The organism is Butyrivibrio sp. YAB3001, assembly GCF_900112195.1.
Lineage (GTDB): Bacteria > Bacillota > Clostridia > Lachnospirales > Lachnospiraceae > Butyrivibrio.
The window spans coordinates 1-48,420 of sequence record NZ_FOKR01000028.1; the positions used below are offsets into that span (position 1 = coordinate 1).

Genomic DNA, 48,420 nt, shown 5'->3' on the forward strand with positions numbered 1-48,420 from the left:
GTTATTTCTGTGCTGTAATAAACCATCTTTAGGTGTCCATTCAACTGGATTTCATACAAGTTTCTACCGTCCATGAAATGGGATTGTATACATGCTTAGTCTGTACACAAATATGGGTTTTTACCTTCTATACAATGTCCATTGTCCAGAATCATTCCCCTCATCCAGTTGTCCAGAATCAGGGATTTTACCCCTTTGACATTGTATGTAAATGTGGATCCATCAAGCAGTTTTACAGTTCATCATAACATCGTTTGATGCAGACTGAACTTTTATTCCCTTTGTCTTAAATGTCCACCTTATAGGGTACATTTTAAGTCGCGACAAGTTGCCACTTTCAAGCTCCTCATCAAGTCTATCATAGATATTTTTATACTTTTCAAAAAATGCTTCAAGACGTTCCTCACTGTCATTAACGTCCTTGAGTTCTTCTTCATAATTGAATATCAAAAATGGTAAAAGCATATACACTTCCTTATCAAAAATGTCATCCTCAGTAAAATCTGACATTTTTACTAAAGGTACATTGTAAGAAACTGTCTTACCTCCAGGCATATCAAGTTCTATAATTGCTTTGTCAGGTGCATTATCTGCCTTTTTAAGAAGCAACAGACCTGAGTTAGGAAAATTGAATCTCACTTTATAGCTACTACTTTCGTTGTTTTCCTTAGCAATCTGCGACGAATACTCAAAAATTCTTATGAGTATCTCGTCACTGTACTTTTTACTCTCACATTCCAGATGATATCTTTTTGTTATACCATGCCATATGATTTCAAAAAACGAATCAGTAATTCTTTTATCAGTTGCTTCGTCCTCATGTTCTACAAAATGTTCATTGCGTAGTCTCTTGATAACCGCTGTTGAATCATATTTTTCTTCAAACATCAGGTTAACAAAGGGTATCACGAGATCATCGCATACTGTTTCCATGGTTCTGAAAGCATCATCATATGCTGTGTCAGAATATAATGGATTATTCTTTTGTTCTTCCATTTTTTCTCCTCTTTGTGAAATATAGATTACAATTTCCACATGTCGGATAAGAAATTAGAATACTGCCATGAACGTAAAAAGAATACAAAACTGTAACCAAACTACATTATAATCTGTACACACATGGGAATAATCTGGCGAAATGCCTGAATCCTTTCATGAAGAAACTGCTTAAGTATAGTATCACGATAGGATTCCAATGTAAAGTAAATTATATTTTAAAGGTACATTTTTCCCTCGTCAAACTATTATTAGATTCTCTGTTTTTACATCTATTAACATTTCCAAATTAGTCCTCGCCTCACTTTCATACATATCCCCGGAACTATAACATCAAGCGATGGCTCATCCATCATAAGATCATGTTCCTGGGGAGTATGGATGATTGTAAGTTTGTCTATGTTGCAGTAGTTCTCATAATTTCCTGCTTCGTAGCCCATCATATAGGTCCAGTATCTGTAGTTCGCACCGGTTATGCCGGCAGGTATCTGATCCGGCTTAAAATAGATGACATTGCCGTTAAAAAAAGAAGGTTTATGGTGAAGAAGATCATCAGAGACATGAGCTGCGTTGTCAATCAATACGTCCAGCATGCCGTTTTCTCTGATTTCTTCGAATAGTGGGCACGTTTCATAGTAATCTCTGCTGATTTCATTAAACATACTTTTGCTCTTTTTTTGGATTTCCTCATTTGAGATTGCATGGGAATCCAGCATAATAAGATGGCTTATCTCATCTCCCGCGCTTTCGAGCTGGCAGGCCATTTCGTGGGCCACGATGCCTCCATAGCACCACCCGCCAAGTATATACGGACCCTGTGGCTGATACTCTTTTAATGTTTGAATGTATTTAGCAGCAATATTCTTAATCCCGTAGACAGGATTTTCATGATGGTACAGATTATAAGGTTCGATTACGGCAAAAGAAAAAACATCTCTGATTCTGTCTGCTAATCTGTAATAAACGCCCCCATCCGAATTAGCTGTATGAATAAATACCAGTTTCGGCCCGCTGTTTTCTGAATATATTCTTATATCAGGAACACTCTTTGTAACAATACTGTTCCCCCTAGAAAATCCATATACATCAGCCGAAGTTTCTCCAACATACGGCTTCTTTGCATGACCTTTACTGCTGAAATCATTCCCCATCAGATATATCCAATCGCTTATAGATTTATCTGACGGGTAGTATTCCAAGAGAAGCTCCATAAGGCGCGCCACATAACTTTTAAGTTTCTTTTTTTCAACGGCCAGCTGATAAGAAAGAATATACAGAAAGCTAATTTTCCTTCCGGATTCATTACTATGAACAAGGACCACTTTCATCATACTGCTATACTGCGGATCAAAAGGCTCATGAAGGAATTTTGCACGCAATTTATCTCTTTCTTCCCTGTCAAAGGTGTCCATACTGATGAGCTCCATAGGAATTCTTCTATCGGTGATAACCTGCTGTATGACCGATAATACCTTGCGATACACAATAGCTGACCTAAGTTCTTCGTTTTCTTTTGCAACAATATCCAGCGCTTCCCTTAGATGCTCCGGTGAAATAATGCTATCAACCTGCAGCATGAGTGCATTCATATAGTCACTGCGATCCGGATAAAAAAGCTGGTTAAAGAGAATGTCATCCTGTCTTGGAGATATCGGCAATACCTTTTCTATATTTTCGCCTCTCTCAAAAAAATCCCTGCGTATTGCTTCGTATTCTTCCGCGGACCAAAGCTGCTCATAGGCCACTTTAGCCTTATCTGCAATCTCTTTGAAATTATCAAGACTTAGGATATCAGCTCCACTTATCTTAATGCCCTGTTTGCGAAGCCGCATTGAATAATCCATGGCAGATATGGAGTTGCCGCCAATCTCAGTAAATTTATCACCCACACCGATAAAGAAATCCGTGCCAAGTGTATCCTCAGCTGTATAAATAACCCGTGCCATTACTTCGCTATCAGGAACGCCATTAATAATTCGCTTTTGCTTTGGTTTCGGAAGCTCTTTTCTCAGAATCTTCCCATTGGCATTTCTTGGAAAAGCATCCATTCTCACCCAGATATCGGGAATCATATAGTGTGGAAGATACTGTGAGATTTCAGCCTTAAAAGGCGCTGCATCAATCTCTTTTTCTGACTCATAGTAGCAGCAAAGATGCTCAGTTCCATAGATATTTCTTACTACAACCGCCACCTGCCTGAGCGCGTTTATCTCTAATTTTACAGCCGCATTGGCAATCCTATTCTCCACTTCTCCCGTCTCAATTCTGTAGCCCCTGAGCTTGACCATGTTGTCGATTCGTCCGAGAAGTTCTATATTCCCGTCTGGCAAAAAGAATGCTCTGTCTCCTGTGCGAAACCATATCTTCCCATCAAGTTCAGCCCACTTCTCTTTACCAAGCTCCGGCTGTTTATAATATCCCTTTGCCATATAATCAGTAGAAATAAGAAGCTCTCCCGCCTCCCCTGCTTTGACAGAATTAAGCACTTCATCAACAATCAGCGTTTTTGTATAGGATGATGGAGCGCCGACAGACATGCTCTCTTCACCACCGAATGCTTTTCTGGAAAGAATTCCTCCTGTTTCTGTGCATCCGTATGAATTAATCAAAAAACCGTTCTTAGATAACGGCCTGAAATTCTTAAGTTTCTCTCCCCCGGTAAAAATACAAATACCGTCAAGGTCATAATCTTCAACAAAAATTACCGCAAGGGATGATGGCATGAAAATATGAGTTATCTTTTCTTTTTGCAGAAAATCATAGAGATACCCCATATCCTTTTTTGCCTCATCCGGGGCAATACATACTGTTCCACCATGTAATATTGTCCCCATAAGAAACGTCTGAGTGGCAATAAAAGAAAATCCTGACATAATACCACACCTGGTATCTTGATTTAGTTCCAGCCCTTCATAACTCTTGATATACTCCGTCATGTGTAGAAGCATGCCCTGTGTATGAAGAACTCCCTTAGGTTTTCCCGTTGTTCCGGAAGTGTATAGCAGCATGGCAGGAGAATCTATGGAAATCTCCCCGCTGCAGAAGGGCATTTCATCAATCGTCTCTATCTCATCAATAAAAATGACTTTACTCTCCGGAAAACCAAGCTTCTTTTTCTCCCAAAGCTGTCTTGTGGTCAAAACAGCCTTAATATCTGCATCTTCCAGAATGTATTCCAGTCTCTTTACCGGATATTCATCGTCAAAGGGAACATAAATGCCACCAGCACATAAAACTGCAATTATCCCCGGAATCACTTCTTTTCTATACGGAACATAAATCGCCACTGTATCTTGTTGTTTGATTCCAAGCGCAATAAGCTTATGAGCAAGTGACGCACTTATTCCCATAAGCTCTTTATAAGTCATACTCCCAAAGCTGTCCAAAGCAGCTGTTTTCTCGGAATATTCTTTTGAATGCTCAATCAAGTATTCATAAAACAACTTCATAGAGGTATATTTATTATCTCTTTATTAAAAAATAATCTGGCAGATACATATTAATTATACGCCAAGACACGCGTAAATCTAAATGTTTTAATGAACAATCTGTGGCATCACTTTTGACCTTTGCATCATAAATATAAAAATAGCCCCTCCCGACTATCTCGCGAATTTCCTCTGAACATAAAAGAAAGATGCCTCCCCTCACACAAGGAAAAGCATCCATCTTTTATCATATTTTTAGTGAAGAAAAATATTACTGCAAAGTAAAGCTGCACTCACCAATTGAATATGTTGTAGTTGCAGTCCATCCTATAACAACTTCATCATGAGCAGGAATCACTGCACTCTTTACTCCTTCCTCTTCAGAAAGCGCAATCTCAACAGGCTGGCTTCCGTTAAGCGTTGCAGTAACTGCACTATCTGTTGCATTAACGATTGTGCCTGTGATAGCAGCTGAACCATCTAAAGCTGCGATTGTAATAGTTTTATGTGAGTAATCAATCAAAAGGATTGCATCAGCAGCAACAGTTGACTCACCTGCCCCAAACTCATAAGAACCCGCAAAGCTCTCTGTAACAAGCTGTTCAACCTTAACCTCGAATTCCTGAGACTGGCCAAGGAATGAACCTGTAACTTTCTTAGTGCCTGTTGTTGCTGAATCGAATCCGTCATAGTTAAGACGGCCATTCCAGATAGATTCTTCAGAACCATTAGCGCGAACTGCTGTAACAACAAGTTCACCTGCATCAAACGCATCGCCTGTGTAGAAAGTGCGAAGCTTTGAAGAATCGATTGCAATGCTCTGTGCAGCAGCATAAGGCATACCGTAAATATTGATATTACGTGTGAACATACCGCCTGAAAGACCAAAGCTTAAGCTTGCCTCAAGTGTATAATCGCCATGCTCTGTATCAAAGATAAATACATCAGCATCTTCACCGCCTTCAACATTTACTGCGCGTGTAGCACCTGTAGAATCCTGGGTTCCGGTGATATGAACTACGAAGTTTCTGTCTCCGTTTTCATCATGGTTGTACCAGTATCCATATACATACATTACCTGACCGCCACCAACTGAAGTAGTAGGACCTGAGAATGTACCGTACATAGAACCATCTACTGCGCAATACATATCAAGGCATGCAGGATCAACGATTGTGCTGAATCCTTCTGTGTACTGACCTTCAAAGAAGTAAGCAATCTCCCCGTTTGCTTCCTTAGCTTCCCAGTCATCACGTGAAATAGCTGCCAGTTCTTCGATAGACTTACCTGCAAAACTGTTATCTGAAAGATTCATGCTATATGGATCTTCAACATCTGATGAGCTTGCAAGGACTTCTGTTGCAGGAGCCACATCTACGAATGAAAGTCCGAAGATTGCTGCACATGCAATAGCTGCAAGAACTCCGCCTGTAGCAAAATCCTTAGCAGGCTTAACTTCTTCCTCAACCTTTGTCTGCTTCATAAAGCAGGCAATTACACAAAGAAGTGCTGCAACAAATGTGCCTGCCATGTAAAATACGCAGAGTGTTGGATTTCCACCAGCAAATGTTACATGGTTGATAACATCAGCAAATACGAAATAAAGCTGTACTACTACAAGATAAAGAGCTACGTTGTAAATAACTGCCTGGATAAAAGCGCCAAAGCGTACAGGCACAAAAAACATTACTATTGAAATAACGGCACCAACAAGAAGTACCACTCCGGGCATAGTGCCTGTGTGACCAAGAGGTGCTGCCACCTCCTGAGTCATCAAAAAGCAAATCCCAGTAACAAGCGCAACCAGCGCAGCTGCCAGGCAGAAGTAGCTGCCAATGGCTTTATTTTTTAAGCGTTCCAGCATCGATTCCACCTCCATTAATTCTGTTTTCCTAAAGCGCCTACAGTTTCTTTTGAGAATACCTTTGTATATGTGTGAAGTACATACATAACAATTGCAGCAACCAAAAGAGCAATAACTGTTACATCAAGAACCCTCAAAAGAATCTGCCACCATGGTGCTGCGTCAGAAACAACGATTTCTTCTGCATCTGCGCCACCCATTGAGGACTTGAGCATGATGTAGTACATATAGCGGTTAGAATCAAGAACTTTCTGAAGGAGATCTCCATCGTCAGTATCATTGATCAGTTTTTCAATTGCAGTAGGTCTTGCTGTATCAAGACAGAAGATGTTGTTACCTGCCATGAGCATTTCAGGAGCTGAAGAATAAGCAGATGCTGTAAGAGCATCATCGATTATATATCCATCATATTTCCACTCATCACGAAGGATGTGCTGAATACCCTGGCTTGCTGCTGCATACATAACACCGATACGGTTGTAAGCAGTCATAACACCAAGAGAATCGCCCTCAGCAAGTGAACCTTCGAATGCTCTCATGTAAATCTCACGGATAGCCTGTTCGTTAGCATATGTAGAGATACCCTGTCTTCCTGCTTCCTGTTCATTTAAGAAGAAGTGCTTAACTGTTCCGATAAGGCCCTTTGTTCTCATACCATGAGATACATTCTTTGCCGCATAGTAGCTGAGTACGCCGTCTTCTGAGAAATACTCTGAAGTACGTCCTGAATATGGGGAACGAAGTGTGTCTGCACCAGGTGCATACGCAATCGGGATAGAAGCATAAAGCGCATCTTCGCCGTACATCTGACCAAATCTTGTCTGTACATCATGATCCCATGTAGCGCCCACGATAGGAAGTGTTGCCCATCCTGTGCAGTTACGACGGTCTCCGTACTTAAACTGACCATTCATACCTTCAGGTCCATCAACGATTGTGCATCCTGGTTTATTTACAGCCTTAACTGCTTTGATTCCCTTTGAATCACCCATATTGATAAGAAGCTCAGACAATGTAAGCTGAGATAAGAAGTCATCCCACTTAGGATCGTCAAATGCAACACCCTTCATATCGATGAAATCGATCTTCTTATCAAGTTTTACTCCAAGTTTAAAGTCTGAAACGTGCTTGGCATCAGCAGCCTTAACGTATGTCTGCATGTTGAGTCCGTCATAAAGCTTACTGTTTACTGTGATTTTTTCCAAAGTTGTTGGATATGTAGCATCCCAGTCTGAACGAGAAAGATATGTGATCTTCTCATTGTCATCAACCCAATAGTTTACATCTGCATCATCAAATGTATTAGTAACTGTTACATCGCTATTGTAGCGGGATTTGCTATACTTTGCTGTATCAACTTCTGTATTAGGAGCTGTCCACTTTGCAGCAGCCTCAGTGTTTCCTGCTACTACATTTCCTGCTTCATCTGTAAGCTTTCCTTCCACATCAGCGCCGCATTTAAGTGCAAGCACGTTGTTAAGAGCATCATGCGCGCCATTACCAACTGCAAAGTAATAATCACCTGCATCAAGAATGTATCCCTTTGCGCCGATTCTGTCATAAGAAGCGATGAAGTAGCCAGGTACATCGATCTCAACAGTCTCTGATGTTCCTGCAGCTACATCTATCTTGTCATAACCAAGAAGCTGAATGGAAGACTTCTCAACGCCGTTCATCACATCATATTCTGTATATGGAGACTGTCCATAGAGCTGAACTGATGCCTTACCATCCATGGCGCCTGTGTTGCTGACTGTTACAGTGGCTTTAAATGTATCTGAAGCCTCATCATATTCAAAATTGTCCATATGGTAATCATATGTTGTATATGAAAGACCATATCCAAATGGGAAGCATACTTCATCAGCATAGTTCCAACCTGATGCAGAAGCCTTAGCGCCTGCAGCTGAATCAGCATTTCCCTGGCCGAGTACTGTATCTTCATAACGAGTTTCATAGTATCTGTAACCTACATAAATACCCTCGTTATAACTTACGAAATTTTCACCGGCTTCACGAGGTGCATAAGTGCCATAATCATACTTGTGAAGTCCGAAGTTTTCAGCTGAAGGAGCTGAAAGTGAATTAGCTGCAAATGTTGCAGTTGTATGACCGGAAGGATTAACTTCACCTGTCACTACTCTGATAGCGCCCGGCATACCATAGAAACCGGGATTTCCAACCCAGAGAACTGCATCTACATCATATTCTTCAAGCCAATCCATCTCTAAAGCAAAAACAGAGTTTAAAAGAACTACTGTCTTGTTAAATTTACCTGAATCCTTGATGCTCTTGAAGATTGCCTTCTCATTGTCATCAAGTTCAAGCATTCTCTTGCCCTTGTCGTTAGTCATTGCAAGGTCGTTTCCTTCTGTAGCAAAACGGGAAAGAGTTACAAAAGCTACATCACCATAGGATGCATATGATTTTTCCAATGCAGATGTAAAAATAGAAGAATCGTATTCTCCCACACTTGATACGCTTCTTGCCTCTGTTACAGGCGCTGCATTGTAAGCATCAAGAACTGTCTGGTTTACGTTAAAACCTGCTCCCTTAAGTGCATCAACAGGAGTCTGCTGAAATTCTTTGTTTGTTGAAGAGCCACCTGCTGTACTACGGAATACAGGATCAATGCTTCCGCGTCCAAAAGCAGTTACATTGCGCTCAGAATCTGATAATGGAAGCGCATTGTTTTTGTTATAAAGAAGAACGCTTCCCTCTGCCTCTTCCTGTTCACAAAATTCATAAGCTGCCTTGATATATTTAGAGTAGCTGTCATCTGTAAGTGTTCCGTCTTCTGAGAACTCAGTTCCACCATATGTGGCACCGGAGCCTTCAATACCTAGTGCGTGGTTGATCTCACCTTCTTGCTGGAAGGCAATTGCAGTTCCTGTATAAACAAGATTTGATAAAAGAACTGCAGAACCTGCAAGTCCGAGCCAAAGCCCTGACTTGTTAGAACTTTTCTTTTTCATCCTTAACCCCATCTTTCCTCAAATAATCGTCAAAAATGCTCTCTCCCATATATAAGGTTGTGCACCACCCACACTTGGAAATGCATTTCGTGAATACTACTAAATACTAACCGAAGTGCATTTTACAATTCAACAAAATGGCATAATTGTATAAAACCAGGTCATAATTTACACAAAAAAAAGAAATCGAAATGGATTTTTTACATCCAAATCGACTCCTTTTTTATCAAATAGCACTTATTCTACTGTAATATTTTCACTAGAAGGAAGGGTTATTAGCAGGTAGAATATTTCATTTTCAACAAATATATGTGCATTTCCACCATAAATCTCTGCTGTGTTTTGTATACTTTTTACACCATAGCCATGTTCCTTCTCATCAGGCTTAGTGGTAACAAGGCTGCCGTTTTCATACTTTGGCCTGTTTGGCGTATAGTTTTCAACTCTTATAACAGCCATGTTCTTCTCTTTATGTATATCAAGGACTATAACTTTTTTGGCAGGATCCGACACCTGTTCCAGACATTCTATGGCATTATCCAGAGCATTTCCAAGCATTGAATAGATATGATAATGCTTGATATGCTCAAGGCACCCTGCATCAGCGGAACATATCAGCTGTATTCCGGCCTCATTACATTTCGCTGACTTCTGGGTAAGCGTGATATCAACCGCTTTATTGCCGGTAAAATATCTAAGATTAAGCTCGGCCATCTCTTCTTCAAGCTTACTTCGCTCTTCATCAGAAGCTTTTGTGTACTGCTGTTTAATGTCATGATAACGGATATTGATTATTTCCATATCCCTTTTGGCCTGCTCATACTGCTCTTTATCAGACTCAAGAAGCTGCGCCAGTATCTGATTTTCCTGCTCAAGCTGTTTAACATTAAAATTCGAAAATTCCAATGCCAGGATTGCAAGGGCAAATAGAATACAAAAGGCATTGAGGCACAAATAACTTGTAAGATAAGATTCCGAGTTTTGAGGAAAACCGCTTTCAAGCAGAGAACTTAAATATACCGCCGCCACCAGGAATACCCCGGAGTACACTACAATTCTGACATTGTCAAACTGCAGGTCTCCCTTTTTATAGTAAGGTCTCGTATATTTAAAGAAAACGACCACCGCGATCAGAATAGAAACCAGAAGAAGCGATGTGATAGCAAAACCGTAGCCTGTCAGATTTCTTTTCATCGAAACAGGCACAACCAACATATAGGTGAGTTTGCTTGAAATATGCTGAATTGCATAAGAACAGGTTGTATAAAAAATCGTATGGATTATCGTACATTCAAAGCATATCCATATCAGCGCAAATATGAGAACTGTATAAATCAAAAGTCGAATCTTGCTCTCGACACTAAATACTTCGCAAATTTCAGCTACCGCAAAAAATGAGATTATTCCAATCACAAATTTAGGTAAAAAATTATCTCTCTTATGTCCCCAGGGCATGAACAACAATGCCGCAAAGAACATTCCAACCGGCACCTGCCTGGCAAAAATATACTCCATTATTGACATGGATCTTCCCATCCCTTCTTAGCCAGATATCTTGAAAATGCGTCCATAAAGGACTCCTTGAAAGTGCGTCCTATAGGAAGAAGTTCCTCCCCTATATAGACGTTCATACGACTGACCGCTGTCACACTTTTTATATTCACCAAAAAACTGGATGAGCATCTCCAAAAGCCATAGGGCGATAGCCTCTCTACCGCATCCTGCATGGTTCCTCTGTTTTTAATTACAATCCTGGCACCAGTGGTGCTGTCCTTCACATTATATAAAAGGTAATGCTGACGAACTTCAACATAGTCTATGTTCGATGCATTCACAATCCTTGAAATAGTGCCATCCTTAAGCACAAATGTCGTATCAGCCTCTTTTTTATGACGACTAAGATTCTTTTGTATTGCAGTAAGAGCCCTGTCCATGGTCAGGTTCAGGATATAGGTCTGAACAGGCTTTACCATAAATCCAAGCGCTCCTACAGTATAACCATTGATGGCAAACTGCTGCAGATTGGTGCAAAATATGATGACCACCTCATGGTCAGTCTCGCGAATCTTCTCTGCAAGTTCCATCCCTGACATACCGGGCATATCTATATCCAAAAAGAGCATGTCAAAGCCTTGTTCACCGCCATCGAGGAATGCATGCGCACTCTCATATTCCTGGAGTTCATATTTAAGTATGTTTTCCGCAGCGTATTCTTCAATTTCCTGCTTTAGGCGCTTACGGGAATCCATGTCATCATCAACAATGCCAATACGTATCACAAATTACTTCCCCTCTTATTGCCTTGCAGCCTTTCTTGCCTTCTTATCTGCATACATTGCTTCGTCAGCCCGGTCAAAGAGCGACTGAAAATCCAGAGACTCATTTATCACACCGGTGGCGCTTCCGATACTTGCAGTAATTTCATACTCCTTTTTTCTTACAGCTTCCTTTTGCTGAAGTACATTTTCAATTCTGCTTCTCACCGTATCAGCCGACAGATAGATCTCCATATCGGTCAAAAGAGCGCAGGCAAACTCATCACCGCCATACCTTGCGCAGATACCATTTCTTGAAGCCAGATGTTTGACCGCCTCTGCCATGTTCTGAATAGCAAAATCCCCCTGTGCATGACCAAACATATCATTTATATACTTCAGTTTATCCATATCAATTGAAAAGATGGTCAGATACTTACCATAATTGTCTGTATTCTCGATTATCTTCTTTACTTCTGCCAAAAAGCCGCGTCTGTTGTATATCCCCGTAAGATAATCAATTATAGAGTTTTGCGCTATCTCATTCCTTATGTCAGCGAGCTTTCTGTTCGTTACCACAGCATTAATCGCAGAGGAAAGAAACATGCCAAACTCCTCACACCTTCGCACATCCCTGTTCTTGGTGGCCTCAGATCCACACACAAGGTATCCGAAAACCTGATTTCCCGTATGCAAAAGACGAATGAGCAAAAGGCTGTAATTACTGTTATTTACAATATCATTAAACCCCGGAATAAATTCCGGCTCATCGTAAGAACTTCCGATGCCTGTTCTCTCACCGTCTTCACATCTGAAAAGTGTCGTGTATCTATGCTTATCAATGCCCTCTATTTCAGGTGCCAGAAGATCTGAAAAAACACCTACAAACTGAAATTGCCTGTCCCATATCCACAAAGTCTGTGTTATTATCCTTGAAAGTTCGCAGACAGATTCCAGAACTGCGGCCTGTGACATAAGACTATTAATACTGTTTACTGCCCAGTTTACATCGTAATAACCGGCTGAAAGAACCATAATATCTTTTGGCGCAAGAATATCCCCGGACCTTCTACATCCACAAGACTCCCTGAGCTTAAGGACAAAATCCACATCATGATAGGACTCTTCCTTAAGATCAGTGCATTCCTTAATGAGCCTTATGACCATCTCTGCCTCATCCGCGTAATCCGGAGCCACAGTAGTTATGGATGGTACGTTGTAGAGGCCGCTCTTTATTCCGTCAAACCCTGTAACAATCACATCTTCAGGAACCTTTATGCCATGTGATATCAATTCATCCACACATGCAATGGCCATGTTATCATTAGCACATACTATTGCATCAAACTCATCCCCTGACTGGATAAAGCTCTTCGTTGCAGCTCTGGCAGGCCTGTCCCAAAATTCTCCATATAAAAGCCGATTTTCCTCAAAAGGAATATCATTTTCAGCAAGTACCTCTTTATAGGCACAGATTCTCTCCTCAGAAAAATGATCTCCCTTGGGTCCCGCAATCATATTTATCCTGCGGCAGGAATGAACGTCTATAACGTGCCTGACAATCGCCTTGAAACTCTCCTTATAGCACATGGAAACGTTAATCCTTTTGGGAAGATACTTCTCCATGGCAATAACAGGTATCCCTTTTCTTCTGCCTAGTTCATTTATAGCCACAACCAGATAATCATTTTTGATAAATTCAAGCTGCACTATAATAGCCTTTATATCAAGATGTCCACAAAGTTCTATAAGCTTTAGCTCACAATTATCCCTATCCTGATCCCAGACAGTAGTTTCAGAAAAACTAAACGCCAGAATAAAAAATCCCTGTTTACGCCCTTCTTTTTCCAGCTCTCGTATGAAATTGCTGTTTTTTTCCTGGTCAATCATTCCACCCATGAATGCGATCAGTTTTTTCTCTTTATCCATAAGCAGGCATTTTCTCACATAATACAAATGAAATCCATAAGTTGATCCATGTACTCGTACCCTCAAACTTCAATAAAATCAGTCTACAAGTTCCCTTATCTTCTCCCAACTCATACAGCGTGTATAATTCTCCCCGGGGAGTTCACAATCCTGATTCCAGGGTCTGTTATAAACCATGACCTTCATATCAGGAAGATGGTCAAAAAACTTGAAAGCCATTGGTGAATCCTCAATAGCATAATCGAATTTCATCTTATAATAGTCTTCAAGTTCCAAGTTAAACTCGCTGTTCTTTATAAAGGAATCTCTTCCATACTTATTAAGGCAATAAAGCTTAACACGCTCAAGATTATGTTCATCGAGCCATCTGCGGGATGGTTCATAAGCGCTGGAGGGACGCCCGGTTATAATAGAAACCTCATGTCCTTTATCAATAAGTTCATTGAGCACAGCAGATGCGCCGGGTGTCTCCTCATAAGAAAGAAGCACTTCCGGACGATGTCCCTCAAGCATCAGCTGTTCATATTCATCATCTGTAAGACCAAAAGACTTCTGAAGATTAAAAAAACGTACCTCTTCATAGGGAACGTTTTTCCTAAAAAGTCTTGAAGCAATTCCTGTAAATGCTTTGGCTGTTTCACACAGACAATCATCAAAATCTACGTAAAATTTCATCTACATTTTTCCTTTTCAACATCAATAATACATTTAAGCCAAAGCACATGGTAACATAACTGATTCTAATTTTCCATAAAAAGTTAATAATCATTCACTCTGATATCTGTCAGTGCAACTATATCTCCGGTCAGCGCAACATAAACCTCAGTATTGTCATCATTTATCGTGGTCGTGTTTTCTATCGCAATTCCAAGATTCTCCGTCTCAGTATAGACTTTATTCCCCTTTTTATTTATAAGCACTTTGCACTCAATGCCCTCTTTGCAAATCTCCTTCCACTTATCCCAACCGGGAAAAGCCTCTTTTTTCTTCATAGAAAAGCTGTTGTGGGCGGCAGGGTCATCCCCTTCAATCTCACCATTGATCTTTATAACTGCATACTCCTTGTATCCTTCGCCACCAACTTTTCCATCCTCAGAGTAAAAGAGTACGATATATGGGCAATGCCATACCAATCCGGCAAGTGGAAGCGTCATCGAATGGAAATTGATCCTCATTGTGTTCTTGATCTTTATTCCATTGGTATGCGCTGAACGGTATTTATCTACCTGAACATTCTTTACATCCGACTCTATGCGGTCTATAAAGCTTATCCTATCAGCGATTCTTTCTATATCTGCTTCACTGATCTTCTTTCCGGTGTCAATAACATTAATATCCTGAACTGTACAATTTTCACCGGTAAGCGCTAAATAGGCTTCTTTTGTATTGTCAGAAAGAGCAACCAGCACCTCAAATTCACCATGTTTGCTCTTCATGATAATCTGCATATGGTCATCTAACTTAACAGTGCTTATCTTATAGGCATTTTTGCCCTGTGCAAGCTCATCACCTGCATCTTCTGCAAGTTTAACCTCCATATTTCTTACATCTCCTGTGACATAATGCCCATCAAACCATACTTCTCCATATTCCTGGTAATGAAAGGCATCAATAGCCTTTGGATTATCGTGAAAGTGCCCATCAAAAGAATCAAATAGTATAATGGACGGCGCCGAAAACTGTCCGCTTTTCAGTTCATTTTCTTTACATGTAAAGGATATTTCTGTGATTGCATCAACAAAATGAATGCCATGAGTAACCGCATCCTTATACTTATTACATACAAGCTCTTTTTCTATTGTATCGTCTGTAATCTGCTGCCTGCTCTCTTCATCGATTATCTGCACCATGATCTGAGCATACTCCGGATCATATAAAGTCCCTTGAGCTTCAATAAACTCTTCCCTTACGATAAGATACGGCAGCGCCTCGTGATATTTTCGCGCAGTTGTCATTGTGGCAAATGCATCTGCCACAGCTATAATTCTTGCCGCATCCGGAATTTCTTCACCCTTTAAGCCCTCCGGGTAGCCACTTCCATCATATTTTTCGTTGTAATACTTTACACCTTCTTTAATATATGGATATTCCAAAATACCGGAAAGTATGTCACCTCCGATAATAGATTTCTTTTTTACGATAGCTAACTCTTCCTTAGTATATTCCCCTTCCTTTTCAATAATGCTGTCAGGAATTCCTATTACCCCTATCTCATGAAGGAGTGCCGCATAGTATACTTCTTCACATTTTTCCGGATCTTTTCCGGAACGCTCTGCAATTTTTCTTGCAAGATTTGCGACCTTTGTAGAATGCCCCTTTTTACTAATATCTTTCTTTTCAACAACCTTCACAAACGCCTCTGCAGTCTGGTCAAAAAGGCGCTTAAGACGCATCTCACCCTCTTTGAGTTCTCCGATTTCAATCTGGTGAGCACGGACAACTTCAGCATTAATATCAAGATAGGTAAAGATATATAACGATAATGAAACACAAGCCATCGCCATATTCACTATCGATACTCCGTATTGAAAAATCTGGACTATGCCCATTATTATTGGCACATAGATGTATAAAACAAGAGACAGATAGATCAGACTTCTAAACTTCTTTTTGTATTGCCTAATAACTGTATACTGTATCAATGGGCAAACGATCGGAATAATATAACTTATCAAAAAGCCACTACCCCTATGATAAACATTGTACTCATCAAAACTATAAATAAAACCGGTAAATTGTGAAACAATCACAAGGAGCATACCTAATAAAGAGCCTATAGTCACAAACTTGATCCTTACCGGTATCCTTCGCACCTCACTGTTTTCCATCAAAAGGTTCATCAGATACAGATTAAAACCAAAAACTATTCCTGAAGTAAAGAAAAAAACCGCAAAATTACTGACTCTGACCATAACATATGCTGTCCTGGAAACATCTCCCGAAAAAACGTACGCCATACGGTCAAAAAGCAGTAAGAACCCTGCTATGCATTCCATGTTGATAAGAATCAGTCTTCTCTTTCTTTCGATTACCTTTGTAAACAAAAGAAGTAGCGCAAACGAAAAGCAGGCTGCCGAGAGCGAAAGCATGATATCCAATTGGTAAGTCCTGATAAAATCAAACATTTATCTTTACCCCTTGACGCTATTAAGCACAAAAAACTCCTTCAATTTTTCCAAAAGCTCATCCTTTTGGATATTTTTAAGGAAATACCCCTCAGGTCTTAGCGATACTACCGCCATAACGCTTTCCTTATCACTCTTTCCGGTCAAAAAGATTACCGGAATACTGCTGGTCTCTGCATCACTTCTAAGCATTTCAAGAACCTGTGGTCCGCTTGTTACCGGCATCTCATTGTCCAGCAAAATTAGGTCAACCTTATTCTTTCCAAGATACTTTATTGCCTGAAGCCCCGAATTTGCCATAGCCACTTTATAATCGTTCTTAAGCCATTGCCTTACAATTGTAAGATAATGGGGATCATCATCAACGATCAGAATACTTTTCTTAAATTCTCCCGAATCAGACTTGTTAAAATAGTCATTAATAGACGAAACAAAATCTTCATTGTTTACCGGTCTTGAAAAAGTCTTATAGATGATTTCATCAGTTACAAGCCCGGTAACGTAATTTAAGTCTATCTGTTCTCCTATAAGAATAAGCTTTCCGCTTTTTTCCTCAAGACTATCAACAAGGAAGTGAAGGATGTCTTCCTTTAGCTTAATTGTTTCATCCATATATATCGCCAAAAGCGATACATCCTCCATCGCAGTATTAATGTCGTCCACATTGAAAGGCACAAACTTGCAGTCAATCTGCGAAGCTTTTACCTTATCCATGAGCGCACGCAATATGAATGTTTCTTTTCCACCCGTAAATACCATTTTTTTCTTGAACAATAAGTTATTCATAGTCATGCCTTTCCTTAGCAATTATTGATCAGTGTTTCCATTCCTTCCCAATCAAATCGTTTCATCATTTTATTTAATTCATTCATTACTTCCGCATCTTTTTCCGGAAGTGTATATTCTGCAAGGCTGTTCATGATCATTTCCACCGCGTCATAATCCATCTGCGGTATAAGATCATGTAAAGCATCATAAGCATCCTTTAGTTCATCTTCAGGAATCATTCCCTTTGTCTGCTCAGGAGCAGCATTCGCTACAAGTCTGGAAAGCTTTTCCTTATATTTTAGATACTGCTCCAAAAGAGCATCAACATTTTCTTTGATAAAGTCTACGTTCTTATCGTTACCTGCTTCTTCAAGTCTTGCGGCAAATTCAGATAAAGCGCCGGCCCCTATAATACGCGCCGAACTCTTTAAAGCATGCACCTTGATAGTAAATAGTCTTATATTCTCGCTGTCGAAGGCATCTTTTATGACCTTATAATTTTCATCTATAGTATTCAGGAAAAGATCTAACGAGAAGATATAATTGGATACTCCTCCGGAGTTCTGTATTCCTTCGTCAACATTTAAGCCTTCCACTTCATTTATCCAAAGCATATCCTCCGGTAGTTCTGTAAGTTCTTCCGCGACATCATCCTCAGTTGGTTTCTCCATCATACTCTCCGGTAAGTGCTTCATTATAGTTTTTTCAAGTGTTTCACAGTCAACAGGCTTTGACAGATAACCGTTAAAGCCCTTGGATTTATAGAACTCTTCTCCTGCTGCCGCATTAGCTGTAAGCGCGTACACAGGAAGGTCAGGCGCAAACTCGCGGATGACTGCAAGTGTCTCTATTCCATCCATACCGGGCATCATATGGTCTAAGAGCACGACATCAAAATGATTATCTCTTATCTTATCTATCGCTTCCTGACCATTATCTGCTGTGGTCACAAAAACTTTCGTTGCCTTTAAAAGTCCCTTTATTACGTTAAGATTCATCGGAGTATCATCTACTACAAGAATATCCGCATCCGGCGCAATAAATTTAGGAACATACGGTCCGCTGGTCTTGCTCTCGTCATGCTCTATAAACACTCCAAGAGCACTGTCATCAACAATCTTCTGATTTAACGTAAAGATAAATTCCGAGCCTTCGCCATAAACACTTTCACACCACAGATTTCCCTTCATAAGCTCTGCAAACTTCCTGGAAATATCAAGGCCAAGTCCGGTTCCCTGTATCGCACTGTTTTTTTCTTCATCAAGTCTCTCATAAGCGGTAAAAAGCTTCTCCATGTCTTCAGCTTTTACGCCCATTCCGGTATCTTTTACAGAAATGCGAAGACTTGCTATATCGTCCTTCCTTTCATCCATTGATACAGATAACGCAAAACCACCTTCTTTAGTATATTTTAGAGCATTTGTAAGAAGATTTAAAACAACCTGTTTGATCTTGCCTGCATCACCATATAACCTTTTGGGAAGTATCTCATCTATTACCACATCAAATGTAAGACCTTTTTCTGTGCTTCTTGAGCGGATCATGGATACGATGGACCTTAAAACTTCCTGAGTATCATACTCCTGTTCTACCAAATGCATTTTTCCGGACTCAATCTTGGACATGTCCAAAAGGTCATTAATAAGACTCAAAAGAGATTCTGCTGCATTTCTTATATCAAATGAATAGTTCATTATCGACATAAAATATGTCTGCGGGACATTTGTTGCATTCTCTCTCATGATCATTTCATTCATGCCCATGATCGTGTTGATAGGCGTTCTGATTTCATGGGACATATTCGCCAAAAACCTTGTTTTTGCTGTATTTGCTTTCTCCGCCTCTTCCTTTGCCAGTCTTATCTGATCATATTGTTTTCTGATTATGGTTGTCCTTAGAGCTGCCCATCCTATCAATCCGCCAATTATAATAACTATTACAAGACCCAGCATTTTTACTGCAAATAGTTCAACAGGTCTTGGTGCTTTTTTAATATCATATTTTTGGTCCTGAAGGACCTCTTTTGTCATATTGTCAAGAACCTGAAGATGAAGAACATAGTTTCCATATGGAAGATTTGAATATTCCAAAGGAAAAAGCTCCTTTCTCCTGACAGTCATGCCATCATCCGGTCCGCCTTCAAGAAAGACTCTTACCAAAGGATTGTTTGTTGTATAATCTAAAACTGCGACATCAATCTGGATACGCCCCTTCGATGCCGGTATCTGATATACTTCATTTTCATCCTGAGGTACTAATTCTTTATCACAATATATGCCTTTTACAGTCAGTAGAAGATCTTCGCTTTCTTCATAACAATTATTAAAACTAACTTCAACAACTCCTCCTCTTCCTGCAATATAAGCATTTCCCGTCACATCTTTAACGCTAAAAGAACCATCTGTTATTGAATACGGTAACCCATTGGATAAAGTATATAATCTATAATCACTAATCTTATCCATGAGCATTTCATTTACTTTTATGCAATAAATGCCGTAGGAAGACAAAACCCACGCAAGATCATTATCATCAAAAAATATCTCATAATTGTTGTTACAAGGGAATGAATGCAGTACAATCGCTGTCATTCCGTTTCTCATATATTCAATGGAGTTGGAGGTGACGATCCACAGCATATGATGCTCGTCATCTTTTATTATACGTCTTATAACATCACTACTAAGACCATTCTCTCTCCCGATTTTCTCTATTTTTTCATTCTGTATTGCATAAATACCGTCTCCGTCTGTACCTGCAAGAATGATTCCCTCATTTGTTTCCATGACAGTTTGAATGAGTGTATTTTCCATACCATCATTTTCAGTATAGTTGTGTGTTACTTTTCCATTTTCAATAACTGCCAGACCGTTTGTCGTACCAACCAGAATTTTCCCATCATTTGTATCGTAAAGGCACTTTATCTGATTGCCCGGTAATCCATCAGCAGTGGTAAAATTTGATATCTCACCAGCCGATGAATAGCAGACTACGCCCTTATCATGAGCATAAGTCCCAAACCAAAGATTTCCCCTTATATCTGAAGTAATGCAGCGTATTCGGGAATCCTCAAGATATTCCGTTAGTTTATTATCAATTATTCTCCTTCTTTTACCAAGAATCTGTAATCCACTATCTGTCCCAATATAAAGATCATCATTATACAGATATGTTGCATATACAACGCCCTCAGGAAGCCCTGCTTCGTAAGTAAGATCTATGAAGTTATTGGCAACAATCTTCATTACTCCCTGAGTAGAGGATGCAAACCACATATTTCCCTGATAATCGGAAGTCATCATTTCTATTCCACTATTTAGAGGAACATTCCTGATAACATTAAAGTGATTCTCCTCATCCAGATAACCTATCGTACTGATTGAGGCCACCCACACTCTTCCACAATCAAAACTCATCCAGTGCACACCGGAAAGCGGTGATACCAAAATCCTATCCATTTTCTTTGAATCATCGCCAAATTCACCATAATATATAGTATTTTCTTCGGTTCCAAGATACACTTTTCCGGGTGTATAAGGATCTGCCAGAATAGTCGATATTTTTTTCATTCCAAGTTCGGAACTGGTATATACCTCAGTAATCTCGCAGTTATCTATCGCAAAAATAGTTCCACTTGTGGTCTGACCATAAATTCTGCCCGCTGAATCACTATCGAGCTTAAGCACTCTCTCATCTGATATCTTTTCATGCAAAATAGGATGTACCACTAAAGAATTATCAATATAGCATACTCCAGCTGTAGTACCGATAAAAATATTCCCGTTTGAATCTTCTGTAAAAATACGGATTGATGATGAGGGTAGTCCTTCTTCATAGGTAAAATGTGTTCTTTGGTCGCCTTCAATAAGCACAACTCCATTATCGTTTGTGCCTACCCAGATTCGCCCTTTGCTATCTTCAAAAAAGCCTCTTGCACTTGTAAGTCCTTCACTTGTATCAAGCTGCTCAAAAACCGAGCCGTCATAGCGAAGCACCCCACTATGGCCGCCAATCCAAATATATCCGTCACTGGTACCAAGCAAAAACATAGCGTCGGATGTCGGAAGGCCATTTTCAGCATCATAGATCTCTGTAGTAAATGATGCGTCTTTAATCTGGCCTGTGGCAGCATATCCGCCGCCAATCCTTGAATAATCCGTTTTAGGCGCTGAAACCTTAAGCGGCGCACTCTTGGCTTGTATCGCAAATAGACTGCATGCAATAAAAGCTGCCATCAATATACTGTTGAAAAAAATCTTTTTCACCGGCAACCTCCATTCATACATATTGATTGTATTTTCTAAGAACTACTTTTACTTCAGGAATTGAATCCATCAATACTTCCACGCATTTAGGATCAAACTGTGTTCCAGAGCCTTCGCTTATTATCGCAAGCGCTTTATCCAAAGGGAAAGCAGGCTTATACACTCTAGGTGAAGTAAGCGCATCAAAAACATCTGCCACAGCCATAATTCGCGCAGAGAGAGGAATAACTTCTCCATGAAGTCCTTCAGGATACCCTGCTCCATCCCATCTCTCATGATGGTAAGCCGCCATATTTCTGGCTTCTCTTAAATAGCTTTCGCCTTTTACTGTATTTATTACTTTTTCTATAATCTCTTTTCCCGCTGATGTATGAGACTTCATGATTTCAAACTCTTCATCAGTCAGCTTACCGGGCTTATTTAGAATCTTATCTGAGACATTGATTTTTCCAATATCATGGAGCGGTGCGCTTCTTACTACATCCGACATGAATTTGTCGCTTATTTTCTCATGATAATAACCCTTTTTATGAAGTCCCTCGACAATAATCCTGACATATTCCGATGTTTTCTGTACATGTGCCCCGGTATCTGAATCTCTGTTTTCAACCATGTCCGCCATCGTAATAATAAGTCCATCCTGCATCTTCAAGGTTGAATCAGAAAATCTCCTTATGCTGCGGATTTTTTCAGTCTGCTTTAAAGCCATATCGCATATTGTGTAATACATCTTTTCAAGCTCATCACCGGTACGAATATCAATAGAACGCATCTGCCTTACAGCTGTATCCAGTTTGGCCTGATCATCTCCGGCAGAAATAAAATTCTCCACGCTCATTGCAAGACTGTTTATTGGATAAACCAGACCATATCCTGCAGCCCACAATGCAATAGCAATAATCACAATAAAAAACGATGACATAACCAGAATTACACGTATCAGGAAGTCCCATAAATACCTTGCCATATAATACAAAGAAACTTCCGCCACAACATATCCCCTGCAAATACCATTATCATCATTGATCGGGCATGACGTTGTCAAAAACCAGCCTTTCATAGAACTCATCTCTATAGGCTCAACTTCTTTTCCTGCCAATAGTTCTTCTTTATAGGGTACAAACTCCTCTTTAAAAGGCACAACATCCCCTGCAGAAAGAGCCTTTTCCTTATCTGAATTCAGATCAAACACCACATGAAACCCATCGCTTTGAACCTGAAAAACATAAAGATTTTCAACCCCAAGAGAATTATTTCTGATTTTGTAGAGCATCTCCTCTGTTTCTCTGTAACCCGAAGCAGCTTCTCCTTTGCTGACATATTCACTTATCGCATAAGGACTGACTGTTTCTGCTGCAAAAGAAGCTGCATTCTTCGCACTCTGCGCTTTTTCATTCTTGGCATTATCGTAATAAAGTCTGATTCCAACAAAACTCATTATCACAGTAATCGCCAATGCACCTGCAATCAGCATAAAAGCCATTCTTGTTCTAAGCGGATGACTGGTATTATTACTAACTACGTTAAAGCTTTTAACCTCTTCGGTTGATAATGGTCTTTGCTTCCAGCCGCTATTTCTAACTTTGTCACAGATGTTTTGCGGGATAATATACGCAAAAAATAAGGCAATTCCGATAGAAATTCCCTTATCAATAAGATTTAGCACTATACTAAGTAAAATATGCAACGTAAATTTACCAAGGCTTGTATTTGCGCTGAAAACCTCAATAAAAGCCTGGATAGACTGCATCTGTATTTTTTCTAAAAAGAAATGTTGTATAAGCGCACTAAGAATTCCGCTTAGAGAGCCAACAACAAGAATATACAAAATAGTATTGGAAATTTTCTTTAAGGATTTTTCCCTGATAAACCAGGCTGTAACAATTGCAATAAGCGCATTGACGAAACCAAAATATATTGTTTCATGGCTTATAAGCGCACAAAATACATTGCTCAAAACTGCAGTGGTAATACTCGGAAAGATACCACCAACCACAGCAACAAGCATAGTTCCCACTGTATCAAGATACACAGGGAAACCAAAATTGTACGTGATAAAGAAAAATAATGCATTTATCGCCACACCCAGGACAGTAAACAGCACACGCAGAAAGCTGTCATGAGTTGATTTTTTTTAAATAAATTTCAAAGCCTGTCCCTCCATAGCGCAATGAAAAAACAGTGATTTATATGTATTTTAGCACATTTTTAACCCAATAAGTTCTGCTTTATATTCGTTTAACCGTTTTTTAATAATCAAATGCAAAAACATCTTTTTTTCTACCAATAACCTTTTTGCTTTAGGTTGTCAACAAATCCTCTGATATACTCTTCTCCTGTTTCCGGCCAATATAATCCCAGGCGTCCCAGGACACTTGTAGTAAGAGAATTATCACAAATATCAGCCCTGATCTGCACTGTATTATCGTTTGTTTCATAGGTCTTAAGACTGCTGACTTTATCACGCATCTTTTCATCTGATAAATAAAGATCAAGCTTTTGATCAAATATTTCAGTATCAACATAGCATATCTTATAACCTGCCTCATTCATGCATCGGATCACATCACCGGTAAGCGCCCTATGCGGATTTATCGGTATAAAGCAAACACAGGCATCCGGCGTTTTAGAAAGTAGCACTACAGCTTTTGCAGCCACATCAATCGGTGAGAATTCTATCTGTTCAGACATTATCTCATAAGGAATCATTCCCAAAGCTCCATAGGCTCTGAACGTATTCATAGAATTATTCGTCATATAATTTATCTGAAATTCCCCATCAGTTAGGCGCGGCGCCAGATTACCCATACGAAGCACCTTTGCCCGCAGCCCATGATTTAATATTTCCTCGTATACATAGCGCTCTGCCATGAATTTAGAATGAACATACTGATTATTATCAATTATCTGGCCATTATAAAGAATATGCTCATCAAAGTGATAATCTGAAGATAACTTCCCTGCTTCCATACTTCCGGCAATACTTCCCGTAGAAATATGCACAAGCCTTGCATTATTTTCCTTGCACCAGGTCACAATATTTCTTACTGAGTCAACATTTGTGCGCTCAATCTCATTTTCCCTCGCAAAATGCTTCACACTGGCTGCACAGTTAATTACCTGCATATCCTCTGATTTTGCCTTGAATGAATTAAAAGAGCCTGCATCAGTAGCATCCCCTTCTATCACAAAAATTCTTTCATCAAATAAGCTTTCATAAGCATTGTCAAAATAGTACTTTAAAATGCTCTGAAGCCTCTGAATGCCACTTTTATCATGCTTCTTTCGAACAAGACAGTATACTTTCGCATCTGTATTCTCAATAAGTTCATAAAGTACATGGCTGCCCAGATACCCGGTTGCGCCAAGCAGGAACACATCATTTATAGTAAGCTCTTTTCCTTCCTTAAAAGCACTTATTGTATTCTGAGAAAGAAGTTCATGAATCCTGCTGTAATCGTAGTCATCTGTAATATTTTCAGGAATACTTAAAGAGCTCTCAGATGGCTTTTTTTCAATATTTTCAATAATGGCCTGTTTTTTCTCTGCACCTATATAGTCCGCCATAGCTCTTGGAGTAGTATATTTAAACACATCATTATAAACGATGCTATAGCCTGCTTTTTTAACAGCAACCACCACTTTCATCGCCAGAATAGAGCTTCCTCCAAGTTCAAAGAAATCATCTTCTGCGCCCACTTTATCCGCTCCAAGGGCTTCTGCAAAAATGCTGCATATTTTCTCTTGAATCTTACCCTTTGGCGCCACATAACCTGCCTTTTTATACACAGGCTTTGGAAGAGCTTTTTTATCTACTTTCATGTTGACAGTCAGCGGAATCTTCTCAATCTGCATAATGACCTGTGGCACCAGATATGCAGGCTTTCTGTCCTTTATAAATTGTAAAAGAGCAGATATATCCACAGCTTTATCACTGACTACAAAGGCAGCAAGATACTTACCACCATTTTCATAGTCATATGCCTGAACTGTAACATCACGTATCCCATCAAAACTTCTAATGACAGCTTCGACTTCTTTTGTCTCAACACGGAAGCCCCGTATCTTGACCTGTCCGTCCTTACGTCCGACAAATTCCACATCGCCATTTGCCCGGTAGCGCACAATATCTCCTGTATGATACATTCTAAATTCGTCAAAAGGACATTTTTCATATACTTCACTTGTCTTATCGAGGTGATTTAAATATCCCCTGCTTACCTGAGGGCCTGACAGGCAATACTCTCCTGCTGCTCCCTGAGGCAATCTGTGGCCTGTCCTGTCAAGAACATATCCATGAATAGTAGCCATAGGTTTTCCGATAGGGATATTGGGCTCCCATTTTTTAATAGGAAATAGGCTTACTCCACAGCAGTTTTCTGTTGGACCATAGCCATTTACAACCCTGTATGACAAATCCGATACATCAATAGCAGGAAGCTTCTCCCCGCCAACCACAAGCATTCTAAGCGACTGTGAACTCGGATAGTTCTGCACAAACTGAATCCCCACCTGGGTAGTCAATAAAAGCGCCGTAATGCCTTCTTTTTCTATATAGGCCGCCAAAGCATCCAGATTCATCCTATCCTCATCAGAAATCAGATAAACTGTTCCACCATTTAACAAAGTGCAGAATACATCTGACATATTTACATCAAAACCAAAGGAAGCATAGGCCGCAATTCTATCTTCCCTTGTATAAAAATCGTTCCTGACTCCATGTGCATAAGAAATCATATTTCTATGCTCAATCTGGCAGCCCTTAGGTAGCCCTGTTGACCCCGATGTATAAAGCACGATAAATAAATCTTCAGGGGACAGACCACAAGGCTCTACCCCAAAATCCTCCATGGAAAAGAGCTCGCTTACTGTCAGAACTTTTCCATTATATTCATCCACAATTCCTTCTAGGTCATCCTCTGCTAAAAGAAGGCTCGCCCCGGCATCATTCACCATAAAGTTCAATCTGTCCTTCGGATAGTCCGGATCAAGGGGCTCATAGGCAAGCCCGGCCTTAATAACAGCCATAGGAAGCAAAAAAACATTCTCATTTCTATGGACCAGTATCGCAACAATTTCTTCTGAAAGATTTCTTTTACCTGCTTCCCCTACAACAATATGGTAGATTTTCGCAGCCAAAGAATCCGTTATTTCATCAAGTTCTTTATAGGTATAGGATTTATCCTTATATACTGCCGCAATCTTTTCAGGGAAAAGAGCTGCAGTTTTCTTAAACGCAGAAACCACAGTATCTTTTTTATCATAATCCAGATCCCACGGAAGATTATAACTATCAAGCACCTCCCACTGCTTTGGCCCGGTTAGGCTTATTTCCGAGAGAATGCTGCAGCTTAGTAGTCCTCTGACTACGTTTTCCATACTATCTGCCAGAGAACTCATCATACCTTCACTGTAAAGTGCGCTGTCATAGGCTATTGTAATGTTTGCATTATCCAAAGTCCCATTAATGTATATAGCTACAGGAATCTTTGCTAAATCAAGATCCAGTTCCTTCACTTCAACACGACCTTTTTCTGTGTGATAATCATTTATCACCCCAATCTGATAGGCAAACGAAACCGCAGGATGAAAATCATACTTGCGCGCAAGGCGGCTAAAGGGATACTTTTCGTGTTCTATGGTTTCAGAAAGATTCTTGGCAACACGGCCTATGAAATCTGATATCTTTTCATCCTTGTAAAAAGACATAACAAGGGGCAGCGTATTTACAAACATTCCCATGGAGCCAGAAGTTTTGACATTGCTTCGTCCGTTGGAAACGGTTGCAATAGCCAGGTTATCTTCACAAACATATCTTCCAATGACAATATACACAGCAGCCAGATACACCGCAGCCGGTGTAACACCTAAGTTTTGCGCAAATTCTTTTACCTTTTTTAGATTTGTTGGCACATTAAGGCTCTTTTCAGTATGCTCAGATTTTTCCTCATAAATATCAGGGAGCAGCATCACCGCTTCGGGCACTTCTTCCATCTGCCTTGCAAAATATGCTTCATCCTCTTCATTTATGTGTTCATCTGAAACATAATCATAATAGTCGTAGTATTCTTTCTCCGGCTCTTTTCCATCAAGCACCTCGCAGAGTTGCCTAAAGAATATATCCATCGATGTGCCATCACTGATAAGATGATGCATATCAACAAGAAGAATCAGTGAATCGGCCCTTAAAATCTCAAACCTCACCAGCGGTCCATTCTCAATGTCAAAAGAACGCACGAAGGATTTTTCGTAGTCTTCTATTTCTTTTTCTGAAATATCAGTAACTACAATATCATGATAAAATCCTTTCTTTTCATCCTGAGAAACCTCAGCAAATATACTATTAGAAGCAGTTTCTGTGCTTTGCTCCTGAATGATCTCATTATCTGCATTTGTCACAAAATTGGAAAGAATATATGGATGTGCGCAGATGACCTTATATATAGCATCTATTAGTTCCCTTACGCCAATTCCCTCAGGAAATCTCAGCGCAAATGGCATATTGTACTGCACAGTGCCTGGATTTGCCTGACATTCCGCATATATGCCTTCCTGAATAAATGAAAGTCTGCAAGACTTCTTAGATTTACTGCCACTTTTACTCCCTATTTCTGTTACTTCGCTATCTTTCTTTATCCCAGTATCTGTTGCTTTACCGCCTTTCTTCCCCAAAAGTGCCGACAGAATCTCATTTTCAACGCTAAGTATACTTCCTCCACTTATCAGCCTTTGCGCGCTTATCTGAACACCATATTTTTGATATACCAGCAAAGAAAGCCTGATTCCTGATATCGAAGTAAGCCCAAGGTGCTTAAATAAATCAGTGATCCCGAATTCTGATGTACCAAGAATTTCAGAAACCATTGATTTAAGTTCTTTCTCCAATAAGTTTAAAGGCACAACGCTATCTTTTTCCCCAGCGATTTCTTTGTTTGAAGCAGATGGCTTTGGTAATGCATTTTTGTTTACTTTTCCATTCTGAGTAAGCGGTATTCGTTCAATCTGTATTATTGCCCCGGGCACCATATATGAAGGCTTTTTCTCACGCACAAAATCACAAAGAGCTGTTTTATCCACCTCTTTGTCGCTAACAATGTATGCAGCGATATTTTTTTCTCCGCTTGACTCATTTTCATAGGCCATAACAGTAGTATCGATAATTCCCGGAAACTTGCGGATAACTTCTTCAACTTCTGAGAGTTCAACCCTATAGCCATGTACCTTTACCTGACCATCATTTCGCCCAATAAAATCAAGATTACCGTCCGGCAAAAGTCGTACTATATCACCACTGCGATATGCGCGTCGATAATCCTCATTCTCGCTAAAAGGATTAGTTATAAATACTTCTTTTGTCAGTTCAGGTCTGTTAAGATAACCGCGCCCAACACCCTTTCCGGCAATCAGAAGCTCTCCAGGAACATAAGGCGGCAAACGGTTGAAATCCTTGTCCACCACATAGCACTTACAGTTACTGATCGGTCTGCCGATAGGAATCTTCCCATACCAGGCTGTAACAGGCATAACTGTAGAAAAAATCGTGCACTCAGTGGGGCCATAACCATTAAATAGTTTGGGCTGCTCTTTATCTATAGCAACAGGAACAAGTTTTTCGCCACCTGCCGACAAATATTTAAGCTTTGAGTTCTTGGTCATTTCATAAAACTGTCTGCAAACCTGCGTTGTCAAAAAGGCATGAGTAATCTTCTTTTGCTCAAACCATTTTTCCATTGCAACAAGGTCAAATCTTATCTCTTCCTCCATGATGCAGACACTTGCTCCGACAGTCAGTGCCGGGAACATATCCATCATGCAGGCATCAAAACCAAAGCTTGCATATGCAGCAACGCGGCTGTTTTCATCAAGTTTATAGTAATCACGATACCAGGCACAGAAATTGGAAATATTCCCATGCTCAAGCATCACTCCTTTTGGAGTTCCCGTAGTGCCTGAAGTATATAACAGGATAAAAAGGTCTTTTAGCGAAATTGCTTCTTTAGTATCGCTGCAAGGAAGATTCTGGATATCACAAATAAAAAGCATATCCCCACTGTAATCAGGAACAAGTTGAGCCATATCTTTATCTGCAATCAGCAATTTGCTACCTGCATCTTTTATCATAAAAGAAAGTCTATCCTTAGGGTAAGAAGCATCAAGCGGCTCTAAAACTGCTCCTGCCCGTAATACGCCCAATGCAGCAATCGGCATATACTCGCATCTTGGAATCAGAACAGATACCACATCGCCCTTGCCAATCCCCCTATCTGCCAAGGCTCCCGCTATACGCCCGGAAATATCCATCACCTGGCTATAGGTAAACTCTTTTTCTTTATAAATAACTGCTTTATTGCCTGGAAATCTCTCTGCAACATCAATAAAACAAGATACGATATCTGATTCAGGAAAGCTTTCTTTTGTTTCATTAAATGCATCCATCTCTTCTATATCATGTTCATCAGCTAAAGAGACTTCATCTAGCCTTTCTTTTACCAGAAATTGGAAAATGCCTTTCTCAATGCATCTAAGTAGCCTACTAATATACTCTCCGCTATAGATATCTTCCCTATACTCACCGGTAAAAAGAACCTTTCCATCCTTTTCAAAGACATCAATATGAATAGGCGCTTTTGCTTCGCTTAGAAAAATAGGACATTCTATCGCCGGCTCGCCCGCAATTACGCAGGATTCTGATGTTTCTCCCTGATAAGCAAATATAATATCCGGTAAAATATTGTGCTCATGTGATATCTCCGCAAAAGTGTAAATGTCATTATCCATGGAATCTATAAGCTGGCGGCCTACTTCTGACACAAAAGAAGTTATCTTCTTTTCTCTGCCAACCTTAAAACGCACAGGAAAAGTCTTTACAAGCATAATTACCGCCCGTTCAAGCCTTGAATCATTTCTTCCGTTATAAATCGTGGTATATAAAACATCTTCACTGTAATTATATTTGCTCATCACAAAGGAAAATACCGCATTATAAAAGGCATTTTGTGAAAAGCCGTGTTTGCCACAATAGTCAGTTATCATTGCCGTATCAATTTCTGAAGTTATGCAAAATGTCCCTAGAGCCTTCGTTTTCCCATATACATCGCCCTCAGGCAGCATCTGAAATTCAGTATCCGCCAATAGATTCTCATAATATGCTTTTGCCCTGTCATACCGCTCAGTTCCACGAAGTTTTTCCTCGTAAACAGCAACATCAAAGCCTGTAAAATTCTCTTTTTCCGGCTCTTTACTCTCATAAGCAGAATTAATATCCTGCATAAAAACAGTATTGCTTGCTCCATCAAAAATAATGTGATGAAAATCCATAAACAGATAGTTCCCTGCGTCAGTCACATATATTTTCAAGCGGTACAGGCGCTCTCCTATCATCTTAAATGGCCTGACCATATCCTTTGGCAAAGACCTGGTCTCAATTATCTCTACAAACGGCTCTTTATCATCATTTCTTTTAACAAGAACGTTCCCTTTCTCATCATAAATGAGATGTGCGCTAAGATATGGATGTGCATAAACACATTTGCACAGTGCTGCCTTAAGCCGATTAATATCAACCTTATCTGAAAGATGGTATAATGCCGGAATATTGTAAATTGTTGTATCTGGATGCCAAAGGCTCTCCGCAAGTATTCCTTGCTGTGTCTGACTTAACGGATAAACATCTAAAACTTCGTATTTTTCCTTCTTCCCATGGCATAATAAAGATTTCTCAATTGCCTCGACAGTTGGATTTTCTCTTAGGTCATGTACTGTAAAAATCGCCTCAAATTCTTTTGCAAGAAGAACGACAAGACGAATCGCGCCCAAAGAAGACAAGCCTGCATCATATAAGTTTGTCGTAATTCCGAAATCTGTATGTCCCAAAACCTTTGAAACGCGGTCAAATATCCTTTTCTGAGCATCGTTTTTCGGCGGAACAAGCTCATCCTTGCTTATCACAGGTTCAGGAAGTGCACTCATATCAATCTTGCCATTTTTCGTTGTAGGAATATCGCTTAATTGCACAATGGAAGACGGCACCATATAATGTGCCAGCTTTTTTGAAATAAATTCTTTCAAGCCAGCTACTTCTATCTGCTTAGCGGCAGTAAAATAGGCGCATAGGATATCTTCTCCCGCATTATTCCTGCGCACGGTCACACAGCTCTGATTTATGCCGGAATATGAATTAATGACCGCTGCAATCTCATCAGGCTCTATGCGAAGGCCATGGAACTTAATCTGATTGTCTTTTCTCCCAAAAAACTCTATTTCACCATTTATAAAGCGCGCAATATCGCCGGTTTTATAGGCTCTGTCCCCCTCTATCGTTATGAAAACATCACTTGTTTTATCCGGCAGATTCATATAACCTCTGCAAACTCCACTACCTCCTATCACCAGCTCGCCTGTAGCAAATGGAGGCAAGACATTACCAAAACCATCAATGATCCACGCCTTAACATTAGCTGCCGGCTTGCCTATAGTAATGTTTTCTGAACTTTCTACCATCTTAGACAAACAGCTTATTGTCGTCTCAGTAGGGCCATATCCATTTATAATAACTGCATTCGGGCTTACATTCCTGATTTTAGCGAAAAGAGAAGGTGGGAAAGCCTCGGCTCCTATATCATATAGTTTGATTCCTCGAAGTGCCTCAGATGCCTCAGGAATATCGAGTATATTTAAAAGAAATGACGGTGTGCAGGTGATTATATCCACCTTTTGAGATGTAATAACCTTGAACAATTGCAAAGGATTCATTATTTCATCCTCCAGAGCCATGCACAAGGTCTTCCCACTTGTAAGAGTCAACCATATCTCCATTATGGACACATCAAAAGAAAGTGCCGAGATAGACAGCGCCACATCGCCGGCTGATACATAATTCAAACATTCATTGTTCTTGGGGTTAACATTCAAGAAATTGCAAAGATTTCCATGCTCAACCATTACACCCTTCGGATTTCCTGTGGAACCGGAAGTATAGATGCAATACGCCAGCGCATCAGAAGGAACATCGATATCAGGATTATCACATTTGCCTTCTTCCATAAAGTCTGATATCGGCATAAATGTCCATTTTTTATCAGAAAATGACGCTTTTCGCCTGCTATAGATTTCATCTGTAGTCAAAAGATATTTGCTGCAGGAGTCCGTCATGCAATAATCGATACGGTCATCCGGATAGTCTGAAAGCATAGGTAAAAAAGCTCCTCCCGCCTTCATTATCCCAAGCTCTGCGCATACCGCATCTACGCCACGAGGAAAAAGGATTCCAACCGTATCATCAAGTTTTATACCTTTAGCAAGTAAAGCATTAGCAATACAGTTTGCCCGCCTGTTTACTTCTTCAAAGGTTATCTTTCCATAAGAATTGACAAAAGCTATTTGATCCGGATGCTCTGAAACCTGCTTTTCAAATAGCTTGTGGCAAGGCATAAAAGGGACATAGAAAGCCGTATCATTAAATGCCCTTATCTCTGCCATCGCATCAGCACTTAGAATACTTACTTCATTGAGGCACTCCCTATGCATAAATTCCAAAGCAGCCTCTTCCATTGAAGCCACAAAGCTCCTCATAAAATTCTCGCTGTAGCGCCCCGCATCATAATCGCATTCAAAAGTAGCCTTACCATCAATGATATATACAGTAATGCCAAAGCTGCTCTGTTCCCCATCAACCGGAAGTAATCTAAACTTTGCAGGTTCACCGCCCACATTATTCAGTGCAAATCCATCCCCCTGATAGGCAAACATAATATCCGATGAAAAGCCAAAAGACCTGGAAATATCAACAAAAGAAAAAACATCATTTGCTATGTTATTCTTAATCTGTTCATTAATTTTTAGAACAAAATCAGTAACTTTCTCGTTTCCATCAAACTTGCAAACAACTGGCAAGGTCTTGACCATCATTGCAACAGTTCTTCTGGTACGAGCGTCCTTGCGACCGTTATAGATTGTTGTATAGACCGCTTCATTTTTATTATCATATTTTGCCAGTACAAAGGAAAATACCGCATTGTAAAAGGCGCTCTTCTTAACTTTATTCTTTTTACACCACGTAGAAATTACTCTTTGATCCAGCTTTGAGGAGACGACCTTGCAAAAGCCTGCTTTTTCAACTCCAGAACGGCTATCCCCTTTAGGGAGCATGTCCCTGTCCACATTTGAAAGAAGCCTTTCGTAATAATCCTTTGCAATAGCATATTGCGGACTTTTCCGCTCATCTTCTTCATCCAAAGCAACATCGAATCCGGAATAAGTTTCAGGCTCAGCATCTTCCCTGTTATATAACTTATTTATGTTATCTATAAGAAGCACTGTGCTTGTGCCATCAAGAATAATATGGTGACATTCTATGTAAAGATAATTCTTATCCTCAGTAATGAACAGACTTGCTCTGCATAGCTCACCACCAAGAAGCTTAAACGGCTTGACCAAATCCTTTGGAAGTGCCTTACCCCTTATTATTTCTGCCTCCGGCAGTGGAGGCTCACCTGGCTTTACTTTGTAATTACCCGTTTCATCTGCAAAAATCCGGATATTCAAGTACGGATGCGACGCTATTGCCTTATCTACTGCCTCTTTCAACCTGACCATATCTATTTTATCGGACAATTCAAATAGCGCAGGGACATTATAAATTGTAGAATCAGGATGCTTAAGTGATTCAGCTAATATCCCCTTCTGCGTCTGGCTTAATGGATAATCAGTATGAAAATCATAGGCCCTTAAGTTCATCTCGCCCTGCATTACGCAAAACCTCCCGCATCCAAAGTTACAATAATCCGTTTAAAATATATCCATCTACAATTATACTATATATTTTTGAACGGAATCACACAAACGAGGCACTTACTGCTGTGTCATCATTTGTCGATGTACCCTCATCGACGCTTTCTTCCGCCTTGCAGAATTTAGATTTTATCTAAGCAATATAGTTGAGAAATATAAAAACAACTACACTAGTACTTATTTCTGTCTGTGCAGCAACAACATATGATATCTTGAATGGATCATTCAAGATATCAGCAAACAAGCCAGTTAAAGTCGACTTACGTCGAAGGGCTTGTTTGCATACTGAATCATATTCACACGCTTCTCTGACAATACTTCTTTTTCAACAATAATATAGCAATAATAATTCGTCCAAATTTCTTCCAAGCATATAATAATTCTTTGTAAATAATGCATACTGACATTACTGTCTTATAGCACTCATTATATTAACAACAGACAAAACGTTATTGAACACACAATAATCATAATTTCCCTATTGAAAGCATTTCTATGTTGTTGTATCATACATTCTTGCGCAGATTTTTAAAGAAGAAAAGGAATGTTTTAGGAATATGGAAAATCAATTATATTCATACGAAGAAGCATGCAAGCTTATTCAGGACAAAGAACTGAAAATGACTATGAAACGCGATGACGATTATAATACTATCTGTCAGTTTGGCGATAACGGTTCAATCTTAAATGTGAACACACTATTATTTAACAGATACCAGCTCCATGCTACAGAAAAAGATTTTAATTCTCTAAAGAGAATGGCCGAATCCGAAAACCTTGCTATTCTTTTGAGAGAAAATGATAAGGACGAAATAGAAGATGTTATCACAGGCTATGAAGAAGTCGGAAGTAAGGCAATTCTGTTTATTAAAAATGGTAACAGACTTTTGCAGTTAAATGATACTGACAAGAATTTGCCTCACGAGATCATTTTCTTCACCAATGAAAATCTTGACCTCGTTCTTGAATGCCTCTGTGAAAATGATTCATACAAACCAAAGCGCGCTGTATCTGCACCTGTTGTTAAGATTACAAAGGTAGTAGAACCTGAATTAACCGATGATGAGATCAAGGAAACTTTCCCTGAAGGAAGCACTGTTTCACATACCAAATACGGTCAGGGAACAATCAAGAGCGTTTCAGCAGGAAAGATAACTGTAGAATTTGAAGATGCATCTGAGAAGATACTCTCAGCTAAGATCTGCATTAAGAATAAATTATTGGCGTTAGTGTAAATGAGTTTTGTATACAAGCATCGTCTTTGTTTATAGTAAAATAATATGTATGATAAGAAAATAATGTGATAAGGATGTAAATCCCAAAATCATCTTACTACAGTAAGGCATGCTGATCATTAATCATGCGATTATCTACATAAGTACAAAAACTATAAAATACACGAATAATAAAAAATATAGAGCTGCAGCACTCAAAAATTAGTGCGCAGCTCCATTTTTTATGTCATTTTTACTTTTTCTTCTTAAATAATAGTAGAACAGCCGCCACAGCTGCAGCAAAAACTGCTATTATTCCAACAATCAAACCTGTATTTTGTGAGTTTGACGATTCACTGACATTATCAGATGTTTTTTCACTGTTTTCATTTACACTGTTATCTTCTTTTTTATCTGTTGCAGAAGCGATTGTCTCATCACCCTTTGTGAGAATAAGCGTAGAAATCGGTGCAACAGATACACTACCGCTTGCAGTCTCAAGTGAGCTGTTTCCTGCCTCTGTTCCCTTTACACATACATTCCAATTTCCTTCAGGAAGCTTAACTGTAGTTTCGCTCTGGTTAGGATTAAATATCAGGAGTATGCTCTCTGCATTTTCGCCTTCAACTTTTCTATCAGCATTATCCATGCTAAATGCAATAACATTTTTATCGAGCCCTTCAATAGCAGAAACTCTGCCTGCCACCTCTTCAGCTGTGGATAATCTGCACAAACCATGAGCTTTTCTGAACTCAATCAGACCTTTGTAATACTTAAGGTTAGTCTGATATTCAGGAAGGTCAAGATTTTCCCATTTAATGCAGTTTATTGCATCTCCGGAGCTATAACTGTTAGAATCATAGGTTCCATCTTCTTTTTGCTTGGTACGAAGTATCTCTTCTCCGGCCTGCATGAAAGGAATTCCCTCAGCTGTCAAATAATATGCAGCAGCAAGGTTGCTCATCTTTACCCATGAATCCCTGTCTAAATCAGTTCTTGCAGTAGCTATTCTGTCAATAAGAGTGTTATTATCATGGCAAGAAGCGTACTGTACAATCTGTGAAGGTTCTTTGCTCCAGCTCTCCTGTGCCATAAAGGATGAAGTCATCTGTCTTTCTTTTCCTGTGGAACCGGAGGCCCAGCCAGTTTCAGCAGTATTAAATACGCTGCCCTTAAGTCCATCACGAATATTGTCATTAAAGTATGCAAATCCCGGTGTCTTTGCTGATGACTGCTGAGTAGCAAGTGTCACATTTTCTTTTGTAACATCAGTATTCATGCTCCAGCCTTCACCATAGAATATCACATCAGGATGAGTCTTATGCACCTCAGAAACAATCTCATTTATAGTATCTGTATCCAAAAGACCAACAAGGTCAAATCTAAAGCCATCAATATGGTACTCATCAGCCCAATAACATACGGAATCTACAATATACTTCCTGACCATTGTTCGTTCTGAAGCTGTATCATTGCCGCAGCCTGAACCATTTGAATAAGATCCGTCTGCATTTATTCTGGAAAAATATCCCGGAACAAGACGGTTAATGCAGAAATCTTTTCCGCTATAAACGTGATTGTAAACAACATCCATAACAACTGAAAGTCCGTTATCGTGAAGGGCCTTCACCATCTCTTTTGCCTCTTTAACACGAACTTCCCCATGATACGGATCCGTTGAATATGAACCCTCAGGAACATTGTAGTTCACAGGATCATAGCCCCAGTTAAACTGCTCAGAAGTAGGAGCGTTCTCATCCACAGAGCCAAAATCATAAAACGGCAAAATATGAATATGTGTTACGCCAAGATCTTTTAAATAATCAATGCCGGTTGCCTGTCCGCCCGCTGTCTTTGTTCCTGTTTTGGTAAAAGCAGTGTATTTACCGACATCAGCAATTCCGCCTGCCTCAGAAACTGAAAAGTCTCTTACATGAAGCTCATAGATCACAGCATCATTAATCTTCTCTCCCGCATGTGGATTAGTATCTTTATCCCAATCAGCAGGATCGGTTGCATCAAGATCTGTAACCATAGCGCGTTTGCCGTTAACGCCGGTAGTTCTTGCATAAGGATCACATGCCTCCACATTAAGTCCGTCAATCACAGCTGTATATGTATAATAGGTTCCTGCCAGGTTCCCTGCGACATCAGCTTTCCATGTGCCATTTACATCTGATGTCATTTCAACTTTTTCTTTTAAGTTATTTTCCCATGGATCTCCTGTTTCGTACAGATTGACATATACCGCCTCAGCAGTTGGCGCCCACACACGAAAGGCTGTTTTTTCAGCGCTATACGTTGCTCCGAGATCATCTCCATCGTATGTATACTTATCCTCAAATTCTTTTGTAGAATAAACGATTGGCATATTTATCTCATATTCCTGGTTTTCAAAGCCAACGCGATAATTTCTGTTAAATTCAAGTTTTTTTTCTATCGTAAGATCATAGTAATATTCGCTATCTGACACTTTTTCCGCAACTTTAACTTCATTTACGCCAACTTCTCCAAGTCTTCCGATAACATAAAAGTCTTTTTCCTGATTCTTTGAAAGTTCCCCTGTAAAAAGAACTGTAACTGTATTCTTGCCATCATATACTGCACTCTTTAACTTAGTTCCGGTCACGACATCATCTCCATATTCTTTTACTGCGCCTTCCACACCAGATTCAACATAGGCATGAACTGTTCCTGAAACAACCTCTGAAAGATCAATAAACTGGTCCATATCAACATCTTTGGTCCAGTCCTGAGTTCTGACAATATAGCCAACCTTGACCGCTCCTGCCGGAACAGACAACGTTGCTACCATATCACCATCTTCTTCCTCTAAAGGAATTCCCTGACCTTCACCGCCTTCAGGCCACATCCAAACATCCCATGGAGAATAATCTCCATCTTCTCTGTGATAATGCAGCTTCAAAGTAACCCCTTCGTCAGCCCTTGCGATTATCACGGTTCCAAAACCCGGCATCACTAACGCAAATATAATTGCAACTGCCAGTATCGAAACCAATACTTTTTTCACACACTTCACCTTACAACCTCCCCTTTCTCTTGCATAAAAGTAATCCTTCAACTAAGAAAACGTTTTCCTTAGTTTTCATTCTACTACACAAGAATTATGTCGTAAAGCGATATTTTCACTTGTTAGGTAGCACAGAAAAATGCGCGAATTAGTTACTGCTCACTTGCTATCAGCTCGCTCCAGTAACTAATTCGCGCATTCATTCCAATTCGACTTCGTAGAAGGAATACGCTACATCCTGAATCTTTTTTTCACGAAATGCCCAGCATAGTGTACATTTCTGTCTGAACAGTAACAATTACGCCACAAATCATTTCAGAGATGTTATATTTGCACCTCTCAGAGTACAATACATGTTCTCTCCTTCCATATATGTATCAAAAGTTCCGATAACACATATAGTATCCCCCTCAGAAGGATAATCATCAGGATAAGAATAGTCCTCTGTCAAAACAAACTCTATTCCTTGAGAACAGCAAGCCATCGCATCCGAAATAAAGCATGCAAAATAGTATTTCCCGGTACTTTCATCCAGATACGGAACAAATTGCCCCTTCATTTTCACAGTCTTACCTATATAATTTTCCGGATTTATCATCATACTATATACTTCCGAATATACCATAGTACTTGATAGGGCAGTTAGATCAACATCAATATCAGACTTCTTATCTTTTCCAGTATTTTCTTCAGGTCCTTGAACATCAGTAATAAGTTCATCATCTATGCCCACATTCGATTCGCCTATTACTATTGAAGAATCAGAGGAAGAATCAGAATCATATGTCATATCATCGGTATCTATTTCAGAATCATCTATCACCGCTTCATCTACAACTTCATCATTTGAACTACTTTTTTTCTCAGCATCCGATATTTGCTGGAACAAGACTTCTTCAACGCTGCTACTTTTTGCATATTTGCCTCTATCTTCGCTGTTTTTTCCGCATCCCATAGTAAAGAAAGACGTTGCCAGAATAATAAATATGAATGGCAAATTCCATTTCGTATTGTTTTTGCTAATAATCACTTTATTTCTCATGCCCGCGCTCCCCCGATTAGCATACCTGAAAAATAGCAAATCACAAATGCCACAACATCCACTGCAACTATAGTCGAACCCACAGGTGTTCCTGCAAGAATGGATATCATCATACCAAAAAATGCGCAAACAACAGATATAATTGCAGAAAACATCGTTACCATCTTAAAATTGTTGAACAAACGCATAGCAGATAGCGCCGGGAAAATAACAAGTGCAGATATTAAAAGTGATCCTACCAGATTCATTGCAAGCACGATAATAACTGCGATCACAACCGCTATAAGAAGGTTATATGTATCCGCTTTTGTGCCAACCGCCTTAGCAAAGTCCTCATCAAAGGTCACTGCAAATATCTTGTTATAGAAAAGAATAAAGATCAGAACCACAGACACAGATAATATCGCACAAATTAGAACCTCTTCTTTTGTCAGTGTAAGTATCGACGTTGATCCAAATAGCGTACTGCATACGTCTCCTGTAAGATTAGATGATGTTGAAAAGACATTCATAAGTAAATATCCGAATGCAAGCGCTCCAACCGATATCATTGCAATAGCTGCATCTCCCTTAATATTCGTGTTTTTGCCTGTTTTTAGCAGTAGCACTGCACACAAAATAGTTACCGGTAAAATAATAAACATCTTGTCAGTCATATTAATTACAGTAGCTATAGCCATAGCACCAAAAGCCACGTGGGAAAGTCCGTCGCCAATAAAGGAAAACCTTTTAAGAACAAGTGTAACTCCAAGAAGGGACGAGCAAAGTGCTATCAGTACTCCAACAATTATTGCATACCTCACAAAAGGATACTGCATATACATAATGATCTTTTCAAGCATAGTTCTTTTCCTCCACATGTTCAAAGTCAAAAAGGAACTTTTTGCCGGCACTACTTTTCAGATATTCCTCTTTAGAACCAAAAAACACTGTTTCTCCCATATGTAAGATATGACTTGAATATTGGACTGCTGCAGTAATGTCATGCGATACCATAATGATGGTAATCCCTTCGTTATTGAGTTTTTCAACCAGTGTGTACATTTCCGATGTAACATTCGGATCAAGACCGGCTACAGGCTCATCCAGAAGAAGAACTTTTTGTGTTGCGCACAATGCTCTGGCAAGTAATACCCTCTGTTGTTGCCCTCCTGACAGGTTTCTGTACGGTCTGTCTTTTATGTCAGTTATACCCATACGCTCCATGTTCTGCATTGCAAGCTTCTTTTCTTCTCTGTTATAAAATGGCCTTAAGCCGCAGCGTCCCTGGCACCCTGAAAGAACTATCTCCCTCACAGCTGCCGGAAAATCTTTTTGAATCACGGTCTGTTGCGGAAGATAGCCGATTTCATTCGCTTTAAGCCCATCAGCAAATTGAATTTGCCCACTTATAAGTGGCACTAACCCCAACAAAGTCTTCATAAGAGTCGACTTTCCGGATCCGTTATCACCAACAATACTTAGGTAGTCTCCTGAATTCACTGTGAAATTAAGTTCTTTTACGATTGAATGTTTATCATATCCCAAGGATATATTCGCTGCGGTTATCAAAGCCATGACAGATCCTCCTGATCAGTTTAATGCTTCCGAAAGCACCTTTAAATTATTCTCCATGATTTCCAGATAACTTGAGCCATTCTTCACATCTTTTGAAGTGGTAGCCTGCATCGAATCCATTGTGAGTATCTTTTGGTCCTTGTTCTGTGTATTCTGAATGATTGTCTCTGCAATCCTATGATCAGGTCCTTCAATTGTCATTACCGCACCCAGATTCAACTCATCGACTTTGTCTGAAAGGAATGTTATTGTCTCAAAACTAGCCTCTGTCTCTGCTGAACATCCCACAAAAGCAGCATAATATGACAAGCCATAGTCATCAACCAAATATCTGAATGGGAATCGATCTCCAAAAAGAACTGTTTTCTTGGCTGAAGCAGAAACAGCGTCCTGATATTTTTTATCAAGTTCATTCAACTTAGAAATGTAATCTTCAGCATTTTGCTTATATTTTTCCGCATTATCTTTGTCTACTACCTGTAGTGCATTTGAAATGCTTTCCGTAAGTTTCACCGCATTCTTAAGCGATAACCATACATGCTCGTCGTATTCTACTTCCTCCTCTTCTTCACTCTCTTCCTCTTCTTCCTCACCCTGCATTCCTTCTACAATCTCCTCTTCTTTTACACTATCTCCAAGAACATCAAGAAGATTTATAACAAACATATCCTTATTGGTAGATTCCTTAAGCGCATCTTCCACCCACTCATCTGATTCACCACCAACGTATATGAAAAGATCGCAGTTTGAAATTTTCATAATATCCTCAGCTGTTGGCTGATAACTATGAAGGTCAACACCGTTATCTAAAAGCATTGTCACTTCTGCATTGGCAGAATCCTTACCAATGACATTCATTACCCAATCGTATTCAGGGAAAATAGTAGTAACAATCTGAATCTTGTTACCAGCAGCAGAACTAGATTCACCCTTTAATCCGCATGCAGAAAGACAGCTCACCATTAAAATAGCAGCCAAAAGAACTGATATATATTTTTTCATAATTAAATTCCTCCGTTATTTGTTTGATTTCACAAAAAACACCTGTAAAAACTGTACGCAAACACAAACCGAGCATGAAACATGCTCAATTTCCGTACAAAATGCCCAATGCATGAATGAATATAAATCCACATCATCCTTAAACACATCGGAATCCATCGACAACTGATGACAGTGAAGCAGATTTAAATTTTAGCAAGCATATAGTCAAGTTAATATAAAACAGCTGCACTAGTCATACAAATGCATACACAATCAGAAATAACCATATATTACCTCAATTGTGCACACACCATTGATAACAGAAGATATTTAATTATTCATTCTCACTTTTGCGGAAACTAACGTATCAGAAAAAACGATACAATAAGAAATAATATAAGAACCAAAAATCAAAAATACCGGAACAAATGCCACCACTGCAAATAATGTACTGCCTCCGGCGCCGTGCAGGATATTCTCACACTGCTGTATACATGCACAGATTGGACAGTTCTCACCGGTGCAATCATGGTCAACGTGAGAAACAATAAAAATTGCAGAGAACAAAACAACAAAAAGCACCATGACAACCATGATACCTGCAAGCGCCCTATTTACTTTTGTCCCTGCACCATTTATCAATACTTTTCTCCATGTACAACCAAGACGTTGTTCCAAACACTAATATATTCATTCCGATTTGGAATGTCAATATGGGTAAATTTATGATTTTATAATCTTGCAAAAACTCCGTAAACCCTATATAAGAGTTTTACGGAGTTTAGATCATCCTCAATATTGCATTCCACTATTCATTTTCGATTTATACCAGTGGAGCAAGCAAGGAATAAATCATAAGGAAAACGCAAACCACACCAAATAATACTGATCCAATATTGAAAAATGCCAATGATGATAGTTCATTCATTGATACTTCATCTCTTGCTTGTTCAAATTTGATATCTCTCTTTATAAGAGTATAAATAATGGATATTACTCCAAGTACATACATAGTATAGGAAAAATACTTGTAAATCTCAGGTGCCAAAGGATATAGCACCGAAGATGAAGCGTTCACTATCATATGCATTATTATTGTCAGATAAATATTCCCTGACCGTACATAGATATATCCCAATATCAGACCAATTGCAAATGCATAAAAGAACTGATAAATATTGCAATGGAACAATCCAAAAGCAAGTGCAGAAAAGATAATCGCTGTAAGTTCACCATATCGGCGTGCTCTGTCTATAATAAGTTTTCTAAATACCAGCTCTTCAAATATAGGAGCAAGAACAGCTACCATTATCATCGTCAGTACACTTTCACCTGTAACCATGCTTCCAACAAAAGTATTTTCTGCTTTACCGCCTGATACTATAGCCGCAACAAAATCACTAAAGTATGAAAGTGCAGCAGTTATAGGGAAAATAGCAAATATTGATCTAATATACTGGCTACCTGTTACATGACCTTTCACTTTGGCAACAGAATCATTTGTAAGCTTCATAACAAATGCGCATAGAGGGCATGCAATAATGTACATTGAAACAATATTTATAATAGCAAAATATGTTTTGTCACCATAGACAGCCATTAAATCCATCTGTTCACGCGCTGATACCATACTTGCTATAACATTTCCAACAAATCCGCCAAGAATATTAGCGCCAAGTACTAGTGTAAGAAGGGCAAATCCAATTACAGTATAAGTCTTTTTGGCTTTATCCACTCTCTCATAATAGACACTCTGAACTATCTTCTCACTATCAGAAAGTTCATTTTCCACAGCTTCAGAATCATCTGACTTTATAGTATCTTTACCGGTTATGGCTGCAACGATTTCTGCAAAAATACCTTTTGTACCTTTTTTAAATAATCGATTCTTATATACTCTTCCCGTAAGAATTGCAAGCATAACAGTAAAAAACAGCAGCAGCAAAATGTAAACCAAAAATTCCGCAAGACCTATCTTACCTGCAAAAAGATCCCCGGGCAGAACGAACGCTGCTGACACCGGTATAATTCTTATTATTGCCAGTCCCAATTTTGAATTATCTGTAATACCAGGCACATACATTGCTGCAAAAAATCCTACAAGCATTGTCATCATTGACATGGCATTGGTTTGATTCAATTCTTCTGCTGTTGCTGCAAAAGAAGCATACAAAGCTGAGACAAAACAGTAAAACAAGAATGCAGCTAGAAATGCCAAAACTGTCAGAATCATTATCACCACAAAATTATGAGAAATGCTTCCTTCAGGCAACATATTCACAAAAGTAGAAATAATGTCTTTTCCCCTGTTTCCTGCAATATTTACTATGAATACATTACTTATTACATAACCTGTTGCACCGCATAATAACCATACAAATAACTGTATAACGGCTTCACAGAAGATTGCTATTACCTTTCCAAAGATTATTCCGGAAGACCCTGTAAGTGTCAGGAGATACTCCATGAGTTTAGATGTCTTCTCCATACTTACAACCTGTCCAATACTCTGACCATAGATTATTACAAGGAAATATAATAGTAGTATGACAACTGTCGGCGCTGCATAAGAAAAGAAAGAAAGCTCTTCTTTTTCATCTGCTTCTTCCGCTTCGACAACTTTAGCTCTTAGGTCACCAATTGCCATATTCAGCTTATCTTCAGAAACGCCGGTACTTTTAATCTTTGCATTTTCTATAGTTTCTTCGAAATCTTTACAAAAACCTTCAGCATCTTCACTTCCTATATTACTTGCATTTGGAATATAAACCGTTAGATTACAATTTTCTTCATCTTCTTTAATTTCCAGAACAATTGAATAATTTGCATTATCTCCAAGAAGGCTAGAATCTGATACCGCAGCCTTGGCATCAATGCCCGAAACCTCACTGATGTCTAAATACGGATAATCATCTTTATGCTTATCAATAAAACTCTTTGTATCAATTGATAATCCCGTTTCATTTATCACATATACAGCCTTCAGCTCATTCACCTTAGCATCATCATCAAAAGCGCCTGATACAAAAATATTAGTAAGAGCTGTTACCAAAAGAACAACTATGCCTACCATTACAGTTGACATTGTATATTTTGTGCCCTTAAGGGCTTGATTTAGAGTAAATTTAAATACCTTAAGCCAGTTTCTCATTCGACCACCTGCTTTTTCATAAGTGTAACTATATCTTTAAATTTTAGTCGATTGCCTTGGAATAATAGCATAGACTCATATACTGTTGCTGATAAAATGTATGTGACAACTACAGTAATAATCATGACAATAAGGGCAATCAATCCTTCCAAAATCCCAATTTTTCCTGTCAGTATAAGCGCAGGTGTCAAAAAAGCTCCGGTCAGCGGACATATCGCGCAGAAATCCTGAAATATTCCCACTTCACCGGTAGTAAGCATCATGATAACAAGAAACATATCCGCATAAGAGCATAATAACATCAAAAAGCTATAGAACTTCATAGCATCCTGCAGCTCATCAAGCTTCGATACACTTGCCCCGGTAAGTGCTCCAATTATTGTAAAAAGAATGACTCCCGCCAGGAAATAAATGACTGCAACAATTATTTTTGAAACAGTAATAGTCTCCCAAACGGAAGAAACCACAACAACATTGCTTGAAGATGTGCTTGCAGCCATATTATCAGACACTAAAAATGTGCAAAAAAGCTGTGACATAAAATAACATGAGTAGGCTGATAAAGTTGTAATAACCGTTTCAAGTACTCTCGCAACAATCTTACCGGCTAATAAAGCCATAGGCCTTGTTCCAACCATAAGATATTCAATAACTCTTGAGGATTTTTCCGTAGCAACTGAACTTGCAACATTACCAGCTGACAGATTTATGAACATAAGTACAATCATAAGACCTACAAGCATGATAATATATTCACTTAATGAAATACCTTCAGCATCCTCAGATAAAGAACCATCTTCAGCAGCTTTCATGACCGTAACATTAAAATCTTTTGAAAGATATTCATAATCCTTTTCGCTCACTTCAAGATTTTTTAGAATTTCTTCTCTGTAAAAAGACAGATATTCTTCCTTAAAACCATCAATAGCTGCGCTTTTCACATCAGACTTTTTTGAATGAGCAATAGTAACATCAAATCCAACTTCACTATCATATTCTGTTTTGATAACAATATTATTCTTCTCAGATTCTTTCGTAAGCTCTTTTACTGCATCATCATAGGACAATTTACCATCTGTTATAAAAGAAACATCAGAATACTTATCTTTCTTATTAAAAAGCTTATAATCTATAGCCAAACTGGTGTCATCATAAACATATATTGATTCTATCTCAGTTTTTTCAGCAGCATTTTCTTTAGCATTTTGCTCACCCTTTATATTTCCTACTATTACAAGAATAGGTGTAGTAAAAAATGCCAGGGCACACATTATTATAAGAAATACTTTAAAGCTGGACTTCTTGATTCCTGTCATAAATTCAAACAAAAAGACCTGCTTAAATCCCCTAAAATCACTTTTATTCACTTACAACTTCCTCCATCTTGTTCCCCATTGGATTCTGTGCATTATCTTCCACACCCTTACCAACACTTTCAATGAAAATTTCATGGAGTGAAAGTTCTCTAAGTTCGAATCTTACGACAGTTCTGTCTTCTTCATTCAACTGTCTAAGAAGATTCTTAGCTTCCATCTCATTCTTTACCTTGATCTGGATTCCTGCAGGTGTATCATTAATAACTCTAAGTCCAAGCGCACTGATAATATCTGAAATATCTTCATCGCACTTAACAAAGAGGTTAACTCTTCCATATGATTTTTTAATCTCATTCAGATTTCCCTGAACAATTGCTTTTCCTCTGTTAAGGATAGTAATATCCTCACAAAACTCCTCTATTACAGGCATCTGATGAGATGACATGATAATATATTTTTTCTTTTCAATTTCTTCACGAATCACGCTCTTAAATAGTTCGGTATTAACAGGATCAAGACCCGAAAGCGGTTCATCCAGTATCAAAAACTCAGGATCAGAAATCAAAGCAGCCATAAGCTGTATCTTTTGCTGATTACCTTTAGACAATTGCTCAGCCAAAGTCGGCTTAAACTTCTTTCCCTTTTTGCGCTCAGGGAAAAGATATTCCATAACTTCAAGCCTTTCTCCCCAATATTTGATTCTCTCCATAGCAACGTCTGTTGACAAACCTTTTAGTGATGCAAAGTATAAGAGCTGATCCATGATGGGATACTTTGGATACAAACCTCTCTCTTCAGCAAGATAACCAACATCCACTTTACGTGTATCAAAATTCTCTCCATTTAATAGGACTTCTCCGTGATCTTTTGCAAGTATACCCAAAATCATACGTATAGATGTTGATTTACCTGCACCATTAGTTCCTAGAAGCGCATACACGCCAGGTCCATCAAGTTTAAAGGAAAGGTCCTCAACTACCTGCTTGTCACCATATTTTTTTTGCAAATGTTTTACTTCAAATGACATGAAATTTTCCTCAACAATCTTTCTTATAATTTGACTTACGAATTTTGATTATATCAAAAAATACAGAAACCTCCAACATAAATGTATATACAAATGCCTTAATTTATAGTAATTTAGCAGAAACCATAATACAATTTTATGAAATCACCCTAAGAACAACAAAACATACTCTCCTCCATAGCAGATTGCTTATTATGTAATGGATATTTCCGCACAAAAACAAGCTGCAGACTTATATTCCCTTTAAGTCTGCAGCTTGTATCATCATTATTAATATGAAAAATGCCTAGAGTCGGAATCGAACCAACGACACGAGGATTTTCAGTCCTCTGCTCTACCAACTGAGCTATCTAGGCATAAAGTAATGAAAAACTATAATTATAACACTATGACTCCGACGAGAATCGAACTCGTGTTACCGCCGTGAAAGGGCGATGTCTTGACCGCTTGACCACGGAGCCGCATCAGACCGTTTCATACTTTAGTAACAGTCTTCCTTCTTTTATCAAAGTTTCCTTTGACAAGCTCCCCAAGTAGGACTCGAACCTACGACACTTCGGTTAACAGCCGAATGCTCTACCGACTGAGCTATTGAGGATTATTATCTTCTTGACTTGTACCTTCAAAACCGAACACTGACTAATCTAAATCCTTTTCCCTATACATCTTATCTTTTGGATAAGCCCTCGACCTATTAGTACACA

Annotated in this window: 23 protein-coding genes and 3 tRNA genes; 1 reads left to right on the plus strand and 25 read right to left on the minus strand. The window is 39.2% G+C overall.

Translation table 11 applies throughout. The annotated features are described in order from the left end of the window. Nucleotides 1-222: 222 nt before the first annotated feature. The 13 genes from BM086_RS18880 to BM086_RS18940 form a co-directional block, all read right to left on the minus strand. Entirely contained in the window at nt 223-996 is a 774-nt protein-coding gene (locus BM086_RS18880; protein ID WP_092331349.1) for a hypothetical protein, read from the minus strand. 275 nt (nt 997-1,271) lie between these two features. After that, nucleotides 1,272-4,445, minus strand: coding sequence for an AMP-binding protein (locus tag BM086_RS18885; protein ID WP_092331353.1), 3,174 nt, complete (start codon nt 4,443-4,445; stop codon nt 1,272-1,274). 250 nt (nt 4,446-4,695) lie between these two features. Further along, nucleotides 4,696-6,288 (minus strand): bacterial Ig-like domain-containing protein, encoded by a 1,593-nt coding sequence (locus BM086_RS18890; RefSeq protein WP_175560380.1) that lies wholly within the window; start codon nt 6,286-6,288, stop codon nt 4,696-4,698. Between the two features lie 14 nt (nt 6,289-6,302). Continuing rightward, on the minus strand, nt 6,303-9,263 hold the full coding sequence (locus tag BM086_RS18895) for a beta-glucosidase (protein WP_175560381.1): 2,961 nt from the start codon (nt 9,261-9,263) through the stop codon (nt 6,303-6,305). A 237-nt stretch (nt 9,264-9,500) separates the two neighbouring features. Continuing rightward, nucleotides 9,501-10,787 (minus strand): ATP-binding protein, encoded by a 1,287-nt coding sequence (locus BM086_RS18900; RefSeq protein WP_175560382.1) that lies wholly within the window; start codon nt 10,785-10,787, stop codon nt 9,501-9,503. Continuing rightward, complete coding sequence (locus tag BM086_RS18905) at nt 10,778-11,542, minus strand: LytR/AlgR family response regulator transcription factor (protein ID WP_092331372.1); 765 nt, start codon at nt 11,540-11,542, stop codon at nt 10,778-10,780. Before BM086_RS18905 ends, BM086_RS18900 begins: the two co-directional genes overlap by 10 nt. A gap of 15 nt (nt 11,543-11,557) precedes the next feature. Then, entirely contained in the window at nt 11,558-13,447 is a 1,890-nt protein-coding gene (locus tag BM086_RS18910) for a substrate-binding and GGDEF domain-containing protein (protein WP_092331377.1), read from the minus strand. Nucleotides 13,448-13,525: 78 nt separating this feature from the next. Then, nucleotides 13,526-14,122, minus strand: coding sequence for a 5' nucleotidase, NT5C type (locus BM086_RS18915; protein ID WP_092331381.1), 597 nt, complete (start codon nt 14,120-14,122; stop codon nt 13,526-13,528). An 83-nt stretch (nt 14,123-14,205) separates the two neighbouring features. Then, the gene (locus tag BM086_RS18920) at nt 14,206-16,572 is read right to left on the minus strand and encodes an HD domain-containing phosphohydrolase (RefSeq protein WP_092331385.1); all 2,367 of its coding nucleotides are present in this window, start codon (nt 16,570-16,572) and stop codon (nt 14,206-14,208) included. Nucleotides 16,573-16,578: 6 nt separating this feature from the next. Next, a complete protein-coding gene (locus tag BM086_RS18925) occupies nt 16,579-17,358 on the minus strand; it encodes a response regulator (RefSeq protein WP_242952268.1) in 780 nt (259 codons plus the stop codon). A 14-nt stretch (nt 17,359-17,372) separates the two neighbouring features. Next, nucleotides 17,373-21,605, minus strand: a complete 4,233-nt coding sequence (locus tag BM086_RS18930; RefSeq protein ID WP_175560383.1) for a hybrid sensor histidine kinase/response regulator — start codon at nt 21,603-21,605, stop codon at nt 17,373-17,375. Nucleotides 21,606-21,618: 13 nt separating this feature from the next. Then, a complete protein-coding gene (locus BM086_RS18935; RefSeq protein WP_242952269.1) occupies nt 21,619-23,613 on the minus strand; it encodes an HD-GYP domain-containing protein in 1,995 nt (664 codons plus the stop codon). A 272-nt stretch (nt 23,614-23,885) separates the two neighbouring features. Then, entirely contained in the window at nt 23,886-34,352 is a 10,467-nt protein-coding gene (locus BM086_RS18940; RefSeq protein WP_092331398.1) for a non-ribosomal peptide synthetase, read from the minus strand. Between the two features lie 599 nt (nt 34,353-34,951). On the opposite strand from BM086_RS18940, the gene BM086_RS18945 reads away from it, so the two are divergent. Beyond that, the gene (locus tag BM086_RS18945) at nt 34,952-35,629 is read left to right on the plus strand and encodes a hypothetical protein (protein WP_092331403.1); all 678 of its coding nucleotides are present in this window, start codon (nt 34,952-34,954) and stop codon (nt 35,627-35,629) included. A 232-nt stretch (nt 35,630-35,861) separates the two neighbouring features. Here BM086_RS18945 and pulA read toward each other — a convergent pair whose 3' ends face one another. The 12 genes from pulA to BM086_RS19005 all read right to left on the minus strand — a co-directional run bounded on the left by pulA (nt 35,862) and on the right by BM086_RS19005 (nt 48,314). Continuing rightward, nucleotides 35,862-38,648, minus strand: coding sequence for a type I pullulanase (pulA, locus tag BM086_RS18950; RefSeq protein WP_242952270.1), 2,787 nt, complete (start codon nt 38,646-38,648; stop codon nt 35,862-35,864). Nucleotides 38,649-38,949: 301 nt separating this feature from the next. Then, on the minus strand, nt 38,950-39,681 hold the full coding sequence (locus BM086_RS18955; protein ID WP_092331408.1) for a hypothetical protein: 732 nt from the start codon (nt 39,679-39,681) through the stop codon (nt 38,950-38,952). Next, nucleotides 39,678-40,523, minus strand: coding sequence for a metal ABC transporter permease (locus BM086_RS18960; protein ID WP_092331412.1), 846 nt, complete (start codon nt 40,521-40,523; stop codon nt 39,678-39,680). Before BM086_RS18960 ends, BM086_RS18955 begins: the two co-directional genes overlap by 4 nt. After that, nucleotides 40,516-41,238, minus strand: coding sequence for a metal ABC transporter ATP-binding protein (locus BM086_RS18965; RefSeq protein WP_092331416.1), 723 nt, complete (start codon nt 41,236-41,238; stop codon nt 40,516-40,518). Before BM086_RS18965 ends, BM086_RS18960 begins: the two co-directional genes overlap by 8 nt. A 15-nt stretch (nt 41,239-41,253) precedes the next feature. Further along, entirely contained in the window at nt 41,254-42,240 is a 987-nt protein-coding gene (locus BM086_RS18970; RefSeq protein ID WP_092331420.1) for a metal ABC transporter substrate-binding protein, read from the minus strand. 312 nt (nt 42,241-42,552) lie between these two features. After that, nucleotides 42,553-42,864: a hypothetical protein gene (locus BM086_RS18975; RefSeq protein ID WP_092331423.1), complete on the minus strand. Its 312-nt coding sequence runs from the start codon at nt 42,862-42,864 to the stop codon at nt 42,553-42,555. A gap of 181 nt (nt 42,865-43,045) precedes the next feature. After that, nucleotides 43,046-45,373, minus strand: a complete 2,328-nt coding sequence (locus BM086_RS18980; RefSeq protein WP_092331426.1) for a CPBP family glutamic-type intramembrane protease — start codon at nt 45,371-45,373, stop codon at nt 43,046-43,048. Further along, nucleotides 45,370-46,740: an ABC transporter permease gene (locus BM086_RS18985; protein WP_092331431.1), complete on the minus strand. Its 1,371-nt coding sequence runs from the start codon at nt 46,738-46,740 to the stop codon at nt 45,370-45,372. Before BM086_RS18985 ends, BM086_RS18980 begins: the two co-directional genes overlap by 4 nt. Further along, complete coding sequence (locus BM086_RS18990; protein WP_092331435.1) at nt 46,733-47,716, minus strand: ABC transporter ATP-binding protein; 984 nt, start codon at nt 47,714-47,716, stop codon at nt 46,733-46,735. Before BM086_RS18990 ends, BM086_RS18985 begins: the two co-directional genes overlap by 8 nt. A 283-nt stretch (nt 47,717-47,999) precedes the next feature. Further along, nucleotides 48,000-48,072: transfer RNA gene (locus tag BM086_RS18995), tRNA-Phe, on the minus strand. A gap of 33 nt (nt 48,073-48,105) precedes the next feature. Next, nucleotides 48,106-48,177 (minus strand) — tRNA-Glu (locus tag BM086_RS19000). A gap of 64 nt (nt 48,178-48,241) precedes the next feature. After that, a tRNA-Asn gene (locus BM086_RS19005) sits at nt 48,242-48,314 on the minus strand. Nucleotides 48,315-48,420: the final 106 nt, after the last annotated feature.

Coding starts and splice junctions, on each gene's coding strand:
- BM086_RS18935 (WP_242952269.1), bottom strand. CDS start 23,613: ATGCTTGTTGCTGTGGTTGGTGGTATCTTTCCGAGTATTACCACTGCA.
- BM086_RS18945 (WP_092331403.1), top strand. CDS start 34,952: ATGGAAAATCAATTATATTCATACGAAGAAGCATGCAAGCTTATTCAG.
- BM086_RS18925 (WP_242952268.1), bottom strand. CDS start 17,358: ATGAATAACTTATTGTTCAAGAAAAAAATGGTATTTACGGGTGGAAAA.
- BM086_RS18910 (WP_092331377.1), bottom strand. CDS start 13,447: ATGGATAAAGAGAAAAAACTGATCGCATTCATGGGTGGAATGATTGAC.
- BM086_RS18920 (WP_092331385.1), bottom strand. CDS start 16,572: ATGTTTGATTTTATCAGGACTTACCAATTGGATATCATGCTTTCGCTC.
- BM086_RS18940 (WP_092331398.1), bottom strand. CDS start 34,352: ATGCAGGGCGAGATGAACTTAAGGGCCTATGATTTTCATACTGATTAT.
- BM086_RS18890 (WP_175560380.1), bottom strand. CDS start 6,288: ATGCTGGAACGCTTAAAAAATAAAGCCATTGGCAGCTACTTCTGCCTG.
- BM086_RS18895 (WP_175560381.1), bottom strand. CDS start 9,263: ATGAAAAAGAAAAGTTCTAACAAGTCAGGGCTTTGGCTCGGACTTGCA.
- BM086_RS18990 (WP_092331435.1), bottom strand. CDS start 47,716: ATGTCATTTGAAGTAAAACATTTGCAAAAAAAATATGGTGACAAGCAG.
- BM086_RS18900 (WP_175560382.1), bottom strand. CDS start 10,787: ATGTCAATAATGGAGTATATTTTTGCCAGGCAGGTGCCGGTTGGAATG.
- BM086_RS18980 (WP_092331426.1), bottom strand. CDS start 45,373: ATGAGAAACTGGCTTAAGGTATTTAAATTTACTCTAAATCAAGCCCTT.
- BM086_RS18965 (WP_092331416.1), bottom strand. CDS start 41,238: ATGGCTTTGATAACCGCAGCGAATATATCCTTGGGATATGATAAACAT.
- BM086_RS18880 (WP_092331349.1), bottom strand. CDS start 996: ATGGAAGAACAAAAGAATAATCCATTATATTCTGACACAGCATATGAT.
- BM086_RS18915 (WP_092331381.1), bottom strand. CDS start 14,122: ATGAAATTTTACGTAGATTTTGATGATTGTCTGTGTGAAACAGCCAAA.
- BM086_RS18955 (WP_092331408.1), bottom strand. CDS start 39,681: ATGAGAAATAAAGTGATTATTAGCAAAAACAATACGAAATGGAATTTG.
- BM086_RS18970 (WP_092331420.1), bottom strand. CDS start 42,240: ATGAAAAAATATATATCAGTTCTTTTGGCTGCTATTTTAATGGTGAGC.
- BM086_RS18885 (WP_092331353.1), bottom strand. CDS start 4,445: ATGAAGTTGTTTTATGAATACTTGATTGAGCATTCAAAAGAATATTCC.
- BM086_RS18960 (WP_092331412.1), bottom strand. CDS start 40,523: ATGCTTGAAAAGATCATTATGTATATGCAGTATCCTTTTGTGAGGTAT.